The 57671-nt window shown below is 60.7% G+C and carries 50 protein-coding genes (1 of these 50 running past the window's edge); 17 read left to right on the top strand and 33 right to left on the bottom strand.

The features are described from left to right. The 10 genes from pabC to ACB039_RS12120 form a co-directional block, all read right to left on the bottom strand. On the bottom strand, positions 1 to 510 hold the 5' portion of the coding sequence (pabC, locus tag ACB039_RS12165; RefSeq protein WP_371165759.1) for an aminodeoxychorismate lyase. Its footprint begins 297 nt before the window's first position; 510 of the gene's 807 nt are visible here — the first part of the coding sequence; it begins with the start codon at positions 508 to 510; its stop codon lies beyond the left edge, outside the window. 67 nt (positions 511 to 577) lie between these two features. Beyond that, positions 578 to 1819 (bottom strand): beta-ketoacyl-ACP synthase II, encoded by a 1242-nt coding sequence (fabF, locus tag ACB039_RS12160; protein WP_371165758.1) that lies wholly within the window; start codon positions 1817 to 1819, stop codon positions 578 to 580. A gap of 82 nt (positions 1820 to 1901) precedes the next feature. Next, positions 1902 to 2138: an acyl carrier protein gene (gene acpP, locus ACB039_RS12155; RefSeq protein ID WP_005300909.1), complete on the bottom strand. Its 237-nt coding sequence runs from the start codon at positions 2136 to 2138 to the stop codon at positions 1902 to 1904. Positions 2139 to 2295: 157 nt separating this feature from the next. Then, on the bottom strand, positions 2296 to 3030 hold the full coding sequence (fabG, locus tag ACB039_RS12150) for a 3-oxoacyl-ACP reductase FabG (RefSeq protein ID WP_025326981.1): 735 nt from the start codon (positions 3028 to 3030) through the stop codon (positions 2296 to 2298). 13 nt (positions 3031 to 3043) lie between these two features. Then, a complete protein-coding gene (fabD, locus tag ACB039_RS12145; RefSeq protein WP_041205773.1) occupies positions 3044 to 3979 on the bottom strand; it encodes an ACP S-malonyltransferase in 936 nt (311 codons plus the stop codon). Positions 3980 to 4045: 66 nt separating this feature from the next. Next, positions 4046 to 5005 carry a beta-ketoacyl-ACP synthase III gene (locus ACB039_RS12140; protein ID WP_005329561.1) on the bottom strand — a complete coding sequence of 320 codons (960 nt, stop codon included), beginning with the start codon at positions 5003 to 5005 and terminating at the stop codon, positions 4046 to 4048. 6 nt (positions 5006 to 5011) lie between these two features. After that, positions 5012 to 6031 (bottom strand): phosphate acyltransferase PlsX, encoded by a 1020-nt coding sequence (gene plsX / locus ACB039_RS12135; RefSeq protein ID WP_041205769.1) that lies wholly within the window; start codon positions 6029 to 6031, stop codon positions 5012 to 5014. A gap of 9 nt (positions 6032 to 6040) precedes the next feature. Next, positions 6041 to 6208, bottom strand: a complete 168-nt coding sequence (gene rpmF / locus ACB039_RS12130; protein ID WP_371165757.1) for a 50S ribosomal protein L32 — start codon at positions 6206 to 6208, stop codon at positions 6041 to 6043. Between the two features lie 20 nt (positions 6209 to 6228). Then, on the bottom strand, positions 6229 to 6750 hold the full coding sequence (gene yceD / locus ACB039_RS12125) for a 23S rRNA accumulation protein YceD (RefSeq protein WP_025326977.1): 522 nt from the start codon (positions 6748 to 6750) through the stop codon (positions 6229 to 6231). Between the two features lie 270 nt (positions 6751 to 7020). Beyond that, the gene (locus ACB039_RS12120) at positions 7021 to 7674 is read right to left on the bottom strand and encodes an START domain-containing protein (RefSeq protein WP_041205768.1); all 654 of its coding nucleotides are present in this window, start codon (positions 7672 to 7674) and stop codon (positions 7021 to 7023) included. A 144-nt stretch (positions 7675 to 7818) separates the two neighbouring features. Between ACB039_RS12120 and ACB039_RS12115 the strand changes: the two genes are divergently transcribed. Beyond that, entirely contained in the window at positions 7819 to 8400 is a 582-nt protein-coding gene (locus ACB039_RS12115) for a nucleoside triphosphate pyrophosphatase (RefSeq protein WP_041205765.1), read from the top strand. 72 nt (positions 8401 to 8472) lie between these two features. On the opposite strand, the gene ACB039_RS12110 is transcribed toward ACB039_RS12115, so the two are convergent. Then, on the bottom strand, positions 8473 to 9120 hold the full coding sequence (locus ACB039_RS12110) for an HAD family hydrolase (protein WP_161507184.1): 648 nt from the start codon (positions 9118 to 9120) through the stop codon (positions 8473 to 8475). Then, a complete protein-coding gene (gene rluC, locus ACB039_RS12105) occupies positions 9120 to 10064 on the bottom strand; it encodes a 23S rRNA pseudouridine(955/2504/2580) synthase RluC (protein ID WP_202619452.1) in 945 nt (314 codons plus the stop codon). The genes ACB039_RS12110 and rluC overlap by 1 nt, the downstream gene beginning before the upstream one ends. A 413-nt stretch (positions 10065 to 10477) precedes the next feature. Here rluC and rne point away from each other — a divergent pair, with 413 nt between their 5' ends. Beyond that, positions 10478 to 13651, top strand: a complete 3174-nt coding sequence (gene rne, locus ACB039_RS12100; RefSeq protein WP_371165756.1) for a ribonuclease E — start codon at positions 10478 to 10480, stop codon at positions 13649 to 13651. Positions 13652 to 14288: 637 nt separating this feature from the next. Here the strand turns inward: rne and ACB039_RS12095 are convergent. From ACB039_RS12095 to apbC, 4 genes are all read right to left on the bottom strand, one after another. Further along, positions 14289 to 15761 carry an inorganic phosphate transporter gene (locus ACB039_RS12095; protein WP_043131893.1) on the bottom strand — a complete coding sequence of 491 codons (1473 nt, stop codon included), beginning with the start codon at positions 15759 to 15761 and terminating at the stop codon, positions 14289 to 14291. Between the two features lie 348 nt (positions 15762 to 16109). Continuing rightward, positions 16110 to 16691, bottom strand: a complete 582-nt coding sequence (gene dcd, locus ACB039_RS12090) for a dCTP deaminase (RefSeq protein WP_005328350.1) — start codon at positions 16689 to 16691, stop codon at positions 16110 to 16112. Positions 16692 to 16754: 63 nt separating this feature from the next. Then, positions 16755 to 17399: a uridine kinase gene (gene udk / locus ACB039_RS12085; protein WP_041205758.1), complete on the bottom strand. Its 645-nt coding sequence runs from the start codon at positions 17397 to 17399 to the stop codon at positions 16755 to 16757. Positions 17400 to 17507: 108 nt separating this feature from the next. Beyond that, the gene (apbC, locus tag ACB039_RS12080) at positions 17508 to 18590 is read right to left on the bottom strand and encodes an iron-sulfur cluster carrier protein ApbC (protein WP_226172855.1); all 1083 of its coding nucleotides are present in this window, start codon (positions 18588 to 18590) and stop codon (positions 17508 to 17510) included. 185 nt (positions 18591 to 18775) lie between these two features. Between apbC and metG the strand changes: the two genes are divergently transcribed. Then, a complete protein-coding gene (gene metG / locus ACB039_RS12075; protein ID WP_218408534.1) occupies positions 18776 to 20809 on the top strand; it encodes a methionine--tRNA ligase in 2034 nt (677 codons plus the stop codon). A gap of 67 nt (positions 20810 to 20876) precedes the next feature. Here the strand turns inward: metG and ACB039_RS12070 are convergent, their stop codons facing one another. Both ACB039_RS12070 and ACB039_RS12065 read right to left on the bottom strand, forming a co-directional pair. Further along, on the bottom strand, positions 20877 to 21620 hold the full coding sequence (locus tag ACB039_RS12070) for a CHAD domain-containing protein (RefSeq protein ID WP_218408533.1): 744 nt from the start codon (positions 21618 to 21620) through the stop codon (positions 20877 to 20879). A 19-nt stretch (positions 21621 to 21639) separates the two neighbouring features. Next, the gene (locus tag ACB039_RS12065; RefSeq protein WP_205641771.1) at positions 21640 to 21912 is read right to left on the bottom strand and encodes an acylphosphatase; all 273 of its coding nucleotides are present in this window, start codon (positions 21910 to 21912) and stop codon (positions 21640 to 21642) included. An 85-nt stretch (positions 21913 to 21997) separates the two neighbouring features. On the opposite strand from ACB039_RS12065, the gene ACB039_RS12060 reads away from it, so the two are divergent. Beyond that, positions 21998 to 23428: a methyl-accepting chemotaxis protein gene (locus ACB039_RS12060; protein ID WP_218408532.1), complete on the top strand. Its 1431-nt coding sequence runs from the start codon at positions 21998 to 22000 to the stop codon at positions 23426 to 23428. Between the two features lie 139 nt (positions 23429 to 23567). On the opposite strand, the gene ACB039_RS12055 is transcribed toward ACB039_RS12060, so the two are convergent. After that, positions 23568 to 25142 (bottom strand): flagellin, encoded by a 1575-nt coding sequence (locus tag ACB039_RS12055; RefSeq protein WP_226172847.1) that lies wholly within the window; start codon positions 25140 to 25142, stop codon positions 23568 to 23570. Between the two features lie 296 nt (positions 25143 to 25438). Here ACB039_RS12055 and ACB039_RS12050 point away from each other — a divergent pair, with 296 nt between their 5' ends. Next, positions 25439 to 26632, top strand: a complete 1194-nt coding sequence (locus tag ACB039_RS12050; protein ID WP_043131905.1) for a class I SAM-dependent methyltransferase — start codon at positions 25439 to 25441, stop codon at positions 26630 to 26632. A gap of 412 nt (positions 26633 to 27044) precedes the next feature. Here the strand turns inward: ACB039_RS12050 and ACB039_RS12045 are convergent, their stop codons facing one another. Then, positions 27045 to 27689: a glutathione S-transferase family protein gene (locus ACB039_RS12045; protein WP_226172846.1), complete on the bottom strand. Its 645-nt coding sequence runs from the start codon at positions 27687 to 27689 to the stop codon at positions 27045 to 27047. Positions 27690 to 28017: 328 nt separating this feature from the next. Between ACB039_RS12045 and selD the strand changes: the two genes are divergently transcribed. Genes selD through ACB039_RS12030 form a run of 3 tightly spaced genes read left to right on the top strand, consistent with a single transcriptional unit; the run spans position 28018 to position 30876 of the window. Then, on the top strand, positions 28018 to 29055 hold the full coding sequence (selD, locus tag ACB039_RS12040) for a selenide, water dikinase SelD (protein ID WP_371165755.1): 1038 nt from the start codon (positions 28018 to 28020) through the stop codon (positions 29053 to 29055). A gap of 52 nt (positions 29056 to 29107) precedes the next feature. After that, entirely contained in the window at positions 29108 to 30238 is a 1131-nt protein-coding gene (gene mnmH / locus ACB039_RS12035; RefSeq protein ID WP_371165754.1) for a tRNA 2-selenouridine(34) synthase MnmH, read from the top strand. After that, positions 30232 to 30876: an MBL fold metallo-hydrolase gene (locus ACB039_RS12030; protein ID WP_182788767.1), complete on the top strand. Its 645-nt coding sequence runs from the start codon at positions 30232 to 30234 to the stop codon at positions 30874 to 30876. The genes mnmH and ACB039_RS12030 overlap by 7 nt, the downstream gene beginning before the upstream one ends. On the opposite strand, the gene ACB039_RS12025 is transcribed toward ACB039_RS12030, so the two are convergent. From ACB039_RS12025 to ACB039_RS11995, 7 genes are all read right to left on the bottom strand, one after another. After that, positions 30852 to 31868 (bottom strand): HD domain-containing phosphohydrolase, encoded by a 1017-nt coding sequence (locus tag ACB039_RS12025; protein ID WP_042650066.1) that lies wholly within the window; start codon positions 31866 to 31868, stop codon positions 30852 to 30854. The genes ACB039_RS12030 and ACB039_RS12025 overlap by 25 nt on opposite strands. After that, positions 31865 to 35035, bottom strand: a complete 3171-nt coding sequence (locus tag ACB039_RS12020) for a response regulator (protein ID WP_371165753.1) — start codon at positions 35033 to 35035, stop codon at positions 31865 to 31867. Before ACB039_RS12020 ends, ACB039_RS12025 begins: the two co-directional genes overlap by 4 nt. Before the next feature lie 203 nt (positions 35036 to 35238). Continuing rightward, complete coding sequence (gene rplY / locus ACB039_RS12015; RefSeq protein WP_041205748.1) at positions 35239 to 35526, bottom strand: 50S ribosomal protein L25; 288 nt, start codon at positions 35524 to 35526, stop codon at positions 35239 to 35241. A gap of 163 nt (positions 35527 to 35689) precedes the next feature. Continuing rightward, a complete protein-coding gene (locus ACB039_RS12010) occupies positions 35690 to 36532 on the bottom strand; it encodes a hypothetical protein (protein WP_371165752.1) in 843 nt (280 codons plus the stop codon). 98 nt (positions 36533 to 36630) lie between these two features. Next, positions 36631 to 40557 (bottom strand): ATP-dependent RNA helicase HrpA, encoded by a 3927-nt coding sequence (hrpA, locus tag ACB039_RS12005; protein ID WP_371165751.1) that lies wholly within the window; start codon positions 40555 to 40557, stop codon positions 36631 to 36633. A gap of 177 nt (positions 40558 to 40734) precedes the next feature. Beyond that, entirely contained in the window at positions 40735 to 41157 is a 423-nt protein-coding gene (locus tag ACB039_RS12000; RefSeq protein ID WP_005325086.1) for a CBS domain-containing protein, read from the bottom strand. A gap of 82 nt (positions 41158 to 41239) precedes the next feature. Next, entirely contained in the window at positions 41240 to 42310 is a 1071-nt protein-coding gene (locus ACB039_RS11995) for a helix-turn-helix transcriptional regulator (protein WP_171268967.1), read from the bottom strand. A gap of 447 nt (positions 42311 to 42757) precedes the next feature. On the opposite strand from ACB039_RS11995, the gene ACB039_RS11990 reads away from it, so the two are divergent. After that, positions 42758 to 44080, top strand: a complete 1323-nt coding sequence (locus tag ACB039_RS11990; RefSeq protein WP_371165750.1) for a YjiH family protein — start codon at positions 42758 to 42760, stop codon at positions 44078 to 44080. An 83-nt stretch (positions 44081 to 44163) separates the two neighbouring features. On the opposite strand, the gene ACB039_RS11985 is transcribed toward ACB039_RS11990, so the two are convergent. Beyond that, a complete protein-coding gene (locus tag ACB039_RS11985) occupies positions 44164 to 45054 on the bottom strand; it encodes a LysR family transcriptional regulator (protein WP_371165749.1) in 891 nt (296 codons plus the stop codon). A 97-nt stretch (positions 45055 to 45151) separates the two neighbouring features. On the opposite strand from ACB039_RS11985, the gene ACB039_RS11980 reads away from it, so the two are divergent. Next, entirely contained in the window at positions 45152 to 46018 is an 867-nt protein-coding gene (locus ACB039_RS11980; protein WP_371165748.1) for a pirin family protein, read from the top strand. A gap of 163 nt (positions 46019 to 46181) precedes the next feature. Further along, positions 46182 to 46808, top strand: coding sequence for an isochorismate family cysteine hydrolase YcaC (gene ycaC / locus ACB039_RS11975; protein ID WP_043131365.1), 627 nt, complete (start codon positions 46182 to 46184; stop codon positions 46806 to 46808). Between the two features lie 523 nt (positions 46809 to 47331). Here the strand turns inward: ycaC and ACB039_RS11970 are convergent. The 4 genes from ACB039_RS11970 to ACB039_RS11955 form a co-directional block, all read right to left on the bottom strand. Continuing rightward, on the bottom strand, positions 47332 to 47661 hold the full coding sequence (locus tag ACB039_RS11970) for a YbaB/EbfC family nucleoid-associated protein (RefSeq protein WP_011706069.1): 330 nt from the start codon (positions 47659 to 47661) through the stop codon (positions 47332 to 47334). A gap of 130 nt (positions 47662 to 47791) precedes the next feature. Continuing rightward, positions 47792 to 50320 (bottom strand): DNA polymerase III subunit gamma/tau, encoded by a 2529-nt coding sequence (dnaX, locus tag ACB039_RS11965; RefSeq protein ID WP_226172827.1) that lies wholly within the window; start codon positions 50318 to 50320, stop codon positions 47792 to 47794. 173 nt (positions 50321 to 50493) lie between these two features. Next, complete coding sequence (gene apt / locus ACB039_RS11960) at positions 50494 to 51039, bottom strand: adenine phosphoribosyltransferase (protein ID WP_043131360.1); 546 nt, start codon at positions 51037 to 51039, stop codon at positions 50494 to 50496. Positions 51040 to 51171: 132 nt separating this feature from the next. Continuing rightward, on the bottom strand, positions 51172 to 51549 hold the full coding sequence (locus tag ACB039_RS11955; protein WP_043131359.1) for a YbaN family protein: 378 nt from the start codon (positions 51547 to 51549) through the stop codon (positions 51172 to 51174). Between the two features lie 177 nt (positions 51550 to 51726). Here ACB039_RS11955 and dusC point away from each other — a divergent pair, with 177 nt between their 5' ends. From dusC to ACB039_RS11935, 4 genes are all read left to right on the top strand, one after another. Next, positions 51727 to 52671 (top strand): tRNA dihydrouridine(16) synthase DusC, encoded by a 945-nt coding sequence (gene dusC / locus ACB039_RS11950; RefSeq protein ID WP_043131357.1) that lies wholly within the window; start codon positions 51727 to 51729, stop codon positions 52669 to 52671. Positions 52672 to 52727: 56 nt separating this feature from the next. Next, positions 52728 to 53555 (top strand): AraC family transcriptional regulator, encoded by an 828-nt coding sequence (locus ACB039_RS11945; RefSeq protein ID WP_226172825.1) that lies wholly within the window; start codon positions 52728 to 52730, stop codon positions 53553 to 53555. 75 nt (positions 53556 to 53630) lie between these two features. Continuing rightward, complete coding sequence (locus ACB039_RS11940) at positions 53631 to 54596, top strand: DMT family transporter (RefSeq protein WP_268436050.1); 966 nt, start codon at positions 53631 to 53633, stop codon at positions 54594 to 54596. Between the two features lie 81 nt (positions 54597 to 54677). Continuing rightward, positions 54678 to 55046: an RNA polymerase-binding protein DksA gene (locus tag ACB039_RS11935; protein ID WP_043131350.1), complete on the top strand. Its 369-nt coding sequence runs from the start codon at positions 54678 to 54680 to the stop codon at positions 55044 to 55046. A gap of 153 nt (positions 55047 to 55199) precedes the next feature. Here ACB039_RS11935 and ACB039_RS11930 read toward each other — a convergent pair whose 3' ends face one another. Continuing rightward, positions 55200 to 55871: a response regulator transcription factor gene (locus ACB039_RS11930; RefSeq protein WP_371165747.1), complete on the bottom strand. Its 672-nt coding sequence runs from the start codon at positions 55869 to 55871 to the stop codon at positions 55200 to 55202. Positions 55872 to 56045: 174 nt separating this feature from the next. Here ACB039_RS11930 and ACB039_RS11925 point away from each other — a divergent pair, with 174 nt between their 5' ends. Further along, complete coding sequence (locus tag ACB039_RS11925; protein ID WP_268436049.1) at positions 56046 to 56372, top strand: PilZ domain-containing protein; 327 nt, start codon at positions 56046 to 56048, stop codon at positions 56370 to 56372. Positions 56373 to 56460: 88 nt separating this feature from the next. After that, a partial coding sequence (locus tag ACB039_RS11920; protein WP_371165746.1) for a cadherin domain-containing protein occupies positions 56461 to 57671 on the top strand: 1211 nt, incomplete at its 3' end.

The raw sequence follows: 57671 nt of genomic DNA, 5'->3' as shown, positions 1-57671 counted from the left end.
CAGAAATCCACGGCTGTTCAAGACTATACCTTCGACTCCGCCCCGCGCGGCAAGTTCGCTTTTGAGCAGAACTTGTTCCAGACGACCCAGGGTCTTGAGCCCTGCCAGCATGGGAGCATCACCAAGCTGCTGCTGACAGACCAGGGCCGCGATGCCGTTTTGCTGCCAGTCAAGATAGTGGGCCGGGTATGGCGCCAGGGAGACAATGCGGGTAGGCGTATTCCATCCCGCGCCGTCATAGCCCCGTCCCCCACTGCCACGGGTCAGCACTATCTTGGCGACAGCCTGCGTCTGCCCTGCTGCCACTTGCGCCACTTCGGCGGCCAGGCTATCCCAGGGAAGCTCAGCAAACCCCAGTCTGGCGCAGGCATGCTGTAACCTGGCGAGGTGTGCCGGCCACCAGATCACCTGCCCCTGCTTCACCAGCATGGTAGTGAAATGGCCGTCCCCGTATGCCAGCCCTCTATCCCGGGCGGACACTGCTTCTGTCGGTATTCCATTAATCAGCAAGGGGATCCCTCCGATAAAAAAGGCCCGATACAGTCGTATCGGGCCTTATCATTTCGCCCAAAGCGAATTATACGCGTTTGAAGATCAGGGAGCCATTGGTGCCGCCGAAACCAAACGAATTGGAGAGGGCATATTCAAACTGGCCGGGTTTGGCCACATGGGGCACCAGATCCAGATCGCACTCCTCATCCGGGTTGTCCAGGTTGATGGTGGGCGGTGCCACCTGATCGCGCAGGGCCAACACAGTGATGATCGCCTCGATGGCTCCCGCCGCTCCCAGCAGATGGCCGGTCATGGATTTGGTGGAGCTGATCATCAGGGACTTGGCATGATCGCCAAACACCTCTTTCATGCCACGCAGCTCGGCCACATCACCCAGCGGGGTGGAGGTGCCGTGGGCATTGATGTAACCGATCGCCTCCGGCGCTATGCCGGCATCCTTGATGGCATTTTTCATGGCGCGCGCGCCACCGTTGCCATCAGAGGGAGGCGCCGTCATGTGGTAGGCGTCGCCGCTCATGCCAAAGCCAACCAGCTCGGCATAGATCTTGGCGCCACGGGCCTTGGCGTGTTCGTACTCTTCCAGCACCAGTACCCCGGCGCCATCACCCAGCACGAAACCGTCGCGATCCTTGTCCCAGGGACGGCTCGCCTTCTGCGGTTCGTCGTTGCGGGTAGAGAGCGCCTTGGCCGCCGCAAAGCCGCCCATCCCCATGGGGGTGGAGGCTTTCTCGGTGCCGCCGGCGACCATCACGTCCGCATCACCGTAGGCGATCATCCGGCAGGCCATGCCGATGGCGTGGGTACCCGTGGTGCACGCCGTGGTCACGGCGATGTTCGGGCCCTGCAGCCCCTTCATAATGGAGAGATGACCGGACACCATATTGATGATGGTGGACGGTACGAAGAAGGGGCTCAGCTTGCGCGGGCCGCCGTTGACGAGGCTGCTGTGGTTCTGCTCGATGAGACCCAGACCGCCGATGCCGGAGCCGATGGCCACGCCGACCCGCTCCGCATTCTCTTCGTTGATGACGAGGCCGGAATCATCCAGTGCCTGCACCCCCGCCGCCACGCCGTACTGGATGAAGAGATCCATCTTGCGGGCTTCTTTGCGGTTGATGCCGTATTGTTCTGGATCGAACTCTTTGACCAGACCTGCGAAACGGGTCGCAAACTCGCTGGCATCAAAGTGATCGATGAGAGAAATGCCGCTCTGCCCGTTGAGCAGGGCTTGCCAGCTGGATTCGGCAGTATTGCCCACAGGGGAAAGCATCCCCAGGCCGGTTACCACGACTCTGCGTTTTGACACTGAGCTAGTCTCCGAGAGGTATTTTGAAAGGGAGTAAACATAAAAGAAGCGGCCCTTGGGCCGCTTCTTTCAGAACAGGAACTTATTCCTGATTAGCGGTGATGTAGTCGATAGCCGCTTGAACAGTGGTGATCTTCTCGGCTTCTTCATCAGGAATTTCGGTATCGAATTCTTCTTCCAGCGCCATTACCAGTTCAACGGTATCCAAAGAGTCAGCGCCCAGGTCGTCGACGAAGGAGGCAGCGTTCTTGACGTCTTCCTCTTTAACACCCAGTTGTTCGATGATGATTTTCTTTACGCGTTCTTCGATGTTGCTCATGACCTGAATTTTCCTTTAAAAATACGCTATTGCGTCTGGTTGGGGTAGTGTATTCAATTGACGTGAGTTTGCAAGTGACTTGCCGCTGGTCAAACCACGAAATTCGCCAAACTTCGGCGTACTATCGCAAATTTGAACAGATCTCACGACAAATTGATTACACCATGTACATCCCGCCATTAACATGCAGGGTTTCGCCGGTGATATAGGCAGCGTCGTCAGACGCCAAGAATACCACAGCGGCAGCAATTTCTTTCGGATCACCCAAACGGGCGGCAGGCACCTGATTCATGATGCCGGCACGCTGTTCTTCATTCAGTGCCTTGGTCATGTCGGTTTCGATGAAACCGGGGGCCACCGCATTCACCGTGATACCACGGGAAGCCACTTCACGGGCCAATGACTTGGTAAAGCCCACCAGACCGGCCTTGGCGGCAGCATAGTTGACCTGACCGGCGTTGCCCATGGTACCGACCACGGAACCTATGCTGATGATGCGACCATGGCGCTTCTTCATCATGGCACGCAACACCGGCTTGCTCAGACGGTACAGGGAGGTGAGATTGGTGTCGATGATCTCATTCCACTCATCATCTTTCATCCGCATCAACAGGTTATCGCGGGTGATACCGGCGTTGTTGATCAGGATGTCGATGTCGCCAAAGCGCTCCTTGATGGCGGCAAAGACAGTTTCGATGGATTCCTGGCTGGTCACGTTCAGTGCCATGCCACAGCCCTGCTCGCCCAGATAGGCGCTGATCGCCTCGGCACCGCTCTCGCTGGTCGCGGTCCCCACCACTTTCGCGCCACGGGCCGCAAAAGTTTCGGCAATCGCACGGCCTATGCCACGGCTGGCGCCGGTGACCAGCACAACTTTATCGGTAAAACTCATGACTTGCTCCTGTTTATTTGACTTGGGCCAGCGCCAGCTCGAACGAGGCGGCATCGTTGGCGTGAATGCCTTCCACGCGCGGATCGATGCGCTTGGCCAGCCCGGTCAACACCTTGCCCGGACCCATCTCGATCTCGAAGGTGATACCGTCGTTTGCCATCCGCTCTACCGTCTCGGTCCAACGAACCGGGCTGAACAGCTGGCGTACCAAGGCTTGCTTGATGGCGGCCGGATCCTGTTCACAGGAGACGTCGACATTATTGATGACGGCGATGGTTGGAACCTTGATCTCGATCCCATCCAGCGCGGCGGCCAGTTTTTCGGCTGCAGGTTTCATCAGGGCACAGTGGGACGGCACCGAGACCGGCAGCGGCAGGGCACGCTTGGCACCGGACTCTTTCATCAACACGTTGGCGCGCTCGACCGCTTCCTTGTGACCGGCGATGACCACTTGGCCCGGGGAGTTGAAGTTGACCGGAGAGACCACCTGCCCTTGCGCCGCTTTCTCGCAGTTGGCGGCGATGGAGTCGTTGTCCAGACCTATGATGGCGGCCATGGCGCCGGTGCCTTCCGGCACGGCTTCCTGCATGGCGAGGCCACGCAGTTCAACCAGCTTGACCGCATCGGCAAACGCCAGGGCGCCGCTGCACACCAGGGCGGAATACTCGCCCAGGCTGTGACCAGCCATGACGGCGGGGGTTGCCCCGCCCTGCTGTTGCCACAAGCGCCACAGGGCGACGGATGCTGTCAACAGTGCTGGCTGGGTGCGCCAGGTCTTGTTCAGATCCTCGGCGGGACCATTCAACACCAGGGCCAACAGGTCATAGCCCAGCACCTGGCTCGCCTCGGCGAAGGTCTCTTTAATCACGGCGTGTTGCTCGGCGAGCTCCGCCAGCATGCCGACGCTCTGGGAGCCTTGTCCCGGGAAGGCAATGGCAAATCGGGTCATCATTGATTCCTTTAAGGTAAGACGAAATCGGTAAGCGGGCGCCGAGACGCGCGGCGCCGCTTGGTATCAGAGGCGAACCAGCGCCGAACCCCAGGCAAAACCGCCGCCGAAGGCTTCCAGCAATACTAGCTGGCCCGGTTTGATACGGCCGTCACGTACCCCTTCATCGAAGGCGATGGGCACGGAGGCGGCGGAGGTATTGCCGTGGCGGTCAAGGGTCAGGATCACCTTGTCGAGCCCCATGCCGAGTTTCTTGGCGGTGGCGTTGATGATACGAAAGTTGGCTTGATGCGGGACCAGCCAGTCCAGCTCGCTCGGGTCGATATTGGCGGCAGCCAGAGTTTCGGTCACGATCTCGCTCAGGCGCGTCACCGCGACCTTGAAGACATCGTTGCCCTTCATGTACATGTAGGCTTCGAGCTCGGCACCCGGCATGCCACGGCGAGGCTGCGGCAACTTGAGCAGTTCGCCATAACGGCCGTCAGCATGCAGGTGGGTAGACAGTATCCCGGGCGTCTCGCTCGCGCCGATCACCACGGCCCCGGCTCCATCCCCGAACAGAATGATGGTGCCCCGGTCTTCCGGATCGCACATGCGGGAGAGCACGTCGGCACCGACCACCAGGACGTGGCGAGCGGCGCCGGATTTGACGAACTGATCGGCAATGGAGAGCGCATAGGTGAAACCGGCGCAGGCCGCCGCCACGTCAAAGGCCGGGATCCCCGGTACTTCGAGCAGCCCCTGCAGTTCGCAGGCAGCGGCCGGGAAGGCGTTCTCGGCGCTGGTGGTCGCCAGCACTATCATGTCCAGATCGGCCGCGGTCAGACCCGCAGCATCCAGCGCCCGCAAGGCCGCCTGATGAGACAGGGTCGCGACGCTCTCGTCGCTCCCGGCGATGCGGCGTTCACGGATCCCGGTACGTTCCACGATCCACTCGTCACTGGTTTCAACCATCTGCTCAAGATCGGCGTTGGTACGAACCGAACTCGGCAGATAACTGCCAGTACCCAGAATTTTGCTATGCATAGAGTTTTATAAATCCCTGTCGGAAAAGACAGATTCAAGGCGATCTGCAATTTGCAATGGAAGTTGGTGTTTGGCTTCTTGTGCGGCCAGCAGAATCGCATGACACAGAGCGCGGCGCTCGGCCCGCCCATGGCTTTTTACCACAATGCCGCGCAATCCTAACAGACTCGCGCCATTATACTGGTCGGGGTTCAGGTAAGAAAAACGCCGTTTGAACATAAATCCGGCGAGTCGACCAAGAAAACTGCGTTTTTTGCGAGGATATCCGGCCAGTTCGGCCATCATCCTCACCACGCCCTCGGCGGTCTTGAGCGCCACGTTGCCGACGAAGCCGTCACAGACGATGACGTCGCTGTCACCGCTGAAGATCCTGTCCCCCTCGATGAAACCGACAAAATTGAGCGCAGCACACTGGCGCAACAACTCGGCACTGTGGCGTACCAGGTCATTGCCCTTGATCTCCTCCTCCCCCACGTTGAGCAGCGCCACCCGGGGGGATGCTATCCCCTCGACTTGCTCAGCCACGACGGAGCCCATCACCGCAAATTGCAGCAAGGTGTCGGCATCGCAGCTCACGTTCGCCCCCAGATCCAGCATCACGGTGCGTTTTCCACTCAATGTCGGCAGCGCTTTGATGAGGGCAGGCCTGTCGACCCCGGGCAGGGATTTGAGCACGCATTTGGCCATGGCCATCAGGGCACCGGTATTGCCGGCACTGACGCAGGCATCGGCCTCACCGGCTTTCACCAGATTGAGCACAACCCGCATGGAGGAGTCTTTCAGGGTACGCAGCGCCACGATCGGCTTTTCGCCCATGCCGACGACCTGGGATGCATGTACGAGACGAACGCGGGGATGAGTCAGCAAGCCATGTTGCTGCAACAGAGGGGCGATCAGGTGTTGGTCACCGACCAGAACAAGATTTAGTTGAGGCAGAAGAGACAGTGCCTGCACGGCGGCAGGCACTGTTTCAGAGGGGCCAATATCTCCCCCCATTATGTCTAGCGCGACAGTTTGCGTAGACAAAGGCAATCCTTAAGCGATTACCTTTTTACCGCGGTAGAAACCATCGGCAGTCACGTGGTGACGACGATGAATTTCGCCACTGGTCTGATCAACAGCCAGGGCTGCAGTGGTCAGCGCATCGTGGGAACGACGCATGCCACGCTTGGCGCGGGTTTTACGGTTCTGTTGTACGGCCATGGTAGGCTAACTCCTAAAATTCACTTACGTTTGAGCTCTTCAAGAACTGCAAAGGGATTCGGCCGCTCATCAGCAGGCTCGATATCACCCCAAGTCATTTCCATGTTTCCTCGCGGGCAGACATCCATGGGATGCATGGCCACCTGAGGCAACGAGAGGATGAGTTCATCCTCCAGGATTTGATGAAGATCTATCTCGCCGTTTTCGTCCAACTCAATGGGCTCATAAGCTTCCGGCAGCTCTTCCTCGTTTGTTCTCTCGAACAGCGGAGTGTAAATAAAACTAGCTTCACAAAGGTGCTCGAAAGCCTCTCCACAACGTTGGCAAACCAGGTCAACCTTGGCATGGGCAGTGCCTTTCATAACGGTCAACTTCTGGACATCTTTGCCAAACTGCAGAGTGACGTCCACATCACTTCGCAAGCCTTCGGTTGATGCTTCCAGTCTGGGCATCTGCGACTTTTCCACTATCCCGACATAATCGAGTAGCTTCAAGGCATTACGGACTGGATCAACCTTAACGGGCAACTTCACCTTTTGCATAGGGCGCGAATATTATAGGTCCAACAAGGGATAGTCAAAGGAAAAAGTCCTTACCGCCGATGATTTTACCTGCACAAGCCCCTGCATGCAGGAACTTGTGTTCATCGGTGGCCGATTATGCCATAAACCGCGGGATCCCGCACAGGATCCTGTGCAGTCATCCCCCTTGGCCAGGATCTCGGGGTCAGTGAGCCTTTTATGCCGTTGCACGTCCCTCCCCCATCCCGTGCCCCGCTCGCCAGGTGCCCGGCTTGACCTCCATTTCCAGATTCAGGACGCGGCAGGACAGCCTCCACCGCCGAGCAGGCGTTGCCTAGGCGCGGCTCTGGGTTGGGCCTCCATCAGGCGACGTATGGCCTGAAAACTGCCCAGCGCCGCCTTGATGGCCATTGGATTGACCAGCCAGCCTGGCAAATGGCTGCCCGGGTTGGTATGGCTTTCGAGCCTGATCAGGGTGCTGCCATCGCGTTGTGGCAGCGCCTCCCAGCGACCGGCACTCTCTCGGATCCGGTACAGACCTGGGCGAGGCGCCAGGGCGTCCGGCTCGGCCCACACCTCCAGCACCAGCGCGCAGCCAGCCCGCCGGCTCAGATGGGAGCGTGTGATCAGTTCCCTGTCTTGCACCGGCCAAGGGGACGCCAAGCGGGTGTAAACCAGATCATCATCGGGGCCGGATTTTGCCAGCAACCGTACCTCGCGACTGGACGGTAACCACTCCCGATGGCGCGCTGTGTCTCGCAGCACGGTCAGCAACGCCATGGGATCCGCCTTGACCCGCATCTCCAGGCGCAAGGCCAGAAAGGGGGACGGAGGGCGTGCCTGGGTCCAGAGCTGTACGCCGCCCTCTCCCTTCTCTGGCTGCCACTCCTGCCCCCAGCTCGTGAGGGAGAGCAGCATCAGGGCTAGCACACCGTATCTTGTCATGTCGCACTCCTGCCTCATCAAACGGTGTTATCGCCGTTCTCGGTCACCAACATGCGTGTTGCGCTGGCGCTCGGGGTGGTTTACGTGGGCCTTCTGCCACAGTTAGAATCAACCAATTGATTTATAAATGGATATCATCAACATATGCACACGCCCTTGATCCTCGCCTCCACTTCCCGTTATCGCAAGGCGCTGCTGGAAAAACTCGGCCAGCCGTTCCTATGCGCCTCCCCCGAGATCGATGAAACCCCGCTGCCCGGGGAGCCGGCCGAGGCACTGGTCAGCCGCCTGGCCCATGCCAAGGCGAGTGCCATCACCCGCCAACATGATCAGGGGTTGATCATCGGCTCGGATCAGGTGTGCGTCTGTGACGGCCGCATTCTCGGCAAACCGGGCACGGTGGATAACGCGGTGGCACAGCTGATGATGGCCCAAGGCAAGAGCGTCACCTTTTATACCGGTCTGTGTGTGCTGAATGCCGCAAATGGCCGGGTCGAGCAGCTCGTGGAACCCTTCACCGTACATTTTCGCTCCCTGGATGAGGCGGCCTTGCGCCGTTACGTAAAGGCGGAGTTGCCCCTCGATTGTGCCGGCAGCTTCAAGTGTGAAGGCATGGGCATCATGTTGTTCCAGGGGCTGGAAGGGCGGGATCCCAACGCCCTGATCGGTCTGCCCCTGATCGGCCTGATCGAGTTGCTGGCACGTCACGGCCTCAATCTGCCCTGAGCAGGAAACAGAAACAACAATGGGAGCCAAGGCTCCCATTGTTGTTTCTGTGTTCATCAACCCGGTGCGCACTCAGCCCAGCAGTTGCCTCAGCTCATCCATGGTATCGACGATGGCAACGGGATGATGTTCGGCCAACCTGGCACGATCATGTACACCCCAAGTGACGCCGATGCGGGGCATCTGCAAGGCCTCAGCCATCGCCATGTCATGGATCGAGTCGCCAATCATCACCGCCTGGTGCGGGGCAAAACCCAGCTCATCCAGAATTTGCGTCAACATCAGGGGATCGGGTTTGGAGTTCGCTTCATCCGCACCACGGCTGGCGGCAAAGAGAGGACGCAAACCCGTTTCATCCAGCACCCTGTCGAGGCCCCTGCGGGACTTGCCCGTGGCAACCGCGAGGCCAATGCCCTGTGCCCGCCAGCCAGAAAGCAACTCGCTAGCCCCGGCAAACAGCGGGCTGGGTGTCTTGTCATGCAGATAATGGTGACGATAACGGGCGATCAGGGCCTGGGCCCGCTCACTCCCCTCTGCCAGATTGAACAAACGGGGAATGCCGACCGCCAGGCTGAGCCCGATGATCTGATGGATGGACTGCGGCTCGGGCACCCCCTCACCGCAGTCGCGGGCGGCCGCTTGCACGCAGGCAACGATCCGCCCCACCGAATCCATCAGGGTACCGTCCCAATCGAAAATGGCGAGTCGGACGCGTTTCATCAGCGTGCCAGCTTGTTCAGGAAGGCATCGAGCTCGGGGGCGAGCGGCGCTTCCACCTGCATCTCGCGATCATCGGCCGGATGGGTGAAGCTCAGTTTCCAGGCGTGCAAGAAGAGCCGCTTCAGCCCCAGGGTCCGCATCTTCTCATCAAACGCCGCCTCACCATATTTGTCATCACAGGCGATGGGATGGCCGGCATGCTGGGTATGAACCCGGATCTGGTGGGTACGACCGGTGATCGGGCTGCACTCCACCAGGGTCGCTTCGGCAAATTGACGGGCAATGCGGAAGCGGGTCTCGGAGGGCTTGCCGTCACTGCTGACCCGCACCACCCGCTCGCCGGATTGCAGATCGTTCTTGCGCAGCGGCGCATTGACCACCTTGACGTGGGACTGCCACTGACCGCGCACCAACGCCAGGTACTGCTTGCGCATGGTCTTGACCCGCAACTGCTCATGGAGGCTGCGCAGGGCACTGCGCTTCTTGGCAACCAGCAGCACGCCGGAAGTGTCGCGATCGAGACGGTGCACCAGTTCGAGGAACCGAGCTTCCGGACGCAGGGCGCGCAACCCTTCGATGACGCCAAAGCTCAAGCCGCTGCCACCGTGCACCGCCATGCCGGACGGCTTGTTCAGCACTATCATGGCCTCGTCTTCAAACAGGATCTGGCTCTCCAGACGCTGGATGCTGCCGAGGTTGGCAGAGGGCAATTCGTTCTTCTCGGCCACGCGCACGGGGGGCACCCGCACCTCGTCGCCGGCGCAGAGTTTGTATTCCGGTTTGATGCGTTTCTTGTTGACGCGCACCTCTCCTTTTCGAAGGATGCGATAGATCAGGCTCTTGGGGACGCCCTTTAACTGAGTCTTGAGAAAATTGTCGATGCGCTGCCCTTCATGCTCAGCTTCGATGGTGAGCAGCTGCACTTGTTGATGTATCTGTGTCATGGCGCGGATTTTAACACCGCCAGCAGCCCTTGGCTGCATGCTTTGTTAAAAAATGGCGTCTTGCTATAAAAGTGGTTTAAATGGGATAATAAACAAGGTTTTGTCATTGTGTTCAAGCCTTGTACTAAGTGGCCAAAAAGTATGCCACCCAATCCCGAAACACCGTGTATACAAGAACATGACGGTTCCCGGGTGCGAGGTACAACGCATGGAGAACGCAAACAGAACTGATTTAATTGTCTCCACACCGGTATCCTTAATTCATGCCTTCTCGAGAAGACTGAACCAGAGTGCCCTTAGTTTGCGCCTCATGCATACCCCAACCGGGAGGTTGCCCAAGCATGCTGAAGACCCGAGGCCGGCGCCGGCAGGATCCTGTGGAGGAATCAAAATGACAAAATAATGAGAACTCAATGAAAAGAATGCTAATCAACGCGACTCAGGAAGAGGAGTTGCGCGTAGCGCTGGTTGACGGACAACAGCTCTACGATTTGGATATTGAAAGTCCGGGACACGAGCAGAAAAAAGCGAACATTTACAAGGGTAAAATCACCCGCGTAGAACCCAGTCTTGAAGCTGCTTTTGTTGACTATGGCGCCGAGCGCCACGGTTTCCTGCCGTTAAAGGAAATCGCCCGCAATTACTTCCCCTCCGGTTACTCCTATCAGGGTCGTCCCAACATCAAAGAAGTGGTCCGCGAAGGCCAGGAAGTGATCGTCCAGATCGACAAGGAAGAGCGTGGCACCAAGGGTGCGGCCCTCACCACCTTCATCAGTCTGGCCGGCAGCTATCTGGTGCTGATGCCGAACAACCCCCGTGCTGGCGGTATTTCCCGTCGTATAGAGGGTGACGAGCGGACCGAGTTGAAAGAAGCCCTGAGCGGACTGACCGTGCCGGACGGCATGGGCCTCATCGTGCGTACCGCCGGTGTCGGCAAATCCCCGGAAGAGCTGGAATGGGATCTGAACGTTCTGCTCAACCACTGGGACTCCATCCACAAGGCGTCACAGGACCGTACCGCGCCCGTGCTCATCCACCAGGAGAGCAACGTGATCGTGCGTGCCATTCGTGACTATCTGCGTCGCGATGTCGGCGAGATCCTGATTGACAACCCGGTCATCTTCGAACGTGCCAAGTCGCACATCGAGCTGGTGCGCCCCGATTTCCTCAATCGCGTGAAGCTGTACAAGGGTGATGTCGCCCTGTTCAACCACTTCCAGATCGAGAGCCAAATCGAGTCTGCCTTCCAGCGTGAAGTGCGTCTGCCCTCCGGTGGCAGCATCGTCATCGATCCGACCGAAGCGCTCACCTCCATCGATATCAACTCCTCCCGCGCCACCAAGGGCGGCGATATCGAAGAGACTGCGCTGCAGACCAACCTGGAAGCGGCCGACGAAATTGCCCGTCAATTGCGTCTGCGTGACCTGGGTGGCCTGATCGTCATCGACTTCATCGACATGACGCCGGTTCGCCATCAACGCGAAGTGGAAAATCGTCTGCGTGAAGCGGTCCATCAGGACAGAGCCCGCATCCAGCTGGGCCGGATCTCCCGTTTCGGTCTGCTGGAAATGTCTCGCCAGCGTCTGCGTCCCTCCCTCAACGAATCCAGCAGCCACATCTGCCCCCGTTGCCAGGGTCAGGGTGTCATCCGTGACAACGAATCCCTCGCCCTGTCCATCCTGCGTCTCATCGAAGAAGAGGCCATGAAGGACAACACCGAGCAGGTTCACGGCCAAGTGCCGGTCGATGTCGCCGCCTATCTGCTCAACGAGAAACGCGCCGCCATCGCCAGCCTGGAACAGCGTAATGATGTTCGTGTTTACATCATTCCGAACCAGCATCTGGAAACCCCGCACTACGAAGTGACCCGCATCCGTCAGAACGAGATCCCGGAAGCGGCCAGCTACGAGCTGAAAACCGAGATTGCCAAGCCGGTCTACCAGCCCAAGCAGGCTCAGGTCATTGAGCGCGAGCAGCCGCTGCTGCAAGGCTTCGTCCAGGCGCCTCAACCGACCGTCCCTGTTGCCGTCCCTGCCCCCGTCGCAGCACCGGCACCGGTCGCCGCCGAAGCGGGTCTGTTTGGCAAGTTGTTCAAGGCCATCTCCGGTCTGTTCGGCTCCGACACCGCCCAGGTTGAGGTGAAAGCACCCGCCGAGAAACCGGCCGCCCAACGGGAAGCGCGCAAGGATGAGGGTCACCGTCATCAGCGTGACGAAACCCGCAGCCGTGGCCAGCGTGGTCGTCGCGATGACAACCGCAGCAACCGCAACCCGGCCGACGCTGGCGAGAAGCGTGAAGGCGCTGCCAACCGCGAGGGTGGCGAGAGCCGCAACCGTCGTCCGCGTAAAGAGCGCGAGCCCCGTCAGGAGCGTGAAGCCCGTGGTGAAGTGCGTAGCGAACAGCGCATGGAACGTGAACCCCGTGGCGAAGTGCGCAACGAACCGCGTATGGATCGCGAACCCCGTGAACCCCGTCAGGAACGTGAACCCCGCGCCCCGCGCCCGGCTCGCGAACCCCGTGCATCTCGTGAACCCCGTGCCGAGGTCGTGGTTGAAGCGGTAGAAACCGCCGAGACTGCCGCCGTCAGCGCCGAACCGCGCCAGGAAAAAGAGCAGAAAGTGGCCGAGCGCCGCGAACGTCGTCAACTGCGCAAGCAGGTTCGGGTCGATGTCGCCGCCTCCGACACCCCTGTCCTGCCGGTAGACGAGCAGGCTCCTGATCTGGTCGAGACTGCGGCCGTGGTCGGTGAGCAAGAGGAGCAGACCGAAGGTCAGCGCCACTCTCGCCGTACTCCGCGCAGCCAGCGGATCGAAGGCCAGCGTCGCAAACGCATCAACGAAGATGCCCGTGGCCAGCGTGATGATGAACCTCAGGCCGACGTGCAACTGACCACAGCCGCCCAGGCGGATGCTGCTCAGGTGAAGGTGGAAGAGCCCGCCGTGCCTGTCATCACCATCCCGAGTGCCGAGGCCGTTGCCGCCGCGCTGCAAGCCTCCTCCGCCCTGACCGAGCACGTGGTCGCTGAAGCCGTGGCCGAAGAGGCCCATGAGCAGGCTCAAGCGGCTGCGACCGAAGTCGCCGCCCCTGTGGTCGCCGAGGTGGTTGAAGCCCCCGTTGCAGTCGAAGCGGCTCCTGCCGCCATCGAGCCGGCCCCGGTAGCAATCGAAGCAGCTCCTGTCGCTGCCGAACCCGTGGCCGAGGTGGTTGTCGAGGAGACTCAGGTCGTGGTCGAGGCCAGCGTCGCTGACCAGGCTGTGGTAGAAGCCGCCCCCGTTGTGGTGGAGCCGGTTCCTGCCCCGCAAGCCGAGGAAGCGATTCCTGCCGCCGAGCCTGTTGCCCCTGTGGTGGCACAGCCCGAGCCTGTGGTCGCCCCGGCCACCAAACAGGTTGTCAAAGGCGCTGGTGTACTGGCCCGTGCCCGCAAGGCTTCTGCCCCCATGGCAACGCCGGCAGCCGTGCCTGCCCCGGCACCCCGTGAGCCGGTTGAGCAGGCCCCGCTGGAGCGCCGTGAAGTCGCGAGCTCAGGCCGCCACGGTGGCAGCACAGCCGCCGTCAACGTAGCAACCAGCCCGGCGGGTCGTCCCTGATCCCCTAGCTTGTCTAGTCTGATAAAAGAGCCACACCTCGTGTGGCTCTTTTTTTGCCTGACAATTGGTCTGTGTCCTCAATCCCTTGCCCCCTTGCTCCTCTTCCTCTTTCAGGGAAGACAAACTCTGGTACCGGGGTTCTCTGCTCTGCACTCCCCTCCCCCTCTTGCTTTGTCGCGACCAAGATACCACTGACAATGCCATGGGGCGCCGCCCTAGCTCTTGTTATCCAGCCCTCTCGCTTTGTGGCAAGAGAGCCCGTCACAGGGCAAGTGCAAGTTTCCCCGCAACTCGACAAGGAATAATGGTCGGTCACATCGATGCCGAGCGGCGAGCGTCACTAGCGGGGCTGGATTCAAGGAATGAAGGGCTAGAGCTGAAGCCCTGATGAGAGGGTGAGACGATGGCCTAGCCCCCTGACAGACGAGATGGACTGCGGTCAGCCCCTTCTGCTGACAAGAGGGGTAAATGAGGAAGAGGAAAGTTGGCGGGAAATTATCAGTAAATGAACACTCTTGTTTGATGGCATATGAGGCTTGTTTTGTCGGTTGCCGAGCATGACGGCTAACAGCGGCCGGATCCCAGCCATGAAAAAAGGGCCCGCAGGCCCTTTGTCATTGATGCAGTGTTTTAGCTATCAGCCACCAAACAGGTTGTTGCTGATCAGGAACAGCCCGCCGGAGAGCAGCATGGTGAGCGGCAGGGTCAGGACCCAGGCCAGCAAGATGGTCTTGATAGTCTGGCTCTGCAGGCCTGATTTGTTCGCCACCATGGTCCCCGCCACCGCAGAAGAGAGGATATGGGTGGTGGATACCGGCATGCCGGTCAAGCTGGCCACCCCGATGGAGGCAGCAGCCGTGATCTGGGCGGCGATACCCTGGCTGTAGGTCATGCCGGAAGAGCCGATCTTCTCGCCCACTGTGTAGACGATACGGCGCCAGCCCACCATGGTGCCACAACCCAGCGCCAAGGCGATGGAGACGATGACCCAGGTCGGCGCGTATTCGGCCGTAGCGGTCAGATCCTTGCGCCATTTGGCCAAATCGGTCAGCTCCTTGGCTGGCAGCGGCAGCTTGGAGACCTTGCGAGCGGTATCATCGATACAGAGCAGCAGACGGCGCACCTCGCGGCGATCGGTCAGACTCATCTCCTCGTAGGTGCGCACCTGGCCCAGACGGTTGTCCAGGGTGGCCATGGCCTCGAGGGCCTCACCGGCCTCGCAGTGAGTCATCAACTCTTCCTGAGCATGGGCAGGTACGCTGAAGTTCACAACAGTGGATACCTGCTCCTGGTTGCGCTGGTAGATCTCCATGATGCGCTGGTTGGCATCCTGGGTTCTGTCCAGATCGTAGGAGCGGCTGCTCATGTCCAGTGCGAAGTAGGCGGGCGCCATGCAGATCAGCACCAGCATCACCAGACCTATGCCCTTCTGACCATCGTTGGAGCCGTGCACGAAGCTCACCCCCATGGCGGAACAAATCAAGGTCACACGGGCCCAGAACGGCGGATGCTTCTTGCCATCCACCAGCAGTCGCTCTTCCGGGGTTTTGTGGATCTTGCTGCCAAGCCAGATCCGCTTCATGGCGAACAGCAGCAAGGCGGCGATGATGAAGCCCACGGTGGGAGAGATGATGAGAGAGAGCATGATGTCGATCGCTTTACCGACGTTGATGCCCTCTTTCAGAGGCTGATCACTGATAAGGGCATAGGCACCGCCTACCCCCAGAATGGAGCCGATCAGGGTGTGAGAGCTGGATGCCGGGATGCCGAAGTACCAGGTTCCCAGGTTCCAGACAATGGCCGAGAACAGCAGGGAGAACACCATGATCAGACCCTGGGTCGAATCCATGCCGAGCAGCAGATCGATGGGCAACAGATGGACAATGGCATAGGCCACCCCCAATCCCCCCATCATGACCCCGGCAAAGTTGAACAGGCCGGAAGCCACTACCGCGGTGTGTGCGGGCATGGCCTTGGTATAGATAACCGTTGCTACCGCGTTGGCGGTATCGTGAAAGCCATTGATGAACTCATAGGCCAGCACAAAAAAAACGGCCAATACCAAACCGATTGACCACCACAAACCCAAACCACTAAACATTTCAAACATAAAAAACGAACCTGTTTATGAGTTGCGGCGGATTATGCCAGAAGGCTCGGTGTGCCATACCCGTTGTTGAAATATTTCAGTAAGAAAAAAAAAGGGCATTCCGTCAGAAAATGTCTTAGGCCCAGCAGGAATGGGGCTTGTCATGGATTAATTAAAGGCCGTCTACACCTTGTGGATAGGCGCCAATCAACACCAAACATCCATCATTGGGCCACCAAACCAGCGATTTTATACGCGTTTTACCATCACGGCAGCGCATGGGGCGCCGTACAGCACGTCCCCTTCCCTTCGCAGAAAAAGCAAGAGGGTGCCGAAGCCCCCTCTATATAAGCAGCATGAAGGCGGACATCAGTCCTGGTTGATGCGGCTGGCCACCGCCCCTTGCTGGCTCTTGTACTTGGCGTTTTCCCGCTTGTTGTAGGGACGGGCCGCGGCGCCGGAGAGCATCTCGAAGTTCAGGGCCCCTATCTTCATCTTGGGGCGCAGCGCCAACGGCAGTTTGCCGCCGTTGTAGAACTCCAGCACGATGCGACCGGACCAGCCCGGATCGATGCGGTGCGCGGTCACGTGGACCATCAAGCCGAGGCGTGCCAGGGAGGAGCGTCCGTCCAGCCAGCCGACGATGTCCGCAGGCAGGGTCACGGATTCGTAGGTCACCGCCAGCGCCAGTTGCCCCGGGTGCAGATAGAAGGCTTCGCCGTCCGGGATGTGGATCTCGTCGCTCATCACCCGATCGATGGCATCGGCCATCTCGGCACTGGTACCGCCGAGGTCGATATAAGGCGCGGCATGATCGCGAAACACGCGAAACTCGTTGCCGAGCAGCACATCGACGCTGACGCCACTGATCCGCTCAACACCGGGCCTCGGCTCAATGACGATCTTGCCTTCATCCAGATGGCGTTCGATATCGGTATCACAAAGACGCATTCGGCGACTCTCCTGACAAAAGTTTCATTTAAAAAAGCCGGGCATCACCCGGCTTGTTTCATATCAACCAATCAACATGTGGCGGATACGCGCCTTGAGCATGTCGATGGCGATGCGGTTCTTGCCGCCACGGGGTACGATCACGTCCGCATACTGCTTGGACGGGTCAATGAACTGCATGAACATGGGTCGTACCGTCTTCTGATACTGCTTGAGGACGGAGTCCATGGTACGACCACGCTCTTGCACGTCACGCACCAGACGGCGCAGCAGGCAGATGTCCAGCGGGGTATCCATGAAGATGGAGGCATCCATCAGCTCCCGCAGACGACTGTCGGTCAGCAGCAATATGCCTTCCAGGATGATGACCCGGCGCGGTGCGAAGGCGGTGACTTCGCTCATGCGCGTGTGTTCGGTATAGGAGTATTGGGGGATATTGACGGCATCCCCTTGCACCAGCTGGGTCAGATGCTGCACCAGCAGATCGTGATCCAGGGCATTGGGGTGGTCATAGTTGGTCTTGACCCGCTCTTCCATGGTCAGGTGGGTCTGATCACGGTAGTAGCAATCCTCGGTGATCACACCAATCTGACCTGCGCCCAGCTCGGCCACCAGCTCTTCGTAGATGGTTTGAGCGATAAGACTCTTGCCGGATGCGGACGCACCAGCAATACCGATGATCACACACGAATGTTGAGTATCAGACATTGAAAATACCTAAAGAGAAGAGCACTGGGGATTGTTTAAACCGATCCATTATATAAAAAAGGGTGAGCCATGCCCACCCCAAATCCATTGCAACCGGCCGACAGCCGATTATTCGTCCAGCGCCACCGTGTAGAGCGGGGTCGCAATCGGTTTACCGCTGAAATAGAGTTCAGCCCCCACCCGACGGGCCAGTTTCAGATAGGCCTCAGCCAGTCCTCCCTCCGGTGAACCGAACACGGTGGGACAGCCATCGTCCATGTGCTGGCGGATATCGATGTGCAGCGGCAACTGACCAAGCAGAGCCATTTGATACTGCTCTGCCATCTTCTTGCCACCGCCGGTACCGAACAGCGCCTCGTGATGACCGCAGGCGCTGCAGACGTGATAACTCATATTTTCGACGATGCCGAGCACCGGCACATTGACCTTGTTGAACATGGCGATCCCCTTGCGGGCATCCGCCAGTGCCACATCCTGCGGAGTGGTGACGATCAGGGCGGCCGTCGTAGGCACCTGCTGGGCCAGGGTGAGCTGGATGTCCCCTGTGCCCGGGGGCATGTCCACCACCAAGTAATCCACCTCGCCCCAGCGGGTCTCGTGGAGGATCTGCGCCAGCGCCTTGCTCGCCATGGGGCCGCGCCAGATGGTGGCATCCTGCTCCGCCACCAAATAACCGATGCTGTTGGTCTTGAGACCGCAGGCCATGACGGGCTCCATCAACTTGCCATCCAGGCTGTGGGGGCGCTCCTTGAGGGTCCCCATCATGGTCGGAATGGAGGGGCCATAGATGTCCGCGTCCAGAATGGCGACCCGCCCCCCCTCCTTTTGCAGCGCCAGCGCCAGGTTGACGGCGGTGGTGGACTTGCCCACCCCTCCCTTGCCGGAGGCCACCACCAGGATGTTGCGAATGCCCTGTACCGCCGCCAGTTGCTGGGCGCGAGGCATGCTCGCCACCTCGATGTCGCACTGCCAGTCGACGATGGCGGCGCCCGTGGCGGCCCTGATGCGCGCATCAAACGTTTCTTTCATCTGTTCAAACAGGGTCTGACCGGCAAAGGGCAGCACCATCTTGATGGTCAGGGTCTGCCCATGCTGCTCGACGGCACGCACAAAACCGGCTGCAACCAGATCCTGGCCCCATCCGGCCGGCTTAAATTCGGCAAGGATCTGTTTTACTGAATCAATCACCATTAACTCCCCATTATGTTGTCGTTATCCTGAGGTGAACGGTTACCGCACACAAATCAGTGGCTTGCCGACGCCTTGCTGATGCCGTCAGCCAAGGCCCCGGGGGCCACAACCCTAGGCAGGCCGCCCCCAATTCGGGTAACATGCTCGGCACTGTATCATCCCAACAGGCACATCAAGAACGTATTATGGCAACTGATCCTCGTAGAATGCTGGTAACCTGCGCCCTCCCCTATGCCAACGGCTCCATCCATCTTGGCCACATGCTGGAACACATCCAGGCCGATATCTGGGTTCGTTATCAGCGAATGCGTGGCAATCAGGTGCATTTCGTCTGTGCCGATGACGCGCACGGCACCCCCATCATGCTCAAGGCGCAGCAGATGGGGATCACTCCCGAGGAGATGATCGCCGCCGTATCCCAGGAGCATCAGGGGGATTTTGCCGGCTTCAACATCAGCTTCGACAACTATCACTCGACCCACAGCGACGAGAACCGCGAGCTGGCCGGGCTTATCTATGGCCGCCTCAAGGCGTCCGGCAAGATCAAGATCCGCACCATCTCCCAGCTGTTCGATCCGGAAAAGTCCATGTTCCTTCCGGACCGCTTCGTCAAGGGTACCTGCCCCAAGTGCAAGTCTCCTGAGCAATACGGTGACAACTGCGACGCGTGCGGCGCCACCTACAGCCCGACCGAGCTCATCGATCCGAAATCCGCCGTCTCCGGTGCGACACCGGTGATGAAGGACTCCGAGCACTTCTTCTTCGATCTGCCCCAGTTCGAAGCCTGGCTCGCCGACTGGGTGCGCGGCTCAGGTGCCATCCAGGAAGAGATGGCCAACAAGATGCAAGAGTGGTTCGAATCCGGTCTGCAGCAGTGGGACATCACCCGCGACGCCCCCTACTTCGGCTTCGAGATCCCGGGCGCCCCGGGCAAATATTTCTACGTCTGGCTGGATGCCCCCATCGGCTATATGGCGTCGTTCAAGAACCTGTGCGACAAGCGCGGCGACATCGACTTCGACAGCTACTGGAAGGCAGACTCCGACGCCGAGCTCTATCACTTCATCGGCAAGGACATCGCCTACTTCCACTGCCTATTCTGGCCGGCCATGCTGGAAGGAGCGGGTTTCCGCAAGCCGACCAAGGTCAACGTGCACGGCTATGTGACCGTCAACGGCGCCAAGATGTCCAAGTCCAAGGGCACCTTCATCAAGGCCTCCACCTACTTGAAGCACCTGGATCCCGAGTGCCTGCGTTACTACTACGCCGCCAAGCTCAACAGCCGCATCGACGATCTGGACTTGAACCTCGAAGACTTCGTCTCCCGGGTCAATGCGGACGTGGTCAACAAGCTGGTGAACCTGGCTTCCCGCAACGCCGGCTTTATCGCCAAGCGTTTCGACGGCAAGCTGGCCGATGTGTGCAGCGAACCCGAACTCTATAACGAGTTCGCGAGCGCCCGTGCCTCTATTGCCGATGCCTACGAGGCCCGTGAGTTCAGCCGCGCCATCCGCGAGATCATGGCGCTCGCCGACAAAGCCAACCGCTATGTGGATGACAAGGCTCCCTGGGTCATTGCCAAGCAGGAAGGGGCGGATGCACAGCTGCAGGACGTCTGCTCCGTCGGCATCAACCTGTTCCGGGTGCTGATGGCCTACCTCAAACCTGTCATGCCTCACCTGGCCGAGCGCGCCGAAGCCTTCCTGGGCGAGACCCTTTCCTGGGATGGCGTGGCCAAGCCGCTGAGCAACCACCAGCTGGCCCCGTTCAAGGCGCTCTTCTCCCGCATCGAGCCCGCCAAGGTGGAAGCCATGGTGGAAGCCTCCAAGGAAGATCTGGCCAAGGAGCAGGCGCCAAAAGCGACAGGTCCCCTGGCAGACGACCCCATCAGCGAGACCATCAGCTACGAGGATTTTGCCAAGATTGACCTTCGCGTCGCCCTGATCAAGAAGGCAGAAGCCGTACCGGAAGCGGAGAAGCTGCTCAAGCTGCAACTGGATATCGGTGGCGAGACCCGTCAGGTGTTTGCCGGCATCAAGTCCGCCTACAATCCGGAAGATCTGGAAGGCAAGCTGACCGTGATGGTGGCGAACCTGGCCCCGCGCAAGATGCGCTTTGGCATGTCCGAGGGCATGGTGCTGGCCGCCGGCCCGGGCGGCAAGGATCTCTGGATCCTGGAGCCCCAGGAAGGCGCCCAGCCAGGTATGCGCGTCAAGTAAGCGCAGCCGGCATCCCATTGAAAAGAGAGGTCCAGCGCCTCTCTTTTTTTATCCCTCTTTCTTCCCGCTAATCTTGGCGCTGCAACGCCATCCGCAGACCAACAAGCTCCGCCTGCCGGCAGTCCAGCTGGTGCAACTGGCAACGTATCGCCTCCCGCAGGGCGCGTACTTTCTTGTCACGCCCCTTCTCGCGACGCAGCCGCCTGCGCCATTGCCGCGCGTCTTGCAACTGACCCAGCCTGTCCTGCCACTCGATCAGCATGGAGAGCCATGCCGGATCGCCCTCCCCCTGTCCCACCAGCAGCTCCACCCCATAACGGGTCTGCTTCAGGACCAGCCGCAACCTGTGCCAGTGGCGCAGCCGCAGCCTGTTGCCGGCCGACGGTCTCTCCAGCCCGGGCTCGGCCAGGCAATCCGCCAGACCGAGCGCGAGATGCATCTGAAAAAGCGGCAGGGGATTGAAGTCGGCAGGGACTTGCAGCAGCCGATCCAGCCAGCGCGCTAGTCGTACCGTCAGCATGGGCACCCGGGGCACAACCTCGGGTTGAGCCTTGCCACCAAAGTGCGCCGCATAGACCTGGGCATCCCGCAGGGCGGAGAGTCTGCCCGCCGCACGCATCAGTCGCCGCTCCAACCCGGGTTCATGGATCAGAGGACGCCACAGGGCCTGCAGGGCGAGCAGGCGACGGGTCGCAATCCGGTAGGCATGGACCTCTTCCGAGCCCGCCCGCTGGCGCAGGGCCAGGGTGGCGGCCCAGTATTGATCCATGAGACAGCGTGCCTGCTCTAGCCCCTTGCCCTGATCCATCATCTGCCGGCCTCCTGCCTGCTCAGTTGGTATGAAAACCGGATCCCGCAGGAGGCAATGCCCGGGTGCACTCCATTTTGGTCACAGTGGCCGTTCGGGGCCCGTGTTCCAGCCAGCCCAGCATCATCTGCACCTTCTGCTCAGGGCCGGCGATAAGGATCTCCACAGAGCCATCCTCCAGGTTGTAGGCATGTCCTCTGAGCCCCAGCTGCAGTGCCCGCTCCCGGGTGAAGTAACGAAACCCCACCCCCTGTACCTGGCCCCACACCCGCACGACAAACGATTGCTCTCCCATTTATCACACCTTCCCCTTAAGAAATTTTCCCCCAAGGCGATAATGAGCACGACACTCTATCTCCCTTGCAGGACGCAATACCATTATGAAAGAAGTTAAATTCCGGTGGGTTGACCGTTATCTCATTCACCTCACGATCAGCGAAAAATTTCTCATCACCTTCTGGTGCCCCTTGTTGTTCATCGCCTTTCTCACCTGGTACCTGCTAGCCGACGGCCATGATCAGCAGATGCAGATCCGGCTGGATCAACTCAAGCAACGGGTAGAGACCACGGCCCAGCTGATCACCCAGCAGCCCACCCTCACCCTGCCGACCGAGCTCACCCTGGCCCCCACCGGCAGCGCCGGTCTGACCCAGCAGGGCGATCGCTTTCAATATAGTGCCCAGGCCGGTCAGGCCGGTTTTGTCAGCGGCACCCTGGATGCCGGCAACTTTTCCATGTGGGATGGACAGGGGACGACCCTCACCATCATAGCCGTGCTGGCCGCCCTGCTTGCCCTCATCACCCACTATCTGATGACCTTCGTCTCCGGGGCCCTCTACTCCACCAACAAGGCGCTGCAGACGGTGGCGAACGGGGATCTCACCTTCCGCCTCAACTTCTTCCCGGTGCGGGACGAGTTCTCCATTCTGGCGGGCAGCATAGACCGCTTCACCGATCGCCAGCACAAGATAGTGAAACTGGTGGAGGAGTCCGCCGAAGCACTCACCATGGCCGCCGACGAGTTCCGCGAGCACGCCAGTGACGGAGAGACCCTGGCCCGCGCCCAACGCCAGCACATGGACTCCCTAGCCGCCGCCATGGAGCAGATGTCGGCGGCCATCCGCGAAGTGGCTCGCAACGCCAACGACACCCTGCTGCAGACCCGCCAGTCCAGCGAGGAGGCAGCCAACGGCGCCCAGCGGGTGGCTCGCACCATAGCCGCCATCCGTACCCTGGCGGATGAGATAGGCAACGCCTCAGGCGCCGTCGAGCGGCTGACCCACAATGCCAACCGCATCAACGAGGTGGTCAACGTCATCAACGCCATCTCCCAGCAGACCAACCTGCTGGCGCTCAACGCCGCCATCGAGGCCGCCCGGGCCGGCGAGCAGGGCCGCGGTTTTGCCGTGGTGGCAGACGAAGTGCGTACCCTCGCCAGCCGCACCCAGCAGGCCACGGTGGAGATCCAGCAGATGATTGAAGAGTTGCAGGCCGGCACAGGGGCGCTCAACGACATCATGGAGAAGACGGTCGGGCGCGCCGCCAGCAGCCAGCAGCTCATCACAGAAGTGGGGCAGGACATCGACAAGCTGAGCAGCCACAGCGACGCCGTGCTGGAGATGAGCACCCAGATCGCCACCTCCAGCGAAGAGCAGAGCTCGGTAGCTGAAGAGATCACCCGCAACCTGGATCAGGTGCGCCACGAGGCCAGCCGGGTGGAAGAGTCCGCCAGCGCCTCGGTCGCCGGCACCGCCGGCCTCAAGGCCACCGCCACCGAGCTCGGCCAGGCCATGACGGGCCTGCGGATCTAAAGTACTGAGCATGTCCGGTCCTGGGATAGGACGAGATCATTCCAACTTGCCTTCTGTTACTCAAATTCCCCGATGTTCCGCATCGGGGAATTTAATTTAAGAGTCTCATTTGGCCGTTACAGCTCCATATGCAACAAGCTCAGGACTGCAACAAACTCAGCGCCAAGTTGGGGCGGCTATTGGCCTGACTCAATATGCTGGTACTGGCCTGCTGCAAGATTTGGATTCGAACCATGCGTGCAGACTCGCTGGCCATGTCGGCATCCCGGATCCGTGAGCGGGCAGCACTCAGGCTTTCATTGCTGATGCTCAAATTACGCCCCCTTGCCTCAAGTGCATTTGCTTGAGCCCCAATATGGGAACGCTGTACACCGAGCTGCTTCATACCTGCATCCAGTGTCTTGATGGCACGACTGGCATTGCTCTCGTTCAGTACGTCTATGTTGTCTACCGTATATTTCTGCTTATCTTGAAGGAAAAAACCAAGGGAGCCCAAGGTGTTACCTTCCATATCAATATTTGAATATTGAGTACCCGATGAGCTGAGCTCAAGTTGTCCAATATAGGTCGTGCTGCTCACATCCGTGAGCAAGGCCGAGAGTGACGGATTGGCGGAGATAGGTGGAACTGGGGGTGCTGGAGGGGCTGGCTGAGGTGGCTGGGGTGGATGAGTGGTGCCATTCGCCAGAGTAAGACTCTTTCCCTGGGAGCTATTGATGGTGAGCTGATTATTGGCAGGATCGTTGCTATATGAGCCACTGACAGAAAAACCAAGACCGGCGGATTGTGCCGCCAGGTTGATCCGATGGACAACCGTTGCCATCAACCAACTATTCTCCGATGTTGGGTTCACAGGATCCCAGCCAGTCATGTTGATGCCCGTCGTCAAATCCACCGTCTGTCCTTCGATATCGATATAGGAGGGAAGAGTGGACAGATCGATTGACGACCTTACCGAAAATGGATGCTGTACAGCCTCCACCGGACCCTGATTATTGGGAAAGCTGGTGCTATTGATGTCGGAGACAAAGGCTTCCATCGTTGAATAGTTCTTGTCAAACGTCACACCATTGAGCGTGATTGGCTGTACCCCAAGCTGTAAACCATCAATGCTGTGAGCGCCGGGTTTGCTGCTGACTGGGCTGCGGGACTGCCAGACCATTTCGCCCAAATTTTTGGTCTGTGCATTCATATCCGTGATGACCATGTTTTGGCCAGCATAAGCCCCGATAGAAAATATCCCCTTATATGTCCCGGCCAATAGACTTTGCCCGGCAAACGTCGTCTTGGTCGCGATCCTATCCATTTCCAGGCGCATCTGCTGGAATTCAGCATTGAGTGCGGCGCGGTCATCCGCCGAATTGATGCCACTGCCCGCTTGCAGAGCAAGCGTCCGCATACGCTGCATGAGATTCATCGATTCATCCATCGCCCCATCGGCCACATTGATGACGGAGATGGCATCGTTGACATTGCGAATAGCCCCATTGGTACCATTGATTTCGCTGGTCAGACGATTACTGATCTGAAGTCCTGCCGCATCATCCGCTGCACTGTTGATACGCAGACCCGAGGATAAACGCTTGAATACACAGTCAAAAGTACCCAATGTACTACCGAGATGACGTTGTGCCGTCATCGCGGAAACATTGGTACGAACAGAGAGTGACATGATGTGTCCACCGAAGAAGATAAGATTCAATTTAGTCTTCAATCACTATCGACATCACCATATGAATCTTTATAAAAAACTGACTGGCAAGATGCAAAATATTAATAATTTCAACGTTCCCAAGCATCGATGACCTCTTCATGGCGCTTCGCGATGAGATAAAAGGTCATCATGACTGCCATCCCACAGTTGCTTTCACCTTGAGAAACACCTCACGGCGTTTTCTTGCTATTGACCATCTGCAACAGCCCATCTTATCCATGCACGCAAACTCTGGCTTAGCAACGCAGTTGCACTTAGAATGTGGCCCCTTTTCTATTGACCATCTGGCAACTCCCATGAGCGCTTCCATCTATCTCGTCAAAGGCCGCGAAAAATCCCTGCTGCGCCGTCACCCCTGGATCTTCTCCAAGGGGATCGACAAGGTGCAGGGCAACCCCATCGATGGCGATACCGTCGAGATCTACTCAAACGATGGCAAGTGGCTCGCCCGGGGCGCCTGGTCAGGCAGCTCCCAGATCCGTGCCCGGGTCTGGACCTTCGACAAGGACGAAACCGTCGACCTCGACTTCTTCATCCGCCGCCTCAAATATGCGCAAGAGTCCCGGGATCCGCTGATCAAGCGTCAGGGTCTCACCGGCTATCGCCTGTGCGCCGCCGAATCCGACGGCCTGCCGGGCCTGACCATAGACCGTTACGCCAACTTCCTGGTGTGCCAGATCCTCTCCGCCGGTGCCGAGTTCCAGCGCGACCTCATCACCCAGGCCCTGCGTACCCTCTACCCCGAGTGCAGCATCTATGAGCGCTCCGACGTGGCGGTACGCAAGAAGGAAGGGCTGAAAGAGCGCACCGGCGTCATCCATGGCGAGACCCCGACCGAGCCTGTGGTGATCGAGGAGAACGGTGGCGTCAAGATCCTGGTGGACATTCGCAACGGTCACAAGACCGGCTTCTATCTGGATCAGCGTGACAACCGCCAGGCCGCCGCCAAGTACACCGAAGGCAAGCGGGTGCTCAACTGCTTCTGCTACACCGGCGGTTTTGGCGTCTATGCCCTCAAGGGCGGCGCCAGGGAAGTGGTCAATGTGGATCTCTCCCAGAATGCGCTGGACATCGCCCGCCAGAACGCTGAGCTGAACGGGCTGGATACCAGCACCACCCAGTTCGTGCGTCACGACGTGTTCAAGCTGCTGCGTGAATACCGCGAGAAGGGCGAGAAGTTCGACGTCATCGTGCTGGATCCGCCGAAGTTTGCCGAGAGCAAGGCCCAGCTGCTGGGTGCCTGCCGCGGCTACAAGGACATCAACATGCTGGCGTTCCAGCTGCTGGCGCCGGGCGGCGTGCTGCTGACCTACTCCTGCTCCGGCCTGATGGAGCAAAGCCTGTTCCAGAAGATCGTTGCCGATGCGGCGCTCGATGCCGGTCGCGATGCCCAGATCCTGGAGCTCTTGTCCCAGGCTTCCGATCACCCCATAGGTACCGCCTATCCGGAAGGCTTCTACCTCAAGGGTCTGGTGGTGCGCGCCCGCTAAGCCGCGCCAACCAGCGCTGGCACAGTGCCAGACCAAGGCTTGATGGCAAGCCATACCCTAGAGAAGGCCCGCTAGCGATAGCGGGCCTTCTCTGTTTTGCGTCCCCAAGAGATAACGAGGCTCACTCCGTCTGTCCCCTCCTCAACTGGCCGCTACTCCTCACGTGCCCTCGCCTTTAGCCAAGGTTCATGCTCATCGGCAGATGGCACTCACCAGCAGTGAACATGGTCGATTACTTTATGCAAAAACATGAAAATAAAATCACATGCTTTGGAAAATCCTCGGGGAAATATCAGAAAAAAGCGCATCAAAACTCATTTTCCTGCATATAACACGCCCCCCTCTCCCGACCATTCCCCCGTCCGACATCAGTGCTGGGTTCGCTGCCTTCTGCCGGGATCTCGCGCCCGGCTCAGTCACGGGCCGGCGCCCCCAGGGGGAAGTAGTGGCGGTAGGGCCTCGCCTCATCCACCACCCGGACGATGGAGGGCTGACCCAGCAGACGGGCACGGTAGGCACGCAGCCTGGTGAGTGAGTGCGGGATCTCATGGGCCCAGTCGGCATAGAAGAGCGAGGGGGCGGCGGCGCAATCGGCCAGGGTGAACGCCTCCCCTGCCGCCCAGGTGCGTCCGGCAAGGTGTTCGTCAAGCCAGGGGTAGATCTTGTCCAGCAGCTCTCTGGCCTGGGCGACGCCATAGCCATCGTGATCCCCCGCCGGGCGCATCCTGTCCAGCACCACCTTCTGCATCGGCGTCATCACATAGTTATCGAACAGGCGATCGAGCATGTGAACCTCGATCCCATCCTCCCCCGCAGGCACCAGACAATGGGGGCCGGGATGCGCGCATTGGAGATATTCGATGATGGTGCTGCTTTCTATCAGGGTGCGCCCCTGATCCACCAGCACAGGAAAGCGCTTGAGGGGCCAGAGACTGGCGAGTTCGGCCTTCACCGCCGCCGCCTCCAGGTTCAAGTAATCGAAGGGGACGTCATTCTCGTAGAGGGCGATCAACACCTTCTGGCTGTAGGACGAAAAGGGATGGGCATAGAGTTTCATCGGGATCACTCCTGTGTGGGTGGCGTCCTGCCAGTTTATTCCCATCTGCCCTCGTCTGCCGCCTGGGCCATCCAGGACACTGATGAGGCAGCAGTCTCTTGGCCCTCTTGCCGTCAATGGGGTTCGGAATCCTCACCCTCTTTGTGGCATAATGCGCCGTCCCGTGACTCCGTTGGCGCGACCCTGGGGGCCAGACTCTCAATGCCATCCGGCACACCCTGCCGGCCCGCCGCCCATCCGGATCACCCGTCTCTGGTGGACCCTCACAGGGGTCGCACCCTTATCGCGTCACGCGCGCCGACATGAGTTTGAACCAAGAGGGGTAAGCATGTCTTCCATTCGTCTGACCCAGTACAGCCACGGCGCTGGCTGCGGCTGCAAAATCTCCCCCAAGGTGCTCGACACCATTTTGAAGAGCCAGATCCCGGGCTTTGACGACCCGACCCTGATCGTCGGCAACAGCAGCAAGGATGACGCCGCCGTGGTGGACATCGGCAACGGTCAGGGCATCGTCTCCACCACCGACTTCTTCATGCCCATCGTCGATGACCCCTTCACCTTTGGCCGCATCGCCGCCACCAACGCCATCAGCGATATCTACGCCATGGGTGGCAAGCCCATCGTCGCCATCGCCATCCTCGGCTGGCCCATCAATACGCTGGCGCCGGAAGTGGCCCAGCAGGTGATCGACGGTGGTCGCCAGGTGTGTCATGAGGCCGGTATCTCGCTCGCCGGTGGCCACAGCATCGATGCCCCCGAGCCCATCTTCGGCCTCGCGGTGACCGGTATCGTGCCGCTGGATGCCATCAAGCAGAACGACACCGCCAAGGTGGGAGACACACTCTATCTGACCAAGCCGCTTGGCATCGGCATCCTCACCACGGCCCAGAAGAAGGGCAAGCTCAAGCCCGAACACGAGCAGCTGGCCCCGAATGCCATGTGCACCCTCAACAAGATTGGCCAGCGCTTTGCCGAGCTGCCCGGCGTGCATGCCATGACGGACGTGACCGGTTTCGGGCTGGCGGGCCACCTGCTGGAGATGTGCGAAGGCTCAGGGGTGTGCGCTCGCCTGGATTTCAAGGCGCTGCCATTGCTAGACGAGGTGGATCACTACCTGAGCGAGGGCTGTGTGCCGGGCGGCACCCTGCGCAACCACGACTCCTATGGTCACAAGCTCGATGCCATGAGTGATCGCACCCGCAACATACTGTGCGATCCGCAGACCAGCGGCGGCCTGCTGGTGGCCGTCGGTCAGGAAACCGAGGCCGAATTCCTCGCCATTGCCGAGCAGGCCGGGCTGGCCCTCTCCCCCATTGGCCGCTTGCAGCCACTGGATGGCGCGCGCTTTATCGAGGTCATCCAATGAGTGCACTGCGGTTTGTCGCCCCGACGGTTCTGACCTGTCAGGGGGATGCACGATGAGTGAACTGCCGCTCGAAACGAACCTGGCGCGCATCTTCCTGGAAGACGTGCCCCTCATCGATCTGCGCGCCCCCGTCGAATTCAAGGAAGGGGCCTTCCCCAACGCCGTCAGCCTGCCGCTGATGACGGATGACGAACGCGCCCAGGTGGGTACCTGTTACAAGCAGCAAGGTCAGGCGGCGGCCATCGAGCTCGGCCACAAACTGGTGGGGGGCGCTGTGCGCACCGCCCGTATTGAAGGATGGCTGGCGCAGTTGCGCCAGCAGCCCGATGCCCTGCTCTACTGTTTTCGCGGTGGCCTGCGCTCGCAGACAGTGCAGCAGTGGCTGGCTGATGAAGGTGTCATCCGCCCGCGGGTGGCCGGCGGCTACAAGGAGCTGCGCCGCTTTCTCATCGATACCCAGGAGAGCGCCAGCGCCCAGTGTCACTGGAGTGTGCTGACCGGCATGACCGGCTCCGGCAAGACCCACATGCTGGCGAAGATTGCCCAGTCGGTGGATCTGGAAGGGCACGCCCATCACAGGGGATCCTCCTTTGGCCAGTTGCCGGGGGGACAGCCCAGCAACATCAACTTCGAGAACCGGCTGGCCATCGAGCTGCTCAAGCGCCGTCACAATGGCGAACATGCCTTCGTGGTCGAAGACGAGAGCCGCCTCATCGGTCGCTGCGCCCTGCCGCTGAACCTCTATGAGGCCATGTGTCAGGCTCCCCTGGTGGTGGTAGAGGTGCCTCAGGAGGAACGGGCCGAGCAGATCCGGGTGGATTACGTGCAGGATCTCTGGCAACGCTATCTGGAAATGTACGGCAGCGAGGCGGGTTGGCCACAGTTTGCCGGTTACCTGACCGATGCCCTGGCCCGCCTCAAGCGTCGCCTCGGTGACAAGGACCACCGGGAGCTGGATGAGCTGATGCAGGCAGCACTCAATGAGCAGGCCAGCACAGGCGATACCACACTGCACCTCGCCTGGATCCGCCTGCTGCTGACCCGCTACTATGACCCCATGTACCTCTATCAACTGAACAACAAGCGCGAGCGGATCCAGTTTCGTGGTGACAAACAGGCCTGCCTCGCCTTCTTCGCCGAACAGCACGCCCGTCAAACCCATCAGGAGAGTCCCACATGTTGAAGTTCGAGGTGATCCCGGTCACCCAGTTTGCCCAGAACTGCTCCCTCATCTGGTGTGACGAGACCAACCAAGCCGCCCTCATCGACCCGGGTGGCGAGGCACAGAAGCTGCTGGCGGCCATCGCCAGGCGGGGGCTGACCCTGACCCATATTCTGCTGACCCACGGGCATCTGGATCACGTGGGGGCGGCGGCCGAGCTGCGGGAGAAAACCGGGGTGGCCATCACGGGGCCCCACAAGGAGGATGCCTTCTGGCTCGACATGCTGCCCCAGCAGAGCCAGATGTTCGGCTTCGCCCATACCCCCGCGTTCACACCGGATCACTGGCTTGAGCAAGGTGACAAGGTGCAGTTGGGCCAGTGCGAGCTGGAGGTCTATTTCTGCCCCGGCCACACCCCGGGGCACATAGTGCTGCTCAGTCAAGCCGAGCGACTCGCCTGGGTGGGAGACGTGCTCTTTGCCGGCAGCATAGGCCGCACCGATTTCCCCCGCGGGGATCATGCCACCCTGATCCGCTCGATCACCGAGACCCTGCTGCCCCTTGGGGATGACATCGTCTTCGTGCCGGGCCATGGCCCCAGCTCCACCTTGGGTCGCGAGCGGGTCAGCAATCCCTACCTGACGCAACCTATCTGGTAATCCCCCCGCGCCTCGCGGGTGTCCCACTGAGTCTTGAGGCGCAAGATCTCCGGCATGATCTCGAGAAAACGTGCGAGCAGTCGGGGATCGAAGTGCTGACCAGCACCGTCACGCATCGTCGCCAGCACCTGCTCCAGAGGCCAGGGGTCCTTGTAGGGGCGACGCACGCTCAGGGCGTCAAACACATCGGCGATGGCCACGATCCGCGACGCCTCGGGGATCCCTTCGCCGGTTTCTCCTGCGGGGTAACCCGAGCCATCCCACTTCTCGTGGTGATGCAGGGCAATCTCCGCCGCCATGCGGAAGATAAGCCCGTCGGAGCGTTTCAAGATTTCGTAACCGATACGCGGATGGGTGCGCATGATGGCCCACTCCTCTTCGGTGAGGGGGCCGGGCTTTTTGAGGATGTGATCGGGGATCCCTATCTTGCCCATGTCATGCATGGGGGCCGCCAGCTCCAGCAGGTCCGACTGCTCCGGGCTCCAGCCAACCGCATCGGCCAGGGCACGGGCATAGGCGGCCATGCGCCAGATATGCACACCGGTGTCGGTGTCGTTGTAGTGACCCGCCTCGCTCAACATCACGATGGCGGTACGGTAGCTGCGCTCGAGCTGATCGAGACGCACCAGGGAGAGGTGGTTGCGTACCCGGGCGCGCACCGTGCTCGGGCAGACCGGCTTGTAGATATAATCCACCCCGCCCGCCTCGAAGCCCTGACTCTCGCTGTCTGCGTTGTCGCTCGCCGTGATAAAGAGCACCGGGATCCCGGCATACGCCGGATCGGCCTTGAGCCGGCGGCACACCTCGTAGCCGTCCATGTCGGGCATACGCACGTCAAGCAGGATCAGGGCTGGCTCGTGGCGCCCCACGGCGGCCAGCCCTTCCTCCCCCCCCTTGGCAAAGAAGAGGTTGTACTCTTCCTTGAGGATTTGCCGCAGCAGCCCAAGGTTACTCGGCTCGTCGTCGATGATCAGCACTCGCGGTCGATTCATGGTGCAGGTTCCTCACGCTCCTCCAGATAATCCTCCAGCTTGCGGGTGGCGAACGGGATATCGAACAGCTCCAGAGCCGCACTTATTTCGCTTACCAGCTCGCAAGGCAGGTAACTCTTGGCCTGACTCAGCGCCGGCTCAATCAGATCCAGATCCTCACTCACCAGAGCCTGATGCAGGGCGTGCAAGCACGCCTCCCGCGCCTCCCCCTGGGCCTGCGGGGAGCTGACTGCGCCCGGCTCGCGCCCGGCATAGGTATCGATGGACTGTTGCGCCCGCTCCAGCGCCTCGAGGAAGGGAGCGATGAGCTGACTGGTGTCGCCTCCCTGCTCGATGGCCTCGTTCAGCTCGGCGCTGACGCGCGCCACATCGGTGAGCGACAGGCTGCCCGCCACCCCCTTTATCTTGTGTGTCAGGCTCGCGGCCGCATCGGTCTCGTGCTGGGCGATATAGTCAGGCAACACGGTGCCGACCGTCATGTAGTCATCGCGAAAACGGCGCAGGTACTTGAGATAGACCGAGGCTTCGCCCCAGTTGCGAAGTCCGGTATCGATATCGATGCCGGCCACCGGCTCCTGGACGAGGGGCTCGTCGCTCACGGCGAGCGGCAGGACGCTGTCCGGGAGATAGCGCAACAAGGTCGCGATGAGCTGCTCCACATCGAGCGGCTTGGCGATGAAGTCGTTCATGCCACTGGCCAGCGCCGCCTCGCGCTGATCCTTGAACACCCCGGCGGTGAGAGCCAGCACGGGCGTCTCCTCCCGTCCCGGCAGTTGGCGCAGGCGACGGGTCGCCTCGTAGCCATCCATCACCGGCATCTGTACGTCCATGAGCACCAGATCGATGCGCCGCGCCGGATCGGCGAGGCAAGCCAGGGCCCGCTCTCCGTCGATGGCGGTGATCACCTCAGCCCCCTCCCGTTGCAGCAAGCGGGCCGCCACCTCCAGGTTGATGTCGCTGTCATCGACCAGCAGTACATGTACGCCCGGCAGCCGCAGACGGCGCTGGCCACTCTCCAGCGGCTCCACGTGATCGCGCTTCTCGTGAATGAGGCGTGCCACCGCGTTGTAGAGGCTGGAACCGGTGACCGGTTTGTGCAGCACCAGATCCACCTGCTCCGAGCCGGGACGGTGCATCAGTTCGTCCTGGGAATAGGCGGTCGCCATGATGATGATGGGTGAACGCTCCTGCCGCTCGAAGGCACGGCGAATAGCCAGGCAGGTTTCGAGCCCGTCCATGCCCGGCATGATCCAGTCGAGCAGGATCACGTCGAAGCGCTCACCCTGGCGCAGCAGGTGGTGCAGCGCCTGCTCACCGGATTCCACTACCCGTGACTGCCAGCCGAGGGAACCCACCGTCATCGACAGGGCATCGCGGGTTACCTGATTGTCGTCGGCGATGAGCAGCGAGATGTGTTGCAGACGCTCGTTCAAGGCCTCGGGCCGTTCCACCTGCTCCAGCCGGACGCGGAACCAGAACTCGCTCCCCTTGCCCAGTTCACTGGTGACGCCGATCTCTCCCCCCATCAGGTTCACCAGGCGACGACTGATGGTCAGGCCAAGCCCGGTTCCCCCGAAACGGCGGCTGGTGGAGGAGTCTGCCTGGGAGAAGGCATTGAAAATATTGGCCTGCTGCTCGGGCGGAATGCCGATCCCGGTGTCGCGCACCCGAAACAGCAAGGTGGCCATGCCATCTTGCTCGGCTTCCAGCTCGACCTTGACCTCCACCTCCCCGCGCTCGGTAAACTTGATGGCATTGCCGGTCAGGTTGAGCAACACCTGCTCGAGGCGCAGGGCATCCCCAATCAGATGGGAAACCTGCTCGGGGGCACTGCTCACCACCAGTTCGAGGTGCTTCTCGCCAACGCAGGTAGACATGATGGCCGCCACGTGATCGAGCACCTCTTCCATGCTGAATGGCACCCGCTCAAGCTCGAGCCGGCCCGACTCAATCTTGGAAAAATCGAGGATGTCGTTGATGATCCCGAGCAGCGCCTGTCCGGCCTGGTGGATCTTGCGTACCAGAGCATGCTGACCATCGTCGAGCCCTCCCTGCTCGAGCAGGTAGGTCAGCCCCATGATGGCGTTCATGGGGGTACGGATCTCGTGGCTCATGTTGGCAATGAAATCCCCTTTGACCTGCGCCAGCCTGGCCGCCTCCTGCTGCGCCAGTTGTTCCCGACGCCGGCTGCGTACCAGCGCGGCCACGCCGGCACCGAACAGCAACAGCAGCATGGCGCAGGTGACCGAGATACTCCCCCAGATGTGAGTGCGAATGGCCAGCAGCTCGCTGCGCGGTACCAGAGAAGCGGCTTTCCAGATCAGCTGATCGTGATTCTGTGCCGGGTATAGGGTGGTCCAGCTCCACAGCCCATCGGCAGACTCCATCTGGCCACTCGGAGCGCCCCAGAACGCATGCCAGGCCTGGGGAGAAGCGTGCTTCAGGGTGAGTTCCGGGCGGTCGAGCATGAAACCCCACTCCTGAGATGGGTCCGGGCTACGCAGCCAATAACCGTCCTGGTTGAACAGCATGGTGTGATCCGTCGCCTTGCCGCTGCTGTTGGCGAACGCCTTGAGCATACGAGCAGCCTGCACGTTGATGAGCAGCAAACCAAGATCATGTCCCCCAAGGCGAAGGCGCTTGGCAATGCGGATCATGGGGTTGAAGGGGCGATCGATCACCCCGTGTTCAACGTTGAGATCGAGCGGAGAGACGTAGACTCGCTCCCAGGGCAACGCCATGGCGTCGCGAAAATAATAACGCTCCACCTTGTTCTGCAACTGCTCGTCCGCCACACGCAGCAGGCGCTGGCCCTGACGATCGATGCGTACCCGCTCCATTCCATCCGGGGCCAGCCAACGCACCTGGGCATAGTCGGGATTACGGTTCATCAGGATGGTGAACTGGACTGCCATGGTGTCACGGTCATTGCGACTCGCCGCCTCGAGCAGGATGGGTTCTTCCGATATGCTGCGCACATGGCGCAGCGGCACCGCCAGCTCGTCGTCAAGACGGCCGCTGGCGAGCGCCAGGAAGGTGCTCTCATCGCTGCGAACGCGGTAGAGCTCGCGCTCAATCAGTGCATTGCCCAGCAGATACCCCCCCGCCAGGACCAACAGCAGAATAGGTGAAAACAGCAGGAAATATGCCCGTACGATTCCCTTCATAACGGTCAACATCACCCCAGAAAATGGCCTTGAATGAATACCTTGTGGACATCAGAGCACCACAACACGTGTCCTGCTGTCAATCATGCCTGCAAGTAAAGACCAATAGTGCTGTTCGAGTATTTTATTTTCCCGACAAAAATACCGTAAAACAAAGAGGCCACCCGATTGGGTGGCCTCTTTACAGGAAAGTTCGTTGCCGATTAGACGCGAACGAAATCCAGGTGAACCAGCTTGTAACGTACCGGGTGACGTTGGATCGCCTTGACGTTTACTTTTACTTCTTCGCCGTTGATGACCAGGGTCAGCTCGGAGGAGTAGAACTCCGGCTTCTCTTGGGCCAGGATCAGCTTTTTGTGGTCCAGGGTAACGGACACGGCTTCTTTACCTGCACCGTAAACGATGGCAGGAACTTGGTCAGCATGACGCAGGCGGCGGCTCGCACCTTTCCCCAGGTCAGAACGGACTTCAGCTTGGAATACGAAAGACATAGTGGTTATCTCTTTTAAGATGAATATATGGTGTTGACTGCGACCGGTCAGCACCTCGCAAAACGAGCGCGAATACTAGCATGGGCCTGGGGTGGATACAAGGTACGAGCGACTCGCCATCCATACCTCCCTGCCGCGGCACCAGATCTTATCCGAACGCGGCTCAGCGCTGCTGCTCCAGACGGGCAAATTGCTGCTGACGCTGGGCCGGGCTCATGGCGTCGAACCGAGCCAGGGTCTCGGCATTGGGGCAATAGAGACGCTGGCCTGTTTGTACCCTTATCCCCTTGCCCATCCCGGGGCGATTCTCCTCCACCAGCGCCAGCAGATAGCTGTAGGTATCAGACCCGCTGCCCACCTGCGCCTGGAGCTGGCTGGCGATGCGCCAGAGCGTCTCCCCCGCCGCGACCTGGTGGCAGACTCGCGATGCCCCTTCCGCCGCTGTCGTAGATAGAGTCAGAGTGGTCCCTTCGGCTCCCTGGCCGAGGGCAGCGATCTGAACAGCCCCGATCTGAGCGGCGGTTCTCTGAGGGATAGGCGCCGCCCGCCCCATCAGGTTGGCCAGCAGCGGCTCAGCCTCCAGCATTCGTCCCCTCTCCGCACTCGTCCCCGGCAAGGAGAACTCGGCGATGAAGGGTGCCACCCCCAGTTCCTGAGAGGAGAGAGAGGCGGTGGTGACGGGCAACACGGATGAATGCGGGGCCATGCCATAGGCCATCTCATCGATGCGCTTGAGCCTGACCAGATAGGCCTTGGAGAGCTGGGCCTCCCCTTCGAACAGATCGAAGGGGGGCACCAGACGGGCAGGAAACAGGATCTGCCAGCGACCGTTCTTTTTTTTCTGCTCCAGCGGCGGGAACTGATTGCCCCGCCAGGCGGCGAAGATGGGCGGCACGGCCCTGTGCACCGGATAGTACTCCGGATTGAGCTGCACCCAGGTTTGCTCCGCAATGGGCTGATAGCCGCTGATGTTGACCAGCGCAACCCCCAACCAGATCCCCAGCATGTGATGGCCTCCCTTCCTGCGTTTCCCTGGCTCTTATCGCCACACTCTTCGCCACGCTCTTCGTCACACTATGGCTCAGAAAACAGACACATAGCAGCTTAGCACTGGGCTATGGCGCTCTGCACCCGTTTATCCGAGATGGGGTAGGGTGTCCCCAACTGCTGGGCGAAGAAGGAGACCCGCAGCTCCTCTATCATCCAGCGGATATTGGCCACCTCCGGCGGGATCGGCTGGGATTTGGGGATCTTGGCGAGCAGCGCCTTGTAGTCGCTCTCCACGCTCTGCACCTTGAGCATATGGACCCGGTCCCGGTTGGGATCGATGGCCAGTTTCTCGAGGCGCCGCTCGATGGCACGCAGGTAGCGCAGCAAGTCAGGCAGTCGCTGCCAGCCGGTCTCGGTGACAAATCCTTTGTGAATGAGGTTGCCCAACTGCTGCTGGATGTCCGACATGGCAAAGGCGGTGTCGAGCTGCATCTTGCCCTTGAGCCGCTTTTTGATCTCGTGGGAGAGGGTCAGCACGGCCTCCACCTGCTTGGCCACCTCCACCACCGCATCGTTGAGCTCGGCGCGCACGAACTCCTTGAGCGACTCAAACCCGGCCTCATCCCAGGCCAGGCCGCCGTGCTGCTCGATCAGCTTGTCACAGCCACAGGCGATACAGTCATCAATCAGCTCGGCCACCTTGCCGAAGGGGTTGAAGTAGAGCCCGAGCTTGGCCTTGTTCGGCAGCTTCTCCTGCAGATACTTGATGGGGGATGGCACGTTGAGCAGCACCAGCCGGCGCTGGCCCGCCCACATAAGCTGCTGCTGGGCCACCGGGCTCTCCACCAGCTGGATGGCGACTGAATCTTTCTGATCCACCAGGGTCGGATAGGCCTTCACCTCGAAGCCGCTGCGCTTCTGGCTGTACTCCTGAGGCAGTTCACCAAAGCTCCACAGGGTGAGACCGGACTGCTCGATATCGTCGTCCGCCACCTGGGAGAGGGTCTCCTGCACCTTGCCGCGCAGCGACTCTTTCAAGGCCTCGAGATCCTTGCCCTCGGCGATAGGCTTATGCCTATCGTCCACCACCCGGAAGGTGAGTTTCAGGTGATCGGGCACCGCATTCCAGTCCCAGGCTTCGCGGGGTACGGTGACACCGGTCATGCGGCGCAACTGGCGTTCCATCTCGTCCAGCAGCGGGCCCTGCTCGGGATTGAGGGTGGCGAGCAGCGCATCGGCGTAGTTCGGCGCCGGCACGAAGTTCTTGCGCATCGGCTTTGGCATCGACTTGATGAGGGCGACCAGCAGCTCATGACGCAGCCCGGGGATCAGCCATTCGAACCCTTTCACCTCCACCTGGTTCAAGAGCGGCAGCGGGATATGCAGCGTCACACCGTCCGCAGCCTCCCCCGGCTCGAACTGGTAGGTCAGCTTGAGCTTGAGGCGCCCCTGCTGCCAGAAGTTGGGGTAGTCGAGATCACTGATGTGGGCGGCATCCCCCTTCATCAGCATCTCTTTCTCAAAGTTCAGCCGCTCGGGATCCTGCTTTTGCGCTTCCTTCCACCACTTGTCGAAGTGGCGGGCGGAGATGACGTCCTCCGGCAAACGGGCGTCGTAGAAGCGGAACAGATCTTCGTCATCCACCAGGATGTCGCGACGACGGGATTTGTGCTCCAGCGCCTCCACCTCGGCCAGGAGCTTGCGGTTCTCGCCAAAGAAGCGGTGGCGGGTTTCGAAGTCCCCTTCCACCAGGGCGCGGCGAATGAAGAGCTCGCGGCACTGGGCCGGATCGATACGGCTGAAGTTGATGGTGCGCTCATTGACCAGGGTCAGGCCGTAAAGCGTCACCTTCTCCTTGGCCATGACGGCGCCGTTTTTCTTCGACCAGTGGGGATCGCTGTGGTGGAGCTTGATGAGGTGTGCCGCCAGCGGCTCTACCCATTCGGGCTCAATCTTGGCGTTGATGCGGGCGTAGAGGCGGGAGGTCTCCACCAGCTCTGCGGCCATCACCCACTTGGGCGGCTTCTTGAACAGACCCGAGGCCGGGAACAGGTGGAAGCGGCCGTTGCGGGCACCAAGGAATTCGGGCTTTTCCAGATCCTTGTTGCCGATATGGCTCAAGAGGCCGGTCAGCAATGCGCAGTGCACCGTCTTGAAATCCGCCGGTTCATGGTTGGCCTTGAAGCCCAGCTCTTTCACCGTCTGGCGCAGCTGGAAGTGGATATCCTGCCACTCGCGCACCCTCAGGTAGGAGAGAAACTCCTTCTGGCACATGCGGCGGAACGGGTTGCTGCCCAGCAGATCCTGCTGCTCTTTCAGGTAATTCCACAGATTGACGAAGGCGAGGAAGTCGGAATCCTTGTCCTCGAAGCGCCTGTGCTGCTCGTCGGCGGCCTGTTTCTTCTCCATGGGCCGCTCGCGGGGATCCTGGATGCTGAGGCCCGCGGTGATCACCATCACCTCGCTCAGACAGCCGGTTTGCGCCGCCGTGATCACCATCTTCGCCAGACGTGGATCAAGGGGAATACGCGAGAGCTGACGACCGGTTTCGGTCAGCTGCAGCTTGGGTTCTTGCTCGCGGGTACCGGGCAGCTCTCTGACCGCCTCCAGCTCTTTCAAGAGAGTCAAACCATCCTTGATATGACGCGACTCCGGTGGCTCGACGAAGGGGAAGGCCTCCATGTTGCCAAGGCCGAGCGCCAGCATCTGCAAGATGACGGAGGCCAGGTTGGTGCGCAGGATCTCGGGGTCGGTAAAGGCCGGACGGTTGTTGAAATCCTCCTCGGAGTAGAGGCGGATACAGATACCGTCCGCCACCCGACCGCAACGCCCTTTACGCTGGTTGGCGCTGGCCTGGGAAACCGGCTCAATGGGCAGGCGCTGCACCTTGGTACGCCAAGAGTAGCGGCTGATGCGAGCGGTACCCGGATCGATGACGTAACGAATGCCCGGCACCGTCAGCGAGGTCTCCGCCACGTTGGTGGCGAGCACGATGCGCCGACCGGCGTGTTGCTGGAACACCTTGTTCTGCTCGGCGTTGGAGAGGCGGGCATAGAGCGGCAACACCTCGGTGTCGCGCAGGTTGAGTTTGCGCAGGGCATCGGCGGTGTCGCGGATCTCCCGCTCGCCGTTCATGAAGATAAGGATGTCCCCCAGCCCCTCTTGGGCCAGCTCCTCCACCGCATCGAAGATGCCCTGCAGCTCGTCGCGCTCCTCCAGCGCCTCATTCTTGTCTGCGCTCTTGTCACCGCTCTTTTTATCAGCAAACAGCGGGCGATAGCGCACCTCCACCGGGTAGGTGCGCCCTGAGACTTCTATGATGGGCGCCTGGTTAAAATGGCGGGAGAAGCGCTGCGGGTCGATGGTGGCCGAGGTGATGATCACCTTGAGATCGGGGCGCTTTGGCAGCAATTGCTTCAAGTAGCCCAGGATGAAGTCGATGTTGAGGCTGCGCTCGTGGGCCTCATCGATGATGATGGTGTCGTACTGGGTGAGCATGCGGTCGTGCTGGATCTCGGCCAGCAGGATACCGTCTGTCATCAGCTTGATGTGGGTCTGCTCGCTCACCTGATCGGTAAAGCGTACCTTGTAGCCCACGTAGTGGCCGAGCTCGGACTCCATCTCTTCCGCGATACGGGCCGCCACGGTGCGGGCCGCCAGACGCCGCGGCTGGGTGTGGCCGATGTAGCCCTTGACCCCGCGCCCGAGCGAGAGACAAATCTTGGGGATCTGGGTGGTCTTGCCCGAGCCGGTTTCCCCGGCGATGATCACCACCTGGTGCTCGCTGATGGCGCGGGCGATCTCCGCCTGCTTCTGGCTGACCGGTAAATTGCCTGGATAGGTCACCTTAGGCACGCCCGCCAGACGTGACTGGTAGCGCGCCTGCGCAGCATCCAAATCAGCGGCGATGGTCTCCAGCATGGCGGCCTGTTTGGCCTCGGGCAGCTTCTTGACCCCGTGCAGGCGACTGGAAAGGCGACGGGCATCGAGATTCATGCAGGCAGATAAGCGACGGCGCAACGCCTCGATAGAGAGAGACAAGGTAGGAATTCCTTAAAATAAGTGCCCAGAGGGGCCATATCGATAAGCTGGGAGCGATCCTAAAGAGCGAGCGGGGGCGGTGCAAGCCTTAAAGCGGCACCTGCCAGGTTCAATGACGCGGCGGACAATAAAAAGAGCAGGCACCCGGCCTGCTCTCGATGATCCGGCGAAACCGGATCAGACCCTGGCCTGGTGCACGAAGCAGGTACCAAGCTGGGCATGGATGGCCTGCATCACATTGTGCCGGCTGATCACCCCGAGCAGGCGACCCTCCTCCACCACCGGATAGATCTTCGGCTTTTGGCCCATCATCATCTCCGCCAGATCCAGGATGCTGGTGTCCGGCCCCACGGCCAGCACCTCCTTGCGCATTACATCCTTGACCTGGGCCACCTGTTCACAGTGATAGGCCTCTTTCAACATGACGGCAATGCAGTCCTGCTCGGACACCCAGCCAATCAGGTGGCCCTGGCTGTCCACGACGGGGCCGCCAAGCTGATGACTGTTGAGAAACTTGGTGACCGCATTTTGCACCATCATGTCCGCGCTGAACGTGATGGGTTTGGTCTGCATATAATCCTTTGCCTTGAGTGATTCCATGACGCTTCCCCCAACAGGCCTCCCGACAGGAGGCGCGAGCCGGGCACTATGTCCAGCTCACACCAAGCATAGCTCGTGCCTATCAGGAGATGGACTGCAGCAACAGCAGCAGCTCGTTCTGGCTGTGGCAGTCGGTCTTCTTGAACACCCCCTTGAGGGTGGAACGCACGGTTTCCACCTTGACCCCGCGCAGCTCGGCGATGTCGTTGCTGCTGTAGCCCTTGCTCATCAGCACCAGCAGTTCCTTCTCGCCGATGGTGAGGGGATAAAGGCTGGCCAGCGCCTCTATGTCGGGGTTGAAGGAGTGCTCGGGATCGCGCAATACCACTTCCACGTAACGCTCGAAGCGACTGAGGCCGCTCATCAGAGTGCACTGGATCAGCAGCGGCCTGAGATTGGCCTGACGGGGAATGGACATATAGGCGCTGGCACCTGGCAACAAATAGGCAAAGCCATTCAAAGTCTCCTTGAGCTGGCGTTGCTGCTCCTTATTTTGCAAAGAGAAAATACCATTGACGGCCCGCAATTCGACGTTTTCATCGGCGATGCGGTTGAACGCCACATTGGAATAATGAATATGCCCCTTGTCATCTATGATGGCGCTGGGTTTATTATGGTTTTTCACCAGTTGCTGCAGCTGATAGTTCTGGGTTTCCAGGGCCAGCAGGTTCCAATAATGCTGGCTCCAGGCGGCCAGACCAGAATAGATCTCTGTCAGCGAGGTGAGATCCCGGCTGCTGAAGTCATCCTGGGCGGCGCCGCGGTAACTGCACAGTGTGCTAAGACCCCGCCCCTTCACGCGGCAGACGCCGCCCGCCGCAAACTGGGCACCAAAACTGGCCAGCAGCCCCACCGAGCTGGAAATGGTATTGGCGCTGACGATCCCCTGGCAGCCCTTGTCCAGATAATGATTGAACCACACATCCTGGCGATGGTGTTGCACATAGAATTGCTGCTGGGCCTCAGTCAACCCGCTGGAGAAGAGCTTTATTCCATCGCTCTTGTCATCATCCCGCAATAAAAACAGGGATGAACTGCCGGACAAGTCGGTGCGAAATTGGTCTACCACCAACTTAATGTCAGAATCATTAATACCGCACTCGTATAACTGGCTGATATAGGGCGATATCCTTTCTTTCTCTAATGCCTTCACACCCGAACTCCTAATTCTTATTTTTATTGAAGTGGCATCTTACTCCGCAATGAGATACTCGAAAAGTAGTCAAATGAACAAAGGCTTTATGACCAACTCATAAATAGTTATAAAAAATTCACCTTGAGGAAGATTGTAGAGATGTTTAAATCCAGGCTCAGGTTCCCTGTTTTTTTGGTCGATATGGAACATCTTTAACCGCATCCCTCCTGCGTATCTGCCGGCCTTGCCCTGGCTCGCGCCTTGACAGGCAAGGTCGGCACGACCTGACTGCTACCCGACCCGCTCCCCGCGGTATGTTCCTACCGAAGGTTTCATACGAATTCACCCCTCACAAATGTTGCATTTTAGTGTCTTTATTGTTTCCATTTTCGATTTCGGCAGATATTGTATATACAAATGCCTGTCATCAACGGAATTGAATCATGTGGATCACAAGGAGAGGAAATGGAACCTGAACACGCACTCACCGCCCCTGCCCGTTCGGGGGCTGGCATCAAACTGCTGCTGACCAGCCTGCTCGGCATCGCCATCTTTTTCGTGCCCTTCGAGCTCGCGGGCCGCAGCACCATACTGGTGGATCACCTGGCGGGCTTCCTGATGGCGCAGCGCCCGCTCGCCCTGGGGCTCATCCTGCTGCTGATCGCCTATGGCGCCATCAGCCCGTTGCTGGATGGCCGCTGGCGCGCCCGCCCCATCGACAGGGTGCTGAGCCTGTTCAAGCTGCTCGGGCTGGGGCTGGCCATCATGTATGTGGCAGGCTGGGGCCCCGCCTGGCTGATGACGCCGGATCGCCTGCCTTTCCTCTTTGACAAGCTGGCCATGTCGGTGGGGCTCATCGTGCCCATCGGCGCCATGGCCCTTACCTTCCTGCTCGGCTTCGGCCTGCTGGAGCTTATCGGCGTACTGATGCAGCCGGTGATGCGCCCCCTCTGGCGCACCCCTGGTCACTCCGCCATCGATGCAGTCGCCTCTTTCGTCGGCAGCTACTCGGTAGGGCTGCTCATCACCAACCGGGTCTTCCTCGCGGGCAAGTACACGGTACGGGAAGCCGTCATCATCGCCACCGGCTTCTCCACCGTCTCCGCCGCCTTCATGATCATCGTGGCCAAGACCCTCAACCTGATGGGGCACTGGAACTTCTACTTCTGGTCCACTCTGGTGATCACCTTCGTCATCACCGCCATCCTGGCCCGGGTTCCCCCCATCAGCACCATGGCGCACCAGGGCGAGACCGACGAGCCGCTGCCGGCAGGCATGAGCCGCTGGCAAGCGGCGCTCGCCTCCGGGCTCACCCAGTCCAGCCAGGCAGATCCCGTGCTGCGTCAGTTGCAGGACAACCTCAAAGATGGCCTCTATATGGCTGCCGCCGTAGTGCCCACCATCTTGTCCGTCGGCCTGCTGGGGCTGCTGCTGGCCCAGCACACGCCGCTCTTTGATCTGCTGGGCTGGCTGCTGTGGCCCCTCACCTGGCTGCTGGATCTGGGGGAACCGCTGGAAACTGCAAGAGCGCTCTCGGCCGGCTTGGCGGAGATGTTCCTGCCCGCCATTCTGCTCAAGGATGCGGATCTGCTGGTGCGCTATGTGACCGCTGTGGTCTCGGTGAGCTCGGTGCTCTTCTTCTCCGCCTCCATCCCCTGCATCCTGGCTACCAAGATCCCGATCAACCTGGGGCAACTGGTGGTGATCTGGCTGCTGCGCACCCTGCTCGGTATCCTGCTGGCCGCCCTGTGCGGACGGCTGGCCCTGACGATGGGCTGGCTCAACTAGCCTAAGGTGATATCAAAGAAACAAAGCGCCTGATGGCGCTTTGTTTCTTTGTGCGGGCTGACAGCCACCACATCGGCGAGCTGTCATTCGAGCCATTGCCTCAGCGCCAGCGTGGCGAGATCCACGAAGGCGCGCAGCCTGGGAGGCATGAAGCGCTGCCTGGGGTAGACGATATGGATGGGATCCGCCTTGCCATGCCACTCGGGGAGTACAGGCACCAATCTTCCCTCATCGCAGGCCTGACGACACAGGTATGACGGCAACAATGCCACCCCCCCTCCGGCCGAGACCATGGTCATGATCAGGCCGACGTCGTTGATCAGCGTCTGCCGGGCCAGAGAGACGGTCACGCTGTTGGCGGCTCCGTCGTGGAGTACCCAAGCCTCCTTGCCCAATGGGGTGAACTGCAGGCAGGCATGCTGTCGTAGCGCCTGCGGTGCATCGATCGCCGTCGCACTGGCGAGGTAATCCGGACTCGCAAACAGGGCCCAGCGTGCAACGCCCACCTGCTTGGCTATCAGCGTCGAGTCCTTGAGAGGACCGGTACGGATGGCGACATCGACGCCTTCTGCGACCAAATCCACGTAGCGGTTCATCAACACCAACTCCACATCGACCTTTGGCCACTGGCTACGCATCTCCCCCAGGATCGAAGACAGGATCTGGTTGCCGATATCAACGGGCGCCGTGATACGCAGCAGACCACAGGGCTCTTCCCGCGCCTCGGTCACCGCCGCCTCGGCGTCAAGCACATGCACCAAGCCGGCCGAGGCGTGGTCAAAATAGATCTGTCCGGCATCGGTCAGATGCAACCGGCGGGTGGTCCGCTGCAAGAGGGTGACGCCCAGACGCTTCTCCAGCATGGCCACCCGATGGCTGACGGTGGAGGTCGGCAACCCCAGCAGACGCGCCGCAGCGCTGAAGCTGCCGGCTTGCACGACCTTGACGAATACAACGACCTGATTGAAGTCCATCTTCCAACTCAATAGAAAGTGTTTTCTTATTTAACCATCTAGTCCGGTAAATGGCGACTTTCTACACTGTGTCCATTGATTCAACGGAGACACCGAGATGAAAGAACTGGCATTTATCAAGCGCAGCAACGGACAACACTGGGTGGGTGACGGCTTTCCGGTCAGGAGCATCTTCTCCTATAACGACATCGCCGAGGAGATGTCCCCCTTCTTGCTGATGGACTACGCGGGCCCGGCCAATTTCCCGGCCACCTCCCATCAACTCGGCGTCGGCCAGCACCCTCACCGCGGGTTTGAAACCGTGACCATCGTCTACGAGGGGGGGGTCTCCCACAGAGACTCCTCGGGGGGCGGCGGCACCATAGGTCCGGGTGACGTACAGTGGATGACGGCCGCATCTGGCCTGATCCACGAGGAGTACCACAGCCCGGCATTCGCCAAGGCAGGCGGCCCCTTCGAGATGGTGCAGCTGTGGGTGAACTTGCCCGCCAAAGACAAGATGACGGCCCCTGGCTACCAGGGCATCACCGCAGGAGAGATCCCTCGGGTGGCACTGCCAGATGGCGCAGGTGAAGCGCGCATCATCGCCGGTCGCGTGGACGACACCTCCGGCCCTGCCCGTACCTTCACCCCGATGAACGTCTGGGACATGCGTCTGAGGGCCCATCACCAGGTGACGCTCGAGTTACCAGAGGGACACACCACCGCCCTGTTTGTGCTCAAAGGCACCATTCGCCTCGGCAACCGCCACGCGGTCCGCGCCGCCGAGCTGGCAGTCATGGATCGCCGCGGCAGCAAACTGGTGATGGATGTCGAGGAGGAGACGACGTTGCTGCTGCTCAATGGCGCCCCCCTCGATGAACCCATCGTCGGTCACGGCCCCTTCGTGATGAACACCCAGGAAGAGATCGTGCAGGCCATCAATGATTACAACAGTGGCCGCTTTGGCCAGATCGGACGCTGAACAACCAACATCGGGAAAGCATCCTCAGCAAGCAGGCACCACGCTTATACGCTGACAATCATCGACCAACAGCCATTGATCGACCGCGGCGCATGGCGCTGCAAAACAACGAAATGCTGGCCCCCAGCGTTAATCTCTTTGCCAACAAACCTGGAGAAAAGTCATGAACAAGCCCTACGTCAAACTCGACAAACACAATGCTGCCGTGCTGCTGGTGGATCATCAGGCCGGCCTCTCTTCCCTGGTGCGTGACATCGAGCCGGACAAGTTTCGCAACAACGTCCTGGCGCTGGCCGCACTGGCCAAGTACTTCGAGCTGCCGACCATACTGACCACCAGTTTCGAAAACGGGCCCAACGGCCCACTGATGACAGAGCTCAAGGAGACCTTCCCGGATGCCCCCTACATTGCCCGCCCAGGGCAGATCAATGCCTGGGATAACGAGGAGTTCGTCAAGGCGGTCAAGGCCACCGGCAAAAAGCAGCTGATCATCGCCGGCATCGTCACCGAGGTGTGTGTGGCCTTCCCGACCCTGTCCGCACTCGAGGAAGGCTACCAGGTGTTTGTCATCACCGATGCCTCGGGAACCTTCAATGAAATCACCCGTCACTCGGCCTGGGATCGGATGTCCGCCGCCGGGGCACAGCTGATGACCTGGTTTGGTGCCGCCTGTGAACTGCACCGCGACTGGCGCAACGATGTGGAAGGCCTGGGCACCTTGTTCGCCAACCACATCCCCGACTATCGCAATCTGATCAACAGCTACACCACCATCCAGAGCAGCAAGTAGCACATGCCTGCCCCGGGAAACCGGGGCCTTTTGTCTCCCGCCATTTCCCCCAGCCCCCTCAATCCCCATGCCTCCCCGGCCAATGCCATGCGTGAGACAGATCTGGCCCGCAGAAGTGGGACGCCGCTCCCGGTGCTCGTGCCTGTGTCGGATCAAGGCGCCCGTGAGCTTACCGGCGGCTTATGTTGGCAACCTCCTCTGATACACCCGAGGCGAGTTTCCAGGTTACTCCCCTCGACAGGCGAGTCAGGGGATCCTCCACGCCAGCAAGTGTGATCATGCAGGATGCCGGATAGCGGGGCGGCATCGCACGGGTCAGGGCAAGACAAGAAAAGATGCGAAGAAGGGCGCTTGGGAAGGCTGCATGCCTTGGCCAGAGGCTGAGTCGGTGACTGCGTCACCATGCCAAGCAAATGCCGGGCAGGCAGGCCAGAAAAAACAAAGCGCAGCTGACACGGAGAAAACCGTATCGGCTGCGCCATCGCCATGGGTCATGGCTTCTTGATTTGAAAAGCTTTAACCCTTAGAACGGCATCTTGAAGCCAGGGGGCAGTTGCATGCCACCGGTCAGCTCGCCCATCTTGCTCTTGTTCTGCTCTTCCACCCGGCGCACGGCGTCGTTGACGGCGGCGGCGACCAGATCTTCCAGCATCTCCTTGTCATCTTCCATCAGACTCGGGTCTATCTCGATACGGCGCACACTGTGGCTGCCGGCCATGGTGACCTTGACCATGCCGGCGCCGGCTTCGCCGACGACTTCCATCTGAGCCAGCTGCTCTTGCATCTTCTGCATGCGCTCTTGCATCTGTTGGGCCTGTTTCATCAGGTTACCCATTCCACCTTTACCAAACATAGGTCGTCTCTCGTCTTGAAATCCGGCATCCAGCGCCGGGCTGTGGGGTTGTTCTGCCCCGGATATGGGGGCAGCCAAAAGATTTTTCAACCGGGACTCGGGTCCCGGCATGGGATTTAACTCATAGCGCTCAGCGACTCAGAGGTTCGATGCTCTCGGGATGGAGCACGGCGCCGAATCGCTGTTGCAAGAACTGCACATTGGGATCGTCCGCCAGATCCCGGCTCACCTGCTCACGCACCCCCAGGTAGAGGCGATGCTCGATCTCGAGCGGCGTCTCCCGCACCGGATCCGTGCCCAGGGTCACCTCGACACGCACCGACTCTCCGAGCTCGGGGCCGATGATCCCCGCCAGATCGGCCAGGGCTCTGTCGCTGACCAGATGGCGCTGCTCCGGCTTGAGCACCAGGGACACCAACTCCCCTTGTCGGGTCATCACCGAGTTGATGGCAAGCTGGCGCAGCCGGCCACCGACCCCGGTGCGGGCGATGAGCTCGGCCCAAGCGTCACCGCAATTGACCAGCAGGGAAGAGGGGATCAGGCGACTGACCTCCTCCCCCTCCATCGGCTGGGCGTCGCTCTCCAGCTCATCCCAGTCGATGGTCTCCATCACCTGGGCCGTCGTTGGCTGCGCGTTGTCGGGCACTGCAAGGGGCGTCGCAACTGGCGCTGCCGGCGCCACGGCAACGGGAACAGCGGCAGACCTCGCGGGTGTACCGTCCAGATCCCAGGGGGGCAAGTCATCCGAGACGGGACTGGCCTTTTGCGCAACTCTCGGCCTTGGCGCCGCCGCTTGCGCCGCAGGGGCACTGACCGGCCCGTCGCCGAAGCCCTGACTCAGGTACTCCTCGTAATCGCTGCCACTGTCGTCATAGGCATCGAGCGGCGGCAGATCCTCATAACCCGCTACTGCTGAACTCTGGGTCGGCGCCACAGCGGCAGGTTGCCAAGCAGGGGATGCGGGTGCAACAACCGGCTGCGTGATCGGGCTGGCCTCAGGGGCCGCCACCGGCCGGGTGGGCGCAACGCGAGGAGGTGCGGATGCAACGGCGGTGGCTCCTGGCTCACCACGCAGCCGGCTGCGCAGCAGATTGCGCTTGCCCAGCAGGCTCTGCATGCTGGAGGCCGCCGAGGGGGCAGCCTCGGGTTCAGGGGCTATGGCAGGGGCCGCCGTCGGCAGGGCCTCCTCATGGGAGGAGACAGGCGGCTCGGGTTCTACGGGCTGCGTTTCCTGTACCTGGGGGGCGCCACCGGTCTGGTGCTCTGGCTGCATCGGCTGCGCCTCGAACCCCATCTGCTGCGCGGCTTGCAGCAGCTCTTGCTGCTCGGCAAAGAGGGCTGCGCTGGCCTCATCGTCGCCGGCAGCCGGCTCATCTTCCTGCACAGCCAAGAGCGGCGCTGTCGGCGTCTGGGCTACGGGCGCGGCCGTGCCGGCCGTCGTCGCGGCCTGATGCGGGGCTGGCTCAGCCCCTGACGGCTTTCCCGGCAGGGCCGAGACTGCCTCCCTCCCCGCCCCGGGCAGTCCGCCCATGGATACGGGCAAGGCGCTCAGATTGGCGGGATGCACCGCCTCGCGGCGCGGCGAGAACGCCAGCATCCTCAGGCAGGTCATCTCCAGCGCGGTGCGGCCATCGGGCGCCCAGGGCAAGTCCTTGCGCCCCCCCAGCACTATCTGGTAGCAGAGCTGCACCTCTTCCGGGCTCATGGCCCCTGCCAGCTGCAGCAAGGCATCGGCATCCGCCCCCTGCTCCTGCACGCTGGCAGGAAGCAACTGGGCCATGGCGACGCGATGGAGCAAGGCTTCCAGTTCGGCGTGGAGCTGATCGAAGTCCGGCCCCAGGGTGGCGATTTCGGTGATCTTGGCCATGGTGGCCGGAGCGTCCTGGCGCAGGACAGCCTCCAGCAACTGGTGCAGGTGGTGATGATCCAGCGTCCCCAGCATAGTCAGCACGCTTTCCAGACGCACGCTGCCATTGCCATGGGCCAGCGCCTGATCCGTCAGGCTCAGGGCGTCGCGCATGCTGCCATCGGCGGCCTTGGCCAGGGCCAGCAGGGCGCGGGGCTCGAACGGCTGACCTTCCTGATCCAACACCCATTCGAGCTGCCTGGCGATCTGGGTCTGATCCAGGCTCTTCAAGTGGAACTGCAGGCAGCGGGACAAGATGGTGATGGGGAGCTTCTGCGGATCCGTGGTGGCCAGCAGGAACTTCACATAGGGGGGCGGCTCTTCGAGGGTCTTGAGCAGCGCATTGAAGCTGTGACGCGACAGCATGTGCACCTCATCGATGAGGTAGACCTTGAAGCGGCCACGGGCCGGGCGGTACTGCACGTTGTCGAGCAGTTCCCGGGTGTCTTCCACCTTGGTGCGGGACGCCGCATCGATCTCCAGCAGATCGACGAAGTTGCCCTGATCGATCTCGCGGCAGGTGTCGCATACGCCGCACGGATGGCTGCTGATCCCCTGCTCGCAGTTGAGGCTCTTGGCCAGGATGCGGGCGATCGTGGTCTTGCCGACCCCGCGGGTGCCACTCAGCAGGTAGGCATGATGCAGCCGTCCCTGATCAAGGGCATTGGTCAAGGCGGTCAGCACATGCTGCTGGCCAACCACTTGTTCAAATGTATGGGGGCGCCATTTACGCGCCAGAACCTGATAGCTCATAGATCTCGATGCTGGAAAACGAGGCATTGAGGCAGGATGCTAACACAAATGGAGGGCGGGCTGTATGGGCTATCGGCCGCCGTGGGAGGGATCGCTTGATTTTCAAACCGGTGCCCATTCAGGCACCGGTTCGGGGCATTGGCGGGTTGACGAGGCCCGCCTGCCAGGGGGGATTACTCGCCTGCGAGCTCGACCAGAGAGACCACCTTGACGCCTGAGGCGGTCAGGCGGGCATCACCGCCCAGCGACGGCAGGGAGATGATGAAGGCCGCATCGGCGACTTCACCGCCGGCGCGGCGAATGAGCTTCACGGTCGCATCGACGGTACCGCCGGTGGCCAGCAGATCGTCCACCACCAGCACCTTGTCACCGGGCACGATGGCGTCGGTGTGCAGTTGCAGGGTATCGGTGCCGTACTCGAGGGCATAGGACTCTTCGATGATGGCGCGGGGCAGTTTGCCCGGCTTGCGCACCGGCACGAAGCCCAGCCCCATGGCGTAGGCCACCGGGGCGCCGAAGATGAAACCGCGGGCCTCGGTGCCGACGATCTTGGTGATCCCTTGATCACGATAATGCTCGGCCAGCAGATCTATAGTGGCCTTGAAGGCCTCGGCATTCTCGATCAGGCTGGTGATGTCGCGAAACAGTATGCCCGGCTTCGGATAGTCGGGAATGGTCTTGATGCTCGCTTCGATAAACTTCAGGGTATCCGGATTCATTATTTGACCGCTTATTTTTGAGCCCAGGCGTGGCGTCTCTTGCGCTGCCCGCCAGCGGGCAATAAAAAGGCCCGTCATGCAAAAAATGACAGGCCGACTCCATAGCATTATTGCCGCGATAGCTTAGGGATTTCACTTCTCCATTGCAACTGGCTCCAGCACCGGCAGACGCATTAACCAGGTGAGCAGGATCACCATTATGACAACCAGCAGCAGCCTCACCCAGGGCAACGGCACCACCATCAGCGACACCGAGAAGGAGAGCAGGATGAAGACGATGGCACGGCGTCTGGCATGGCGCCGAATGCCGCGATATAGCTGCCAGTCATGGATGGGGGGCCCGAACCAGGGGTGTGTCAGCAGCCAGCGGTGAAAACGGGGGGACGAGCGAGCAAACAGGGCCGCCGCCAGCAACATGAAGGGGGTAGTCGGCAACAGGGGCAACACTATCCCGACTATCCCGGTGGCGAAGGCGAGCCAGCCCAGGGCCATCAGACACCAGCGTTTCATGGGTACTCCTCTGAATGCATCTCTGCCTTTAGCCTAACAGAGTTGGCCCGGAAGCTGACAGCCCGGCCCATGCAGCAGCAGTCGATTAGGCTCATCGAGTGGGCAGACGGCTGACAACGCCGCCCATTGCCACTACAATCTGCGCTCTTTTTTCTCCCCTTGTCTTCGGAAGCAGCTATGCGCGTTATTTTGGCCCCCATGCAGGGGGTGCTGGATCACCTGATGCGGGAGGTACTCACCTCCGTCAACGATTACGACCTCTGTGTCAGCGAATTCATTCGGGTCGTCGATCAGCTGCTGCCCGCCAAGGTGTTCTATCGCCTCTGCCCCGAACTCAAGCAGGATGGCAAGACCCGTGCCGGCACCCCGGTGCGGGTGCAACTGCTGGGCCAGCACCCCGAATGGCTCGCCGAAAACGCAGTGCGAGCCATCGAGCTCGGCTCTCCCGGGGTCGATCTCAACTTCGGCTGCCCCGCCCCCACGGTCAACAAGAGCAAGGGGGGCGCAGTGCTGCTCAAGGAGCCAGAGACCGTCTACCGCATCGTCAAGGCGGTGCGCGAAGCCGTCCCTGCCCACTTGCCGGTGAGCGCCAAGATCCGCCTGGGTTACGATGACAAGGAGCTCTATATGGACAACGCCCAGGCGGTCTATCAAGGGGGCGCCAACGAGCTGGCCGTCCATGCCCGCACCAAGCGCGAAGGCTACAAGGCGCCGGCGCACTGGGAATACGTGGATCTCATCCGCCGCGCCCTGCCCATTCCGGTGACCGCCAATGGCGAGATCTGGGATCATAAAGATGCCCTCGCCTGCGCCGGCGTCTCCGGCTGCGACGCTCTCATGGTGGGCCGCGGTGCCATCTCTCTGCCCAACCTGGCCAACGTGATGAAAACCGGCTGTGCCCACATGAGCTGGGCCGAGGTGCTGCAGCTGATGGTGACCTATACCGAGCAGGATCTGGCGAGCGACAAGGCCGACTACTACCCCAGCCGCATCAAGCAGTGGTTCTCCTACATAGTGCGGGAATACCCCCAGGCCGATGAGCTGTTTCGCCGCATCCGCACCATCAAGACCGCGGACGAGATCCGTATCGCTCTCGAGCGCGAGTGCGCCGCACGGGCCTAGTCTTGGCCGCCGCCCCGCGGCACCTTATGATGAAGGCTCAATGACAGGAGGTCAGGATGCAGGGAGTACCGGTCACATTTACCCATCAGCACGACAGGGCCGATTTTCGCGCCCTGCCTGGCCAGCCTGCGACCGAGCTCTACCGCGCCCACATCCAGCACCACACCTTCGATCCCCATAGCCACGAGGGGTTTGGCCTCGGTGTCATCGAGTATGGCGCCGAGCGTTTTCGCTATCGTGGCAGCCAGCTCCTGGCGGGCCCCGGCAGCCTGGTGCTGATGAACCCCGATGAGCTGCACACGGGCGAGGCTGCCTGCGAGCAGGGGTGGCGCTATCGGATGCTCTACCTGCCCGCCGATCGGCTCGAGGCCATCAGCGGCGAGCGCGGCTGGTATTTCGCCGAGGCAGTGCGAAGCGACCCGCACGCCGCCCCCGTCCTGCAAGCGACCCTGGACGCCCTCTGGCACTGTGACAGCGAGCTCGCCGCCGACGGCCTGCTGCTGAGCGTGTGCGAAACTCTGCGCCCCCACGCCCGGGCCCTGGCGGCCCCGCGCGAAGCAGCCCATCCTCTGGGCCGCGCCATCGACTATATGCAGGCGTACTTCGCCCGCCCCATCACCCTGACCGAGCTGGCCGGGGCGGTGAACCTCAGCCCCTACCACTTCCAGCGCAGCTTCAAGACCCGCTTTCATGTCACCCCCCAGCAGATGCTGATGGCCATACGCCTGCAGCGCGCCAAGGGGTGGCTGGCCGCCGGCCTGCCCGCCGCCGAGGTGGCCGCCGCCTGTGGTCTGGCCGATCAGTCACATCTCAACCGCGCCTTCCTGCGCCGCTATGGCACCACCCCGGTGCGCTACCAGAAACAGGTGCAGGCCGGCCGCTAAAGCGCAATCTGGTTCAATACACCGCCCTTCCCCGCCTGCTAGGCTGGCCTCCTTCTTCTCCACCGGAAATAGAAAATGTTGCTCGGAGTCTTGTTTGCCCTGCTGGCCGGCCTGATGTGGGGGCTCATCTTCGTCGCCCCCCTGCTGGTTGACGGCTATCCCCCCGCCCTGCTCGCCAGCGGCCGCTACCTCGCCTTCGGCCTCATCGTGCTGCCGTTCGCCTGGCAGGCCCGCAAACGCCTGGCGGCCCTCTCGGCCAGCGATTGGCGAGAGGCTCTCGCTCTCACCCTGGTGGGGAACCTCATCTACTACTTTTGCCTGTCGGGGGCCATCTTGCGCATCGGCTCGCCGCTGGCGGCCATGATCATCGGCACCCTGCCAGTGGTGACGGCCCTGGCCGCCAACTGCCTCTATGGCGCACGGGACGGCCGCCTCTCCCGCGCCCGCCTCTACCCGGCCCTGCTGCTGATGGGGGCCGGCCTCTATCTGGTCAACCACGCCGAGTTGACCTGGCAGGCAGAGGCGCGCACCGAGCAGCTGTTCGGGCTCGCCCTGGCGGTGGCCGCCGTGCTGTGCTGGACCTGGTATCCCCTGCGCAACGCCCGCTGGCTACGCGAGCACCCGAGCCGCAGCCCGGTCGTCTGGGCCACGGCTCAGGGACTGGTGACCCTGCCGGTGGCGCTCATTGCCTACCTCGGCAGTCTCGGTCATCTCGCCCTGAGCGCACCGGACTTTCCCCTGCCCTTCGGGCCGACGCCCCTGCGCTTCGTGCTGCTGATGGGGGCGGTAGGGCTCTTTTGCTCCTGGCTCGGCACCCTGTGCTGGAACGAGGCGAGCCAGCGTCTGCCGACCGTGCTGGTGGGACCGCTCATCGTGTTCGAAACCCTGGCGGGGCTGCTCTACGCCTTCATGCTGCGCGGGATCATGCCTACCATGAGCACCCTGCTCGGTATCGTCTGCCTGGTGGTGGGGGTGCTCTACGTGATCACCGGCAAGCCACGACACCTGCCGGAAAAACGCGTTAAAGCGCGGTTAACTTGACTCATGTCATCTTGATAAACCGCGGCTTTCCCTATACTGGCCGAGTTTTATCACTCGTCTTTGGGGGCTGTTGTGTGTGAAGTGACGCAAGCCCGGTTGGCCGAATGGCGTGAGCGCCTGCTGACCGATTGGGCACAAACAAGAGAAGCGCTGATTACTCAGCTCAAGGCCTGTCGACGTGACGACTGGGCACAGAAGGTGGCATCCTGCGAGCGGGATCAGCTGGTGGACCTGACCAGTCGCCTCGACTTGCCCAAGGTGGAGTCGAGCGTGGCACGGCTGAAACGCCTCGACGCGGCGCTCTGCCAGATGGAACTGGGTCTCTATGGCCTCTGCTCCGATTGCGAGGAGCCGCTCGCCATCGAGCAGTTGGATCAGGATCCCAGCCTGCAACGCTGCCCGCGCTGCGAAACCCGTTATCGCAAGGGATTCCACGCCCACGAACTCTGATGGCCCTTCCCCTGCCCACAGCCATCCATGTCCTCCTCCTCTTGCCAAGGCCATAGCTGACTCTCCACTCGACAAGGGCGCCCGGCCCCTTCATCACGCGGGCCCCGGTGGCCTGCGGCAGAGCATCGCTGCCTTGGGAGGCCGACAAGCATTTCAGGTCTGGGAGCCTTGCTCTGTCAGCGCATGCTTCTGTGCATAGGCATAGAGGCCCATTCGATTGCGAATGCCCAACTTGGCATAAATGGATGTCAGGTGATTGCGCAGGGTGTGCTCACTGATGTTGAGGCGCCGCGCGATCTCGAGGGTATTGGCATCAACGCCCAGGGTAATGGCCGCGATGGTCAGTCTCTCCTTGCGGGTCAGCCGCGCTATCTTCGCCTGCTCGGCATGGTGAGCCCCCTTCTCCCTCGCGATGGCCATCAGGATCCGCTCGGTGGCGGCGCGATCGACCCAGTACTCGCCCCCGTGCACCTTGCGGATGGCCTTGTACAGCACCTCCACCGGTTCCCGCTTGCTGATGGCGCCGCAGGCCCCGGCCAATACCGCTCTCTCCTGCAGTTCAGTGCCCTCCGCTGTGGCGATCACCAGCACGCGAACGTGGGTATCGCACAGCAGGGAAGGTATTTGGTCGATGCCATTTCGACCATCCAGATCAAACAGGACGACACACGTCTTGCCTGGCACCATCCACTGCACGGCATCGACGGGATCGGCCACGCAGGCGATGACGTTCATCTCGTTGGGCTGTGCATTAATGGCCCCGCGCAAACCCCATGCGACTATCGGCAAGTCGCTGATCACGATGACATTGATTCTGGTATCCATACCCTGCTCCCCAACGCCTACGACAACGTGACAGGCATCCTGCCTGACAATGGTCCCCTCTCAAATTAGTCGAAATATCCTGGTTTTGTCCTGGGTCGACCGTCACTTTGTCCCACATAAATCGGTCTGATTCTTCCATTTTTCATCTTCCCCTTCTGGCCTAGGCTAATCGGCATGACAACACCCACACATATCCATGCTCGCCAGCATGATCGCATCAGGACGGTGATACCTGTCCGGCTCTCGGGCCAGACAGGGTTCACCCGGGACATCAGCATCGGGGGCTGCTACCTGCAATTCGAGGAGGCTGCCACGCCTGAGAACGAAGTGAGTAATGTCTGCTTCGATCTCGATCCCGGGGTGACGCACGGTGCCATGAAGATCCGGTGTTGCGGGCAGATAGTGCGGCGAGACCAGGACGGCCCTCTCACCGGTATGGCCATCAAAATCAAAGACCTGCAACTGCTGGTGAAAGAGATCCCCGACAGTTGCACCAGATGAAGTGTTACGCGGTACAAGAGCAGATGGCCAGGACGGCGATCTTGTCTCCATACCGAATCATCTTCCCACTTTCTGAAGGAGCAGACCCATGGCTGACATCAGCGGCACCAATAAAAACGACTCGCTCATTGGCGGCACAGGAGCCGACCTCATAGATGGAGGCAATGGCAGTGACATGCTCGACGGCGGCAGCGGGAGCGACACCCTGCTGGGCGGCAACGGCGAGGATACCCTCTACGGCGGGCTCGGGGACGATATCCTCTCCGGCGGCAACGGCCAGGACCTCGTCTATGGTGGATCCGGCAACGACGTCATCGGGACATCGCTCGTCAACAGCGAGAACGGTAACGACATCATCTACGGCGACGGCTGGGATGACTACCGGCAGCAGAGCCGAGCCATCGCCGGCAGCGACACCATCTACGGCGGCAATGGCTCGGAGACCATCTATGGCGACAACGGCGATGGTCATGCAAGTGGCGGCAACGACTCTATCTATGCCGGCAACGGCAACGACACCGTCTACGGTGAAGGTGGTGACGATACCATCCAGGGCGGCAATGGCGCCGATTTGCTGAGCGGCGGTAGCGGCAATGACCTCTTCGTCTACCAGAGCGCGATGGAATCCAATAGTGGCGGGATGGATACTATCCGTGACTTTTCCGGTGTGCGTGACGCCAACCCGGACAACGACAAGGTCGACCTGCGTCCGTTGCTGGGTTCCACCGACCTCAAGTGGGGAGGCACCACTTCCCTGATCAACGGTGTCTGGTACGAGCAGAACGCCGGGCAGAATGCCACCTACATCAAGGCCGATACCAACGGCGACGGCCAGGCCGATCTGGTGATCAAACTCGACGGTCTCAAGGACCTGAGCAACACCGACTTCCTCGGTGTGCAGAACAACGGCCCCACCATCACCTCCGACGGGGGGGGCAGCTCGGCGGCTCTGGCCATCGACGAAAACACCACTGTGGTCACCACAGTGACGGCCAGTGACCCGGACGTCGGTGCGCTGCTGACCTACACCATAGTCGGTGGCGCCGATGCAGGACTCTTCACCATCAATCCCAACACCGGCGCCCTGTCGTTTGTCAACGCGCCCAACCGGGAAAGCCCGAGCGACAGCAACGGCGACAACACCTATGAAGTGGTGGTGCGCGTCTCCGATGGCAGTGCCTTCGACGAGCAGACCTTCACCATCGCCATCAACGATGTTGACGAGTTCGATGTCACTACCCCGACCGACACCAACGCCGCCACCAATGCCGTCGACGAGAACATCGCCATCGGCTCCCT

This window comes from Aeromonas sp. S2(2024), assembly GCF_041402505.1.
Lineage (GTDB): Bacteria > Pseudomonadota > Gammaproteobacteria > Enterobacterales > Aeromonadaceae > Aeromonas > Aeromonas media.
This window is presented reverse-complemented; position numbering and strand designations above follow the sequence as displayed.

What these genes read in the sequence shown, in the direction of transcription:
- ACB039_RS12070 (WP_218408533.1), bottom strand. Translation starts at nt 21,620, where the DNA reads ATGATGGATCAGGGCAAGGGGCTAGAGCAGGCACGCTGTCTCATGGAT.
- ACB039_RS11945 (WP_226172825.1), top strand. Translation starts at nt 52,728, where the DNA reads ATGCAGGGAGTACCGGTCACATTTACCCATCAGCACGACAGGGCCGAT.
- ycaC (WP_043131365.1), top strand. Translation starts at nt 46,182, where the DNA reads ATGAACAAGCCCTACGTCAAACTCGACAAACACAATGCTGCCGTGCTG.
- ACB039_RS12140 (WP_005329561.1), bottom strand. Translation starts at nt 5,005, where the DNA reads ATGCATAGCAAAATTCTGGGTACTGGCAGTTATCTGCCGAGTTCGGTT.
- ACB039_RS11940 (WP_268436050.1), top strand. Translation starts at nt 53,631, where the DNA reads ATGTTGCTCGGAGTCTTGTTTGCCCTGCTGGCCGGCCTGATGTGGGGG.
- fabG (WP_025326981.1), bottom strand. Translation starts at nt 3,030, where the DNA reads ATGAGTTTTACCGATAAAGTTGTGCTGGTCACCGGCGCCAGCCGTGGC.
- dcd (WP_005328350.1), bottom strand. Translation starts at nt 16,691, where the DNA reads ATGCGTCTTTGTGATACCGATATCGAACGCCATCTGGATGAAGGCAAG.
- apt (WP_043131360.1), bottom strand. Translation starts at nt 51,039, where the DNA reads ATGAATCCGGATACCCTGAAGTTTATCGAAGCGAGCATCAAGACCATT.
- acpP (WP_005300909.1), bottom strand. Translation starts at nt 2,138, where the DNA reads ATGAGCAACATCGAAGAACGCGTAAAGAAAATCATCATCGAACAACTG.
- apbC (WP_226172855.1), bottom strand. Translation starts at nt 18,590, where the DNA reads ATGGTGATTGATTCAGTAAAACAGATCCTTGCCGAATTTAAGCCGGCC.
- dusC (WP_043131357.1), top strand. Translation starts at nt 51,727, where the DNA reads ATGCGCGTTATTTTGGCCCCCATGCAGGGGGTGCTGGATCACCTGATG.
- ACB039_RS12060 (WP_218408532.1), top strand. Translation starts at nt 21,998, where the DNA reads ATGAAAGAAGTTAAATTCCGGTGGGTTGACCGTTATCTCATTCACCTC.
- udk (WP_041205758.1), bottom strand. Translation starts at nt 17,399, where the DNA reads ATGTCTGATACTCAACATTCGTGTGTGATCATCGGTATTGCTGGTGCG.
- ACB039_RS12030 (WP_182788767.1), top strand. Translation starts at nt 30,232, where the DNA reads ATGTTGAAGTTCGAGGTGATCCCGGTCACCCAGTTTGCCCAGAACTGC.
- ACB039_RS12000 (WP_005325086.1), bottom strand. Translation starts at nt 41,157, where the DNA reads ATGGAATCACTCAAGGCAAAGGATTATATGCAGACCAAACCCATCACG.
- dnaX (WP_226172827.1), bottom strand. Translation starts at nt 50,320, where the DNA reads ATGAGCTATCAGGTTCTGGCGCGTAAATGGCGCCCCCATACATTTGAA.
- mnmH (WP_371165754.1), top strand. Translation starts at nt 29,108, where the DNA reads ATGAGTGAACTGCCGCTCGAAACGAACCTGGCGCGCATCTTCCTGGAA.
- metG (WP_218408534.1), top strand. Translation starts at nt 18,776, where the DNA reads ATGGCAACTGATCCTCGTAGAATGCTGGTAACCTGCGCCCTCCCCTAT.
- ACB039_RS12120 (WP_041205768.1), bottom strand. Translation starts at nt 7,674, where the DNA reads ATGACAAGATACGGTGTGCTAGCCCTGATGCTGCTCTCCCTCACGAGC.
- ACB039_RS12025 (WP_042650066.1), bottom strand. Translation starts at nt 31,868, where the DNA reads ATGAATCGACCGCGAGTGCTGATCATCGACGACGAGCCGAGTAACCTT.
- ACB039_RS12010 (WP_371165752.1), bottom strand. Translation starts at nt 36,532, where the DNA reads ATGCTGGGGATCTGGTTGGGGGTTGCGCTGGTCAACATCAGCGGCTAT.
- ACB039_RS12045 (WP_226172846.1), bottom strand. Translation starts at nt 27,689, where the DNA reads ATGAAACTCTATGCCCATCCCTTTTCGTCCTACAGCCAGAAGGTGTTG.
- ACB039_RS12050 (WP_043131905.1), top strand. Translation starts at nt 25,439, where the DNA reads ATGAGCGCTTCCATCTATCTCGTCAAAGGCCGCGAAAAATCCCTGCTG.
- ACB039_RS11985 (WP_371165749.1), bottom strand. Translation starts at nt 45,054, where the DNA reads ATGGACTTCAATCAGGTCGTTGTATTCGTCAAGGTCGTGCAAGCCGGC.
- ACB039_RS11930 (WP_371165747.1), bottom strand. Translation starts at nt 55,871, where the DNA reads ATGGATACCAGAATCAATGTCATCGTGATCAGCGACTTGCCGATAGTC.
- rluC (WP_202619452.1), bottom strand. Translation starts at nt 10,064, where the DNA reads ATGACACAGATACATCAACAAGTGCAGCTGCTCACCATCGAAGCTGAG.
- selD (WP_371165755.1), top strand. Translation starts at nt 28,018, where the DNA reads ATGTCTTCCATTCGTCTGACCCAGTACAGCCACGGCGCTGGCTGCGGC.
- rplY (WP_041205748.1), bottom strand. Translation starts at nt 35,526, where the DNA reads ATGTCTTTCGTATTCCAAGCTGAAGTCCGTTCTGACCTGGGGAAAGGT.
- rne (WP_371165756.1), top strand. Translation starts at nt 10,478, where the DNA reads ATGAAAAGAATGCTAATCAACGCGACTCAGGAAGAGGAGTTGCGCGTA.
- yceD (WP_025326977.1), bottom strand. Translation starts at nt 6,750, where the DNA reads ATGCAAAAGGTGAAGTTGCCCGTTAAGGTTGATCCAGTCCGTAATGCC.
- ACB039_RS12115 (WP_041205765.1), top strand. Translation starts at nt 7,819, where the DNA reads ATGCACACGCCCTTGATCCTCGCCTCCACTTCCCGTTATCGCAAGGCG.
- ACB039_RS11955 (WP_043131359.1), bottom strand. Translation starts at nt 51,549, where the DNA reads ATGAAACGCTGGTGTCTGATGGCCCTGGGCTGGCTCGCCTTCGCCACC.
- ACB039_RS11980 (WP_371165748.1), top strand. Translation starts at nt 45,152, where the DNA reads ATGAAAGAACTGGCATTTATCAAGCGCAGCAACGGACAACACTGGGTG.
- fabD (WP_041205773.1), bottom strand. Translation starts at nt 3,979, where the DNA reads ATGACCCGATTTGCCATTGCCTTCCCGGGACAAGGCTCCCAGAGCGTC.
- ACB039_RS12095 (WP_043131893.1), bottom strand. Translation starts at nt 15,761, where the DNA reads ATGTTTGAAATGTTTAGTGGTTTGGGTTTGTGGTGGTCAATCGGTTTG.
- ACB039_RS12065 (WP_205641771.1), bottom strand. Translation starts at nt 21,912, where the DNA reads ATGGGAGAGCAATCGTTTGTCGTGCGGGTGTGGGGCCAGGTACAGGGG.
- ACB039_RS11925 (WP_268436049.1), top strand. Translation starts at nt 56,046, where the DNA reads ATGACAACACCCACACATATCCATGCTCGCCAGCATGATCGCATCAGG.
- ACB039_RS11990 (WP_371165750.1), top strand. Translation starts at nt 42,758, where the DNA reads ATGGAACCTGAACACGCACTCACCGCCCCTGCCCGTTCGGGGGCTGGC.
- rpmF (WP_371165757.1), bottom strand. Translation starts at nt 6,208, where the DNA reads ATGGCCGTACAACAGAACCGTAAAACCCGCGCCAAGCGTGGCATGCGT.
- ACB039_RS11970 (WP_011706069.1), bottom strand. Translation starts at nt 47,661, where the DNA reads ATGTTTGGTAAAGGTGGAATGGGTAACCTGATGAAACAGGCCCAACAG.
- ACB039_RS12020 (WP_371165753.1), bottom strand. Translation starts at nt 35,035, where the DNA reads ATGAAGGGAATCGTACGGGCATATTTCCTGCTGTTTTCACCTATTCTG.
- ACB039_RS12110 (WP_161507184.1), bottom strand. Translation starts at nt 9,120, where the DNA reads ATGAAACGCGTCCGACTCGCCATTTTCGATTGGGACGGTACCCTGATG.